This is a genomic window from Helcococcus ovis (assembly GCF_004524775.2).
Lineage (GTDB): Bacteria > Bacillota > Clostridia > Tissierellales > Peptoniphilaceae > Helcococcus > Helcococcus ovis.
Genome location: NZ_CP119081.1, coordinates 1,671,462 through 1,729,132 on the forward strand (window position 1 = coordinate 1,671,462; position 57,671 = coordinate 1,729,132).

General features: G+C 27.9%; 51 protein-coding genes (2 of these 51 cut by a window edge). 6 read left to right on the forward strand and 45 right to left on the reverse strand.

Features of this window, described 5'->3' with window-relative positions; translation table 11 throughout:
• The 7 genes from EQF90_RS07865 to EQF90_RS07895 all read right to left on the reverse strand — a co-directional run.
• A protein-coding gene (locus tag EQF90_RS07865; RefSeq protein WP_134710902.1) for a C69 family dipeptidase crosses the window boundary here: on the reverse strand, nt 1–1,243 show its 5' portion. Its footprint begins 260 nt before the window's first position; only the first 1,243 of its 1,503 coding nucleotides appear in the window; its start codon is at nt 1,241–1,243; the stop codon falls past the left edge of the window.
• A 94-nt stretch (nt 1,244–1,337) separates the two neighbouring features.
• A complete protein-coding gene (gene pulA, locus EQF90_RS07870; protein ID WP_167604027.1) occupies nt 1,338–4,535 on the reverse strand; it encodes a type I pullulanase in 3,198 nt (1,065 codons plus the stop codon).
• Between the two features lie 541 nt (nt 4,536–5,076).
• Nucleotides 5,077–6,753, reverse strand: a complete 1,677-nt coding sequence (locus EQF90_RS07875; RefSeq protein ID WP_134710900.1) for a sensor histidine kinase — start codon at nt 6,751–6,753, stop codon at nt 5,077–5,079.
• Nucleotides 6,746–7,501 (reverse strand): response regulator transcription factor, encoded by a 756-nt coding sequence (locus EQF90_RS07880; protein ID WP_134710899.1) that lies wholly within the window; start codon nt 7,499–7,501, stop codon nt 6,746–6,748. The genes EQF90_RS07875 and EQF90_RS07880 overlap by 8 nt, the downstream gene beginning before the upstream one ends.
• 6 nt (nt 7,502–7,507) lie before the next feature.
• Nucleotides 7,508–8,647, reverse strand: coding sequence for a bifunctional peptide-methionine (S)-S-oxide reductase MsrA/peptide-methionine (R)-S-oxide reductase MsrB (gene msrAB / locus EQF90_RS07885; protein ID WP_134710898.1), 1,140 nt, complete (start codon nt 8,645–8,647; stop codon nt 7,508–7,510).
• Nucleotides 8,648–8,663: 16 nt separating this feature from the next.
• On the reverse strand, nt 8,664–9,293 hold the full coding sequence (locus EQF90_RS07890) for a redoxin family protein (RefSeq protein WP_167604025.1): 630 nt from the start codon (nt 9,291–9,293) through the stop codon (nt 8,664–8,666).
• Between the two features lie 21 nt (nt 9,294–9,314).
• Nucleotides 9,315–10,031: a cytochrome c biogenesis CcdA family protein gene (locus EQF90_RS07895; RefSeq protein ID WP_134710897.1), complete on the reverse strand. Its 717-nt coding sequence runs from the start codon at nt 10,029–10,031 to the stop codon at nt 9,315–9,317.
• 226 nt (nt 10,032–10,257) lie between these two features.
• Here EQF90_RS07895 and EQF90_RS07900 point away from each other — a divergent pair, with 226 nt between their 5' ends.
• Entirely contained in the window at nt 10,258–11,268 is a 1,011-nt protein-coding gene (locus EQF90_RS07900) for a YdcF family protein (protein WP_134710896.1), read from the forward strand.
• A gap of 114 nt (nt 11,269–11,382) precedes the next feature.
• Here the strand turns inward: EQF90_RS07900 and EQF90_RS07905 are convergent, their stop codons facing one another.
• Complete coding sequence (locus EQF90_RS07905; RefSeq protein ID WP_134710895.1) at nt 11,383–12,222, reverse strand: aminoglycoside phosphotransferase family protein; 840 nt, start codon at nt 12,220–12,222, stop codon at nt 11,383–11,385.
• A gap of 476 nt (nt 12,223–12,698) precedes the next feature.
• Nucleotides 12,699–13,868 (reverse strand): IS110 family RNA-guided transposase, encoded by a 1,170-nt coding sequence (locus tag EQF90_RS07910; protein WP_134710894.1) that lies wholly within the window; start codon nt 13,866–13,868, stop codon nt 12,699–12,701.
• Between the two features lie 285 nt (nt 13,869–14,153).
• On the opposite strand from EQF90_RS07910, the gene EQF90_RS07915 reads away from it, so the two are divergent.
• Entirely contained in the window at nt 14,154–15,005 is an 852-nt protein-coding gene (locus EQF90_RS07915) for a GNAT family N-acetyltransferase (RefSeq protein ID WP_134710893.1), read from the forward strand.
• 189 nt (nt 15,006–15,194) lie between these two features.
• Here the strand turns inward: EQF90_RS07915 and EQF90_RS07920 are convergent, their stop codons facing one another.
• Nucleotides 15,195–16,514, reverse strand: coding sequence for an MATE family efflux transporter (locus EQF90_RS07920; protein WP_134710892.1), 1,320 nt, complete (start codon nt 16,512–16,514; stop codon nt 15,195–15,197).
• A gap of 315 nt (nt 16,515–16,829) precedes the next feature.
• Nucleotides 16,830–17,630: a GNAT family N-acetyltransferase gene (locus tag EQF90_RS07925; protein WP_134710891.1), complete on the reverse strand. Its 801-nt coding sequence runs from the start codon at nt 17,628–17,630 to the stop codon at nt 16,830–16,832.
• A gap of 144 nt (nt 17,631–17,774) precedes the next feature.
• Here EQF90_RS07925 and EQF90_RS07930 point away from each other — a divergent pair, with 144 nt between their 5' ends.
• From EQF90_RS07930 to EQF90_RS07945, 4 genes are all read left to right on the forward strand, one after another.
• The gene (locus EQF90_RS07930) at nt 17,775–18,821 is read left to right on the forward strand and encodes an NAD(P)H-dependent amine dehydrogenase family protein (protein ID WP_134710890.1); all 1,047 of its coding nucleotides are present in this window, start codon (nt 17,775–17,777) and stop codon (nt 18,819–18,821) included.
• 101 nt (nt 18,822–18,922) lie between these two features.
• Nucleotides 18,923–19,504 carry a TetR/AcrR family transcriptional regulator gene (locus EQF90_RS07935; protein ID WP_134710889.1) on the forward strand — a complete coding sequence of 194 codons (582 nt, stop codon included), beginning with the start codon at nt 18,923–18,925 and terminating at the stop codon, nt 19,502–19,504.
• Nucleotides 19,505–19,582: 78 nt separating this feature from the next.
• Nucleotides 19,583–20,311 carry a YebC/PmpR family DNA-binding transcriptional regulator gene (locus EQF90_RS07940; RefSeq protein ID WP_134710888.1) on the forward strand — a complete coding sequence of 243 codons (729 nt, stop codon included), beginning with the start codon at nt 19,583–19,585 and terminating at the stop codon, nt 20,309–20,311.
• Nucleotides 20,312–21,008: 697 nt separating this feature from the next.
• Nucleotides 21,009–21,821 (forward strand): hypothetical protein, encoded by an 813-nt coding sequence (locus EQF90_RS07945; protein WP_134710887.1) that lies wholly within the window; start codon nt 21,009–21,011, stop codon nt 21,819–21,821.
• A 27-nt stretch (nt 21,822–21,848) separates the two neighbouring features.
• Here the strand turns inward: EQF90_RS07945 and EQF90_RS07950 are convergent, their stop codons facing one another.
• The 34 genes from EQF90_RS07950 to EQF90_RS08115 all read right to left on the reverse strand — a co-directional run.
• A complete protein-coding gene (locus tag EQF90_RS07950) occupies nt 21,849–22,352 on the reverse strand; it encodes a hypothetical protein (protein ID WP_134710886.1) in 504 nt (167 codons plus the stop codon).
• Nucleotides 22,336–23,187, reverse strand: coding sequence for a CPBP family intramembrane glutamic endopeptidase (locus EQF90_RS07955; RefSeq protein WP_209021405.1), 852 nt, complete (start codon nt 23,185–23,187; stop codon nt 22,336–22,338). Before EQF90_RS07955 ends, EQF90_RS07950 begins: the two co-directional genes overlap by 17 nt.
• A 25-nt stretch (nt 23,188–23,212) precedes the next feature.
• A complete protein-coding gene (locus EQF90_RS07960) occupies nt 23,213–23,704 on the reverse strand; it encodes a P-loop NTPase family protein (RefSeq protein WP_134710885.1) in 492 nt (163 codons plus the stop codon).
• A gap of 382 nt (nt 23,705–24,086) precedes the next feature.
• The gene (locus EQF90_RS07965) at nt 24,087–24,908 is read right to left on the reverse strand and encodes a PTS system mannose/fructose/sorbose family transporter subunit IID (protein WP_134710884.1); all 822 of its coding nucleotides are present in this window, start codon (nt 24,906–24,908) and stop codon (nt 24,087–24,089) included.
• Nucleotides 24,898–25,713, reverse strand: a complete 816-nt coding sequence (locus tag EQF90_RS07970; protein WP_134710883.1) for a PTS mannose/fructose/sorbose/N-acetylgalactosamine transporter subunit IIC — start codon at nt 25,711–25,713, stop codon at nt 24,898–24,900. Before EQF90_RS07970 ends, EQF90_RS07965 begins: the two co-directional genes overlap by 11 nt.
• A 9-nt stretch (nt 25,714–25,722) precedes the next feature.
• Nucleotides 25,723–26,193, reverse strand: coding sequence for a PTS sugar transporter subunit IIB (locus EQF90_RS07975; RefSeq protein WP_134710882.1), 471 nt, complete (start codon nt 26,191–26,193; stop codon nt 25,723–25,725).
• Between the two features lie 6 nt (nt 26,194–26,199).
• Entirely contained in the window at nt 26,200–27,576 is a 1,377-nt protein-coding gene (locus EQF90_RS07980) for a sulfatase family protein (RefSeq protein ID WP_134710881.1), read from the reverse strand.
• Between the two features lie 14 nt (nt 27,577–27,590).
• Nucleotides 27,591–29,129, reverse strand: coding sequence for a hypothetical protein (locus EQF90_RS07985; protein WP_134710880.1), 1,539 nt, complete (start codon nt 29,127–29,129; stop codon nt 27,591–27,593).
• Between the two features lie 116 nt (nt 29,130–29,245).
• Nucleotides 29,246–30,025, reverse strand: a complete 780-nt coding sequence (locus EQF90_RS07990; protein ID WP_134710879.1) for a DeoR/GlpR family DNA-binding transcription regulator — start codon at nt 30,023–30,025, stop codon at nt 29,246–29,248.
• Nucleotides 30,026–30,520: 495 nt separating this feature from the next.
• Nucleotides 30,521–31,927 (reverse strand): ABC transporter ATP-binding protein, encoded by a 1,407-nt coding sequence (locus EQF90_RS07995; RefSeq protein ID WP_134710878.1) that lies wholly within the window; start codon nt 31,925–31,927, stop codon nt 30,521–30,523.
• Complete coding sequence (locus EQF90_RS08000) at nt 31,915–32,607, reverse strand: energy-coupling factor transporter transmembrane component T (protein ID WP_134710877.1); 693 nt, start codon at nt 32,605–32,607, stop codon at nt 31,915–31,917. The genes EQF90_RS07995 and EQF90_RS08000 overlap by 13 nt, the downstream gene beginning before the upstream one ends.
• Nucleotides 32,607–33,188 (reverse strand): MptD family putative ECF transporter S component, encoded by a 582-nt coding sequence (locus EQF90_RS08005; protein WP_004819285.1) that lies wholly within the window; start codon nt 33,186–33,188, stop codon nt 32,607–32,609. Before EQF90_RS08005 ends, EQF90_RS08000 begins: the two co-directional genes overlap by 1 nt.
• A gap of 30 nt (nt 33,189–33,218) precedes the next feature.
• Nucleotides 33,219–34,955 (reverse strand): ABC transporter ATP-binding protein, encoded by a 1,737-nt coding sequence (locus EQF90_RS08010; protein ID WP_134710876.1) that lies wholly within the window; start codon nt 34,953–34,955, stop codon nt 33,219–33,221.
• Nucleotides 34,956–34,958: 3 nt separating this feature from the next.
• Complete coding sequence (locus EQF90_RS08015; RefSeq protein WP_134710875.1) at nt 34,959–36,875, reverse strand: ABC transporter ATP-binding protein; 1,917 nt, start codon at nt 36,873–36,875, stop codon at nt 34,959–34,961.
• A 195-nt stretch (nt 36,876–37,070) separates the two neighbouring features.
• Nucleotides 37,071–37,676 (reverse strand): TetR/AcrR family transcriptional regulator, encoded by a 606-nt coding sequence (locus EQF90_RS08020; protein ID WP_134710874.1) that lies wholly within the window; start codon nt 37,674–37,676, stop codon nt 37,071–37,073.
• 452 nt (nt 37,677–38,128) lie between these two features.
• The gene (locus EQF90_RS08025; RefSeq protein ID WP_134710873.1) at nt 38,129–39,355 is read right to left on the reverse strand and encodes a glycerate kinase type-2 family protein; all 1,227 of its coding nucleotides are present in this window, start codon (nt 39,353–39,355) and stop codon (nt 38,129–38,131) included.
• Nucleotides 39,356–39,371: 16 nt separating this feature from the next.
• Nucleotides 39,372–40,760 (reverse strand): GntP family permease, encoded by a 1,389-nt coding sequence (locus EQF90_RS08030; protein ID WP_134710872.1) that lies wholly within the window; start codon nt 40,758–40,760, stop codon nt 39,372–39,374.
• A 138-nt stretch (nt 40,761–40,898) separates the two neighbouring features.
• Nucleotides 40,899–42,050, reverse strand: coding sequence for a CdaR family transcriptional regulator (locus EQF90_RS08035; RefSeq protein WP_167604023.1), 1,152 nt, complete (start codon nt 42,048–42,050; stop codon nt 40,899–40,901).
• A 554-nt stretch (nt 42,051–42,604) separates the two neighbouring features.
• Nucleotides 42,605–42,949, reverse strand: coding sequence for an SdpI family protein (locus tag EQF90_RS08040; RefSeq protein WP_134710870.1), 345 nt, complete (start codon nt 42,947–42,949; stop codon nt 42,605–42,607).
• Nucleotides 42,950–43,476: 527 nt separating this feature from the next.
• Nucleotides 43,477–44,586: a Fic family protein gene (locus EQF90_RS08045; RefSeq protein ID WP_134710869.1), complete on the reverse strand. Its 1,110-nt coding sequence runs from the start codon at nt 44,584–44,586 to the stop codon at nt 43,477–43,479.
• A gap of 171 nt (nt 44,587–44,757) precedes the next feature.
• The gene (locus EQF90_RS08050; protein WP_134710868.1) at nt 44,758–44,937 is read right to left on the reverse strand and encodes a hypothetical protein; all 180 of its coding nucleotides are present in this window, start codon (nt 44,935–44,937) and stop codon (nt 44,758–44,760) included.
• A 606-nt stretch (nt 44,938–45,543) separates the two neighbouring features.
• The gene (locus EQF90_RS08055) at nt 45,544–48,303 is read right to left on the reverse strand and encodes a hypothetical protein (protein WP_134710867.1); all 2,760 of its coding nucleotides are present in this window, start codon (nt 48,301–48,303) and stop codon (nt 45,544–45,546) included.
• A 258-nt stretch (nt 48,304–48,561) separates the two neighbouring features.
• Nucleotides 48,562–48,774: a helix-turn-helix domain-containing protein gene (locus EQF90_RS08060; protein ID WP_134710866.1), complete on the reverse strand. Its 213-nt coding sequence runs from the start codon at nt 48,772–48,774 to the stop codon at nt 48,562–48,564.
• 152 nt (nt 48,775–48,926) lie between these two features.
• Complete coding sequence (locus tag EQF90_RS08065) at nt 48,927–49,211, reverse strand: CD1845 family protein (RefSeq protein WP_439330663.1); 285 nt, start codon at nt 49,209–49,211, stop codon at nt 48,927–48,929.
• Between the two features lie 3 nt (nt 49,212–49,214).
• The gene (locus EQF90_RS08070) at nt 49,215–49,373 is read right to left on the reverse strand and encodes a hypothetical protein (protein WP_019107307.1); all 159 of its coding nucleotides are present in this window, start codon (nt 49,371–49,373) and stop codon (nt 49,215–49,217) included.
• Complete coding sequence (rlmD, locus tag EQF90_RS08075) at nt 49,370–50,728, reverse strand: 23S rRNA (uracil(1939)-C(5))-methyltransferase RlmD (protein WP_134710865.1); 1,359 nt, start codon at nt 50,726–50,728, stop codon at nt 49,370–49,372. Before rlmD ends, EQF90_RS08070 begins: the two co-directional genes overlap by 4 nt.
• A gap of 1 nt (nt 50,729) precedes the next feature.
• Nucleotides 50,730–51,080 carry a Spx/MgsR family RNA polymerase-binding regulatory protein gene (locus EQF90_RS08080; RefSeq protein WP_134710864.1) on the reverse strand — a complete coding sequence of 117 codons (351 nt, stop codon included), beginning with the start codon at nt 51,078–51,080 and terminating at the stop codon, nt 50,730–50,732.
• 511 nt (nt 51,081–51,591) lie between these two features.
• Nucleotides 51,592–52,227 (reverse strand): tRNA (guanosine(46)-N7)-methyltransferase TrmB, encoded by a 636-nt coding sequence (gene trmB / locus EQF90_RS08085; RefSeq protein ID WP_134710863.1) that lies wholly within the window; start codon nt 52,225–52,227, stop codon nt 51,592–51,594.
• 99 nt (nt 52,228–52,326) lie between these two features.
• Nucleotides 52,327–53,211 carry an alpha-amylase family glycosyl hydrolase gene (locus EQF90_RS08090; protein WP_167604021.1) on the reverse strand — a complete coding sequence of 295 codons (885 nt, stop codon included), beginning with the start codon at nt 53,209–53,211 and terminating at the stop codon, nt 52,327–52,329.
• An 88-nt stretch (nt 53,212–53,299) separates the two neighbouring features.
• On the reverse strand, nt 53,300–53,995 hold the full coding sequence (locus EQF90_RS08095) for a UTRA domain-containing protein (protein ID WP_134710861.1): 696 nt from the start codon (nt 53,993–53,995) through the stop codon (nt 53,300–53,302).
• A gap of 74 nt (nt 53,996–54,069) precedes the next feature.
• Nucleotides 54,070–56,037 carry a transketolase gene (gene tkt / locus EQF90_RS08100; RefSeq protein WP_134710860.1) on the reverse strand — a complete coding sequence of 656 codons (1,968 nt, stop codon included), beginning with the start codon at nt 56,035–56,037 and terminating at the stop codon, nt 54,070–54,072.
• 171 nt (nt 56,038–56,208) lie between these two features.
• A complete protein-coding gene (gene fsa, locus EQF90_RS08105; protein ID WP_134710859.1) occupies nt 56,209–56,865 on the reverse strand; it encodes a fructose-6-phosphate aldolase in 657 nt (218 codons plus the stop codon).
• Between the two features lie 67 nt (nt 56,866–56,932).
• A complete protein-coding gene (locus EQF90_RS08110) occupies nt 56,933–57,643 on the reverse strand; it encodes an HAD family hydrolase (RefSeq protein WP_134710858.1) in 711 nt (236 codons plus the stop codon).
• Between the two features lies 1 nt (nt 57,644).
• Nucleotides 57,645–57,671: the 3' portion of a class II D-tagatose-bisphosphate aldolase non-catalytic subunit gene (locus EQF90_RS08115; protein WP_134710857.1), read on the reverse strand. 1,248 nt of this gene lie beyond the right edge of the window; 27 of the gene's 1,275 nt are visible here — the last part of the coding sequence; its start codon lies beyond the right edge, outside the window; its stop codon occupies nt 57,645–57,647.

Genomic DNA, 57,671 nt, shown 5'->3' on the forward strand with positions numbered 1-57,671 from the left:
ATAGTGCTGCAATTAATCTATTTGCCCAATAAAAATTATCTGTTGAAACTTTATCTGTTCCGTTTGAAAGGTATGTTGGAGTTTTTGTTATGTTTGCATAAAATGGAACAACTGCGTTAAATACGTTCGAACCTAGCGACATCCATTCAATTACTTGGAATGCTTTTGGCATATATGGTCTAATTTGAACTAATCCCATAACATTGTTTCTATTGATTCCTATTGGTCTATATTTTCCTTTAAGTGCTTTATCATCTGATTTTCCATAAGGGTCAAATGGAGTTTCTTGAAAATGGTGTGATAGCACATATTTAATATCTTCAATTGTAATCTTTCTGTCCGGTTTTTGTGCCCATGGGATATTGTTTGATTCCGGCTTAAAATCTGCATTTTCCCCATCCCATTTAAATGATGATTTATTGAAAAATCTTTGAATTATCCACGCCCTAGGTGTGTTGTATGTATGATCCATATCAGAATGCGAACCAAAGGCATCTCTCGGATTTAATTTTCCATCAAATGATAAATCCAAATGATTTTCAGATATAAATTCTCTAAGATCTTCAGAGCACATGTATTCGTCCTGTTTCCCAAAGGCATCGTCCAAGTCAAATGAGTCAATCCCCAATTGATTCGGCATTACTACATAGCTATCATCTGGAACTTTTTTAGCAATCCAATGATGTCCACCAATTGTTTCCAACCACCAAATTTCATTTTCATCTTGAAATGCGATGGCATTTTTTTCATAAGTTCCGTAAGTTTTTAAAATCTGTCCTAATCTCTTAACTCCATCTCTTGCAGTATGAATGTATGGAAGCACAAGTGTTACAATGTCCTCTTCACCTATTCCACCAAATATTTCTTCTTGATAATTGGCATCACCCTTTTTGCCAATCTGTGGAATATATTCAACCATAGGATCCGCCCCAAGTACTCTCTCATTTGAAGTAATTGTTTCTGTTGCAGTCATTGAGATATTTTTCTCATTTACACCATAAGCCCCCCAAATACCTTTCTTTGGAATAGCATCTGGCATCGCTGTGTATCTCATTGGATTATCCGGTAATTCAATCTCAACTTTTGAAATTACCGATTTATATTTTCTTGGTTGATCTTCGGGAGTTACTACTATGAAATTTTTATTTTCATATGAACCTGCACCCGAATCTTCATTTCTTGCTACTAATGTAGAACCATCATAAGATGCATTCTTACCTACTAAAATTGTTGTACATGCCATATCGTCCTCCTTATTATTTACTATATATATTATATTAAATCTTATCCTTAAATATGTAAATAAGGGAACTAATTAGCTCCCTTATTTACATTTATTATATTAACTTTTTCTTTCTAATAACAAAAATAATTCCCATTGATATTACTATCATGATAGCAGAAGTTGTAACTCCAAAATCTCCTGTTTCCGGATTTTCATTTTGTATAGAATTTTGTTGATTATTCGATTTAATGATTGTTCCCACATTAATTGGTTTATCCTTAGCAGGAATTTTTTGCAATACAATTGTTGAAAGTGGAGATAAATCAATTTTATCAACCAAATCTATTTCTTTCAAACCTTCAGCATTTGCTTGATTATCCATTACAAGCACTTTATATCTTCCTTTTTCAACATTAAACGGAACAACCTTGTCAGATACATTGTGTCCGATATATATATCATTTTCTCCAAGTTCAAGTTTATATCCTACTTCTCCATTATTTTTATATTTCAACTCAAATAATGAATTTATTTTTTCAAAATCTTTTTCATTAAATATTTCATTACTTTTTCTGATTTTTACCAATTCTCTAAAATAATCTGTAATATTCGAAAAATCTTTTACCCTATTCCAATCAAATTGATTTACTGAATCCGGAGAATTATATGAATTGTGGTTTCCTCCCTTCGTACGACCGAATTCCTGTCCGGCATGTACAAATGGTGTACCAAATGAAAACATTGTAATTGCATTTGCAAGATTTTGTCTTTTAATTCTTGTTTCAACACTATCATCAGGTCTAGATTTCTCTAATTTATCCCATAAAGTTAAATTATCATGTGCTGCTGCATATTGAACAACCTGTCTTGCTGATTGATAAGGCTTATCTAAATTTTGTCCACCTTTGATATTATTGATTATTATTTCTTCTTTGTCCGAAGCTCCTGAAATAAATCCTGTAGAATTATCATCATTTCCACCTTTTATTGCATTTCTCATATCGTCGTTGAAGAATGCTAAATTAGGCATCTTATTTGCATTTTTTTGAGTAGCCCTTAGATCTTCAGGAATGCCCATATTCATATTCCAACCTTCTCCAAGTATGAATATATTTGGATTTATTTCTTTAAGTGAATTATAAATTTCATTCATAGTATCATAATCATGAGTTCCCATAAGGTCAAATCTCAATCCATCAAGTTTAAATGTTTTAACCCAGTGTTTTGTAGAATCAATCATGAACTTACGCATCATCCTTCTTTCAGATGCCGTTTCATTTCCTACCCCTGTACCTGAGTGGAATGTACCGTCTTCTTTCATTCTAAAATAGTACCCCGGAACAATCTTATTAAATGACTGTTGTTGTGTGTCAAATACGTGATTATAAACAACATCCATGATTACTCCAAGTCCATTTTCATGAAGTATATCCACAGTTTTTTGTAATTCATTAATTCTATTAAATGGATCTTTTGGATTTGTTGAATATGAACCTTCAACCGCATTATAATTTTGTGGATCATATCCCCAATTATATTTTGCTTTAATATTATTTTCATCTACAGAACGACTACTGAAATCATAAATTGGCAATAGTTGAATATGTGTAACTCCTAATGATTTCAAGTAATCTAATCCTGTTATTTGTCCATTATCTGCTTTAGTTCCTTTTTCAGCTAATGCTAAGAATTTTCCTTTATTTGTCATTCCCGAATTTTCAGCAATTGAAAAATCTCTTACATGTAATTCATAAATAATTGGATTTTTCATGTTTGCTTCATTTACAGGTCTTGCAACTTTACTTGGTGTAGGATTTACAACTACACCCCTTTCGCCATTTACCGTTACAGATTTTGCATATGGATCAACTACTTCAACCCCTTCAGCATCTGATAGGTAAACTCTATACATATATTCTTTACCTAGATTATCCCCTGAAAGTTTATAGCTATATACTCCTTTTTCACTTCTATTCATTTCATAGTTTTTTTCTAAAGAACCCTTGTTATATGTTACAAGTTCAACTTTTCTGGCTGTAGGAGCCCATAACTTAAATTCTGTTTCGCCTTTAGAATATATTGCACCTAACTCTTCATCAGTTGCATACTTATCATCAAATTGTTTTTCTGAAACAATTCTTCCGATAGTTGCTTTTGCATTTAATACTTCATCAGTTTGTTTATCAACATCCTTTACTTTCAATATAATTGAAACATCTTTTCCTTTATTTGAAATAATATCATCTAAATTGATATCTTCTTTCAAAGTAATTTTGATTTTTCTAGTTTTTCCATTTTTTTCGTTAATAGCTTCAATTTTTTCAACTTTAGATTTGATATCTTCTTCACCAAGTTTTAATTCATAATGTTGTTTAGCATCCTCAACGTTTACATATTTGCTTAACCTTAAATTTAATTCTTTATATTTATCAATTGTAAATAATTGAATTACCGGCTTTTCTTCTGAAATTTTTTGAGGTTTTTCTAAATAAGTTTTTGGATCTTCATCTCTTACCCAGACATGTGTAGTTTCATCTTTTATATCAACAAATCTGTCTTCATCAATATTTTTAGTCCAACTATTTTGCTCTTTTACAATATATCCAACTTTATCTGTTTTTACACCTAAATCAATAGTAGCAGTTTGACCGAAATCATCAGTTTTATCAAATGAATATTGTTTTCCATCTGCTCCATTAGCCCATACCCAAAGGCTCCAATTTCCTTTATTATAATTATCAAAATGGAATATTACTTTTGTGGTTTTATCATTTCTATTTTTTCCAACATTTTTAGATATATCAATATTTTCTTTTTTTTCTATTTTTTCATTTTGAATCTCAGATATTTTTGCTAATAATTCTTGTGGAATTTTTGCATTATTTCCTTTTGGTCTCCAACCTTCATTTCCAAATTCCGGCAAATATACCTTAAATCCATCTTTTTGTAAACTCTTAACTTCATCAAAAGATAACTTAATCGAATAAGATTTTTGCTCTTTATTTGCAACTAAATCCTTACCATTACCCCAATCACCATTAATTCCTCTTAATTTTGCTTTTTCCTTAAATCCTTCTCCCCAATGCGAGAAGTCAAATACAAAATCAACAGTTTTATCAGAATTTACTTTAGCCTTTGCACCAAAATCTTCTTTATCTCCAGATTTTGTAAATGCAAAGTCAATATATTGCTCTTGAGCTTTAACAGTCTTAGTCTTAAACCCTTGAATGTTCACTCCGGAAAGTGAAATAATAAAGGCTAAAACTATAGCTATCATTTTTCTGAAAAAATTTTTTGTTTCCGTTTTCATTTCTTCCTCCATTTTATTTCTTAAATTTATTATATGAGAAATTATTATTTTTTCAAAGAGTTTTATGAAAACGGTTTTAGCCTCTAAAAATGCAGAAAGTTGAAAGATTAGAGGTTTGTTAAATTTTCAGAGAATTTATCTATATTAAAAAAAAGTAATAAAAGAAAAATTGTAATCTTTTTCATAAAAATTTAATTCAGTATATTCTATACCTATATAGTTCATTCATGTAAATTTAGAAAAATTATACTTTACAGGTGAAAATTTTCTTTTTTTTTCATGCAAATATAAAATACTTCATATTTACAGGTAAAAATTTATACAAAATAAATTTTTTATCTATAAATTTACCTGTATATTAAAGATTTTACAATTTTACATGAACCTTTTTACCTGTACTACAAAAATATCTTTAATTTACATGATTACCCCTCTTTTTTTACCTGTAATGCAAATTTTTACGATTTTGCATAATTTTTATCACTTATAATTAAATAAATTAAAAGCTGCAAACACATTATCATGTATTTACAGCTTTCTACTATATACTTAATCTATATTCAACTACTGTTGCATCTTCTTGTCTGTACATTCTTATTCCATACTGATTTCCGCAAAGAATTTTTATTCTTTGTTCAACATTGCTCATTCCGATGCCCCCCAGCTTTGTTTTTATTCTATTTTGATTGTCAAATTCTAAATCAACACCATTGTTTTCTACCTTAATTATTAAATCTTCATCATCTATATAGGAGGAAATTTTGATGAATGATTTTGATTTTTTAGGTTTAATGCCATGATAAATTGCGTTTTCTACAATTGGTTGAAGAATTAATTTCGGAACTAATATTTCAAGAGTGTTTTTATCTATTTCAAAAACATATTCAAACTTATCATCATATCGAACTTTTTGAATGTCCATATAGTTTTTCACGTGTTCTAATTCATTTGACAATGATATAAAGTCTTGATTAATACTCAACGTGCTCCTTAAAATCATTCCTAATGACTTGGTAACCTCAATCGCTTTTTCATTTTCTCCAAACTCTATCAACCAAAGTATTGTATCTAATGTGTTATAGATAAAATGAGGATTTATTTGACTTTGTAAGGCTTTTAACTCAAATATCCTCTTTGAATTTTCCTTCTCTTCTATATTTTTAGTAAGAGTTTTAATTCTATCCAATAGTAAATTATATTCTGTTTTTAAAGTATGAATTTCTATCGAATCTGAGTATTCAATTTTTATCTTGGAAAAACTTTCGTCAACTTTTTTCATCTCCTCTACCAGATTTGTCAATGGTTTACTTATCCACTTAGAAATTAATACTGATAATGCAATCGTTGAAATTAAAATTATAACTGACCAAGTTACAGTATTTACAATTAATTTATTTTGAAGTTGGTCTATTTGCTCTGTTGAAGAAACTCCCACAAGTATCCAATCTGTATTTGGAATGTAAATTTTTGAGGCGATAAACCCCTTTTCAACAGTTTTCATCCTATCTTTTATTATTTTTAAGTATTTTTCATTTTCAATAAGTGAATTTGTGTTCATTTGTTTAGAATCAAAAAGTAATTTTTCTTCTGATGTAGTTATGAAAGCATAACCATTTTCTCCAAAATTTATCGAGGAAACATAATCTTCAATAAATTTATATGATAAATCAATCACAACAAATCCCTCTATTTTCTTATTTTTATTAGTAATTTCGTGACTAATTGAAATGACTCTTTCTGTTTTATTCATAGAAAATCCTTTATGATTTTCTGTTGTAACCATAGCCATATTATTTGATTTTTTTAAGTTTCTATACCATTCTAAACTTTCCATATTATTAGAAATTTCAAAATCTATAGGGGAAGTTGATAATATTTTTCCATCATTTGATATAACTGAAATTCTTTTAATTAACGGATCATTTTGTTGAGTTAATTCAATTATTTTTTTTATTGTATTTTCATTTAAGGCATTTATATTTTCAATTTCCGGAGTCATTGCTAATAAACTTGATATTCCCTTTATTTTTTCAAGATATGAAGAAATGTATATACTAGCATTTTTAAGTTGTTGCTCCGTTTGTTGTAATTTATTATCTTTCAATATATTTACAGAATGCTTGTAATTTCTATATGATAAAATTATTACCAATACTATAGAAATGATGAAAAAATATATACTTATTTTTGTGCTAAATTTTTTTAATAATTTATTCATCCCTTAAACCTTGCTTGAATTGTTTTGGTGTTATATTGTAATATTTCTTAAATTTTGTTACAAAATAATTTACATCTTCAATCCCTATATTTTCAGCTATTTCATAATTTTTCATATCAGTCGAAAGCAACAAAATCTTAGCTTTTTCCATTCTTTTTTTATTTATATAATCTTGAAAAGTAAGTCCATATATTTGTTTTACCAGCACACTTAAATAATTGCTGTTATATCCTATATCTTCCGCCATTTTACTTAATGATAAATCTATGCTAAACATATTTTTTTCTAAATATTCCTTAATCAAATTATTTTCCTCATCTATTTCTATAGTTTCATTTTGAGTTATATTTTTAATAGATTTTTTTCTCCTAAAATAATCAATTTTATCTATAGCACTTTTCAAAATATACTCAATATCCTTCTTTGAGACAGGCTTTAATATATAGTCATCAACTTTAGCTCTTATAGCTGTCTGCGTATATTCAAAATAATCATATCCTGTAATTATTACTATATATACATTTGAATTATTTTCTTTTATTAATTTTGCAGCTGTTAAACCATCTATTTCAGGCATATTAATATCCATTAAAATAATATCAGGATTTTGAGTATTAGCTAACTCTATTGCTTGCTTTCCATCTTCAGCTTCTAATACATCAGTAATGTTTAGATTCTCATAATTAACGAGTTTTTTTATACCTTTTCTAATGATTGACTCATCATCTGCAATTAATAATTTATACATTTTCACCTACTTTATAATATGTGTTAAATATCCATATCCTTCTTTTTCCATGTCTTGTAATGGAATAAATTTTATTGACGCACTATTTATACAAAATCTCAATCCACCCAATTCCTTTGGTCCATCATTGAATACATGTCCCAAATGTGAATTTCCTGACCTACTTCTTACTTCTGTTCTCTCCATATTATAACTTAAATCTTTATGGTAAGTAACCACTTCTTTTGCTATTGGTTTTGAGAATGATGGCCATCCACAACCTGAATCAAATTTATCTGTTGAGCTAAATAATGGTTCACCTGTTGCAACATCAACATAAATCCCCTTATCTTTATTATTCCAATATTCGTTTGAGAATGCATGCTCAGTATCACTTTTTTGTGTAACTTTATATTGAATATCCGTTAATTTCTTTTTCAACTCATCATCTGAAGGCTTTGGATATTTTAATTGATCTATAATCACTTCATTTGCCTTTGAAATATCAATATGGCAGTAACCATTTGGATTTTTCTTTAAATAATCTTGATGATATTCCTCAGCTTTATAGAAATTTTCTAATTTTCCAACTTCTACAACTATTTTGTCTTTATATTTTTCTTGTTCTTTTTTCAATTTTTCCTCAATTATTTTTCTTTCACTTTCATCTGTAAAATAAATTCCTGATCTGTACTGTATGCCTTTGTCATTTCCTTGTTTATTCAAACTTGTCGGATCCACAACTCGTAGATAATAATCTAATATTTTTTCTAATGAAATTCTTTCCGGATCATAGTCGACTTTTACAGTTTCAGCATGCCCTGTATTTTTATATGAAATATCTTCATATGTTGGATTTTGAGTTTTTCCATTTGCATATCCACTTACAGCATCTGCTACTCCATAAATTTTTTCCATATATGCTTCTAATCCCCAAAAACATCCACCTGCTAAATATATTGTTTTTAGTTTTGATTTTGAATAAAAAATCCCATCATTAGGATTTTCATTAATAGATTTTTTTTGCTCTTCTTTTATAATATCATCTATTTTTTTACTTATATCATCTTTGTTTTTCATATCATTATTTGAATTAATCACTTTATTAGTACAGGCTGTAATTATAAAAGTTATAAAAAAAATAATTGACAAAAATATTTTCTTCATACTTACCCTCTTTTCATTATTTTACCTCTGAAAAAATTTTATTTAACGCTTCTTTATTTAATTGTCCGGGTACAACTTTAATTAAAACACCGTCAGATCCAACTATTATGTTTGTAGGTGTTGATCTAATGCCATAATTTTTGATAAAGTTTCCGGACTCATCCAGTAAAACCTTAATGTTTTTATAATTTAATCCCTTAAACCACTTTATAAAATCCTCTTTATTTTTTTCACCAATATGTCCCGGCGAAACTACTGTTACTATTTCATAATCTTTTGCATTTTTAGACATTTCATCCAATTCTGATAATCCCGCTAAACAAATTGGACACCATGAAGCCCAAAACTTAACATATACTTTCTTACCTTTTTGATCGCTTAATTTGTACATTTTTCCATTAATATCAGGTAAATTAAAATCTGTGGCAAGTTCTCCTTGATTAATTTTCTTCACTTTTGTAGAGTCACTCATTTGGTCTAATTTCATATTGTCCTTTTTATCTGATTTCATATGATCCATTTTGTCTTCCATTTTTTTATGCTCTTTTTTATTATCCATTATATCTTTTTTTGCTTTTGCTCCTGTTGAGCAAGCTGTTAAAACTAGTGATAATGCCATTAATCCCGATAATATTCTTTTTTTCATATATATTCCTCTTTCTTTTATTTAGTTAAATAAGTTGTTAAAAAATGCTGTTAAATTTTGTAATTGGTTGCTCATTAGTACTATTCCCATTAATGCTACTAAAAATCCTCCAATTCTCTTAATTGTAATTAAATGTTTTTCAAAAAATTTGAATTTATTCATCAATGCACTTGACGCAATCGCCATTATTAAAAATGGAATCATCAAACCTATTGAATAAATCAACATTAAAAATGCTCCATAAAATTGCTGTCCACTACTTGCAGATGTTACCAATACTGCAGCTAAAATCGGTCCAACACATGGTGTCCATCCCAAACTAAACGATATTCCCATTAAATATGTTCCAAGTGCTTTTTTCTTATTATTCTTAAATCTAATCCCCTTTATTTTATTCATTCTTTCAAAGTGAATTAAATCCATTTGATGAATTCCAAGTAAAAATACTAAAAATCCCGCAACTGTTAATACCCATCTGTTGTTTAACACCTTTCCAATTATTCCTGCTCCAAATCCTAAAATCACAAAGCTGGTTGAAAGACCTAATACGAAAGCCATTGTCTTGATAATTGCACCTTTATTTATCTCAAACTTACCTATTTTTATCTTCTTATATTCGCCTTCCTTATCCGTCATAAACCCTACATATACAGGAATAAGAGGGAATGTACATGGTGCAAAAAATGATAAAAACCCGGCAATAAACACAGAACTTATCAATAATTCATTTTGTATCATATTTCCTCCTGAAATATTTTCTTTATGGTGTTATTATACGTTCATTCTTACAATAAGATAATAGAAAATAATTTTTAAAAACTTAAAAATCATTAGGAGTTGAAAAATAAATTAAATATTAATATACGTTCACAAAACTAAATAATTGGGTATCCAATATTTAGGTGTATATTTGTACATTATAAACATTTAATTATGTACAGAATTAAATTTAAAGGAGAAATTTATGGACTTTTCATTAGTAATTACAATATTTATATTTTTAATTTTAGTAATTATAATATTTAAGGAAAGAAGAAATATAATTTCCGGAATATTATTTTCATTTTTCATGATATCTTCAATAATCACAATATTGCTAGGTTTGGAAAAATATGATCTACTTTCTAATTCGCCGATAAGAATATTAATATTCGGTATAATAGCTTTATTTTCATTATTTGTATTTTTAATACCTGTGTTTTTAGTAATAACTTTAATTTATAATGGAATAAAAATATTAAAAAAAGAAGGTTTTTCTATAAACAATATGCTTTCTTTAAGTCTTGGATTATACATTTTGTTAGGCTCAACTATTGGTAATATTTTAATATACAGATTTAACATTCCTACTTTGTTTAAACATTTAATAATATTATCAAATATATATTTTTCATATATTTCACTAATTGCTATTTCATATACTATATCCGGATTTTTAAATTTTGCTAATGTAAAAAGAAAAAATTTAGATTACATAATAATTTTAGGATCTGGATTAATCAATGATAAAGTCCCTCCTCTTCTGGCAAGTAGAATAAATAAAGGGATAAAAATATTCAAAAAAAATCCTAATTCAAAAATTATAATGTCAGGTGGGCAAGGAGATGATGAAAATATTGCTGAAGGTGAAGCAATGAAGCAATACGCTTTAAATCTGGGAATTTCCGAAAAAGATATTATAGTTGAAGATAAATCTACTACAACTAGAGAAAATCTAATTTTTTCAAAAGAATTAATGAAGGAAAATCCAAAAATTGCAGTTGTAACAAATTACTATCACTTGTTTAGAGCCTTGATAATAGCTAAACAAGAAAAAATTAAATGCATTGGATATGGTGCAAAAACAAAACTTTATTTCACAATTAACGCATTTATTAGAGAAATCATTGCATTTTTAGTAATGTATAAAAATGTTCATTTTGTTACTATTTCATTAATAACTTTAGTTTATCTTGCTTTAAATTCATTCTTTTAGACAAAATAGAAAAAGGAATTAATAAGAAAATATAAATATGAATTGAAAATATAAATTTAAGTAGCTGTTGCGAATAACTAAAAAAATTATTTTGCAACAGCCCCATGCTTAATCCTATATCTTATCAAGCCATTCTAAAACATATTTAGCTTTATTTTTCATAACATAAATCTGATTTTTCCCATAATTTATCGCCCATGGCAATGATCCTAATTCATTTGATGAAATGTATAGCTTCATGAGTTTCCAAAATTCTTCCGGGATTTCATTATTAAAGTAACCATCTATCATTCCTCGTGAAAAATGTTCAAAATCTTTTATTGACCACACAATACGGTTAAATTCTTCCCAAGGATCGCCTTTATCAAATTTTTCAAAGTCAATTATATAAAGCTTATCATCTTTTCCTATCATCATATTTCCAATGTGAAAATCTCCGTGATGTATTGAAATTGGCCTATTTTTTAGCAATTTTCTGTTTTCATTTATATATTGAATGAATCTATCCCCATTTTCATATTTTTCGGGACACTCCAAATAACTCTTTATCTTTCTATCCATCTTCTTGCTAAAATATTCTTCCCAATCAAACTTTTCTTCAACAGGTATTGAATGAATTTTTTGTAGCATTTTACCCGCTTCAACTCCATAATCATACTGTTTTTCATTTGATAATTTCGCCATTTTTTCTTCAGCATCAACACCGTCAATCCAAGAAATAATTGTGTAAACAAAATTTTCATCTTTACTTATTTCAATAGGTTTGCACATATTTATTCCTAATTCCTCTATCTTTTTCATACAATTAAATTCTTCCATCTTATCTTCAAGATTTTCAATAGAGGAAACTCGCAATAAATATTTTGTATAATCTTCTGATGTAATTTCATATTTTTCATCATAAGACCAACCTTTATCAATCAATTTTTTCTTAATTATTTTAATATTTTCCATTAAACACCTCCTCGTATAATAATGTTGTAGTAAAAAAACTACATTTTCTTTTCTATCCCATACTCATTTTGGTATAATATTGGTATGGATAGAGGTCGTAGTTCACCTCCTTGAAGCTTGTTTCCTAAGAAAGGGTTACGTCTCTTTTAAACACTAATTATACTATATATAGTATAATTTGCATATACAACTAAAGACTAACTATTAAAAGTCAAGAGGTATAATGTAAAAAATATTAGATATTGTAATGAATAAAAATTAGATAGAAAAATAAAAAGATTCTAAAAAAAGGCATGACAAAAAGACCTAAACTGAATTTAGGAAAAACTAGATTAAGCAAAGGTTAGAATTAAATCGTTTTTGCTTTTTAGATTGTAAATTTTTCAAAAGAACCTGTAAATGATAAAGGCTACGCATAAGCATTGCTCGTCATTTACAGTACCTTTTTCAAAAATTAATTGAGAGTTAAGCAAAAACTATCTTTGAATTTGATAAGGTTCATTTTTTGTTAAAACGGCAAAAATAGTATGACAAAGTTTTCTAGCAACAGCGTTTGTTGCAACTAAATGATGCTTGCCTTCACTAATTTTCTTTTGATAATAATTAGAAAAAACCGGGTCATAAAATTCAGCTCTAAGAGCAGATTGAAACAAAGCACGTCTAAGGTATGGAGAACCTCTTTTAGTCATATGATTAGAAGTGGATTCAAATTCTCCGGACTGAGAAATACTTGCATCAAGACCTGCGTAAGCAACAAGTTTTGAAGGGTTAGAAAATCTTTTAATATCTCCAATCTCGCCTAATATTGTAGCTGCATTAACAGCACCAATACCTGGAATGGTAGTAATTGGAGAATTAAGTTTTTTAAGTAAAATCTCAATTTCTTTTTCGACATCTAAAACTTGATTTTGAATAAAAGAAATTTGCTCGATAAGCATTTTGATTTGTAAGCTGAAAGAATCCATGCAGAAATTAACGCCAAAAGATTTAGAAGCTTTCTTAGAAAGTTCTTCAAGTTTTCTAGAAGCGTACTTCTTTTTAGAAACACTGTCTAAAAAAGATTGTAAATCTTCAGAATTGATATCTTCAAAGTCTGAAGGAGTAGAGAAATTTGAAAGTATTTCTTTAGAAGTCTTTCCAAAAATATTACTAAAAGAAGAAGCATATTCAGGGAAAACTTGGTCTAAAAGAGCAATAATTTTTCTTTTAAGATCACCAATTGAGGATACAAGATAAGACCTGAATCTAGAAAGATTTCTCAAAGACAAATAGTCCTCGTTAGAAAGAGAAGTTTCAACAAAATCTCCATAGCGAAGAAGATCGGCTATTAAAAGAGAATCAATAATATCAGTTTTTCTCTTTCTGATTTCTATACTTTGTCTCCAACCATCGGTTTGGATTGGATTGATAACACGAACAGTGAAGTTTTTTTCACAAAGATATGAGTATATAGATAACCAATAATGACCGGTAGCCTCCATGCCAATTTCAAGTTCATTTTTGAAATTTTCTAATTTACAGATTAAACTTTCAGCACCATCAATGGAATTTGAAAAAGAAAAAGCCTTAAAAATAACTTTTTTCTTATCATCAATTAAAGAAGCTACATGAGTATTTTTACCAATATCAATACCTAAATAAAACATAAAATACCTCACAAAAAATATATTTTAGATAGACACCTCAAAATCTAATAACGTTACTGCCTTATGGAATATTCGAAGTACCCTAGAAGGGTCAACATCTAACTTATTCGTAAACAGTTAAAAGATTAGAGGACTCACTCTTTCAAGTACGAGATTAAATCCCAAGGAGAAAACGAGTACACTCTATCTAATAACAATATTATACAGTAAAACTGGATAATATTCAGTCGAAAAAGGGTTATAGGTTACCTTTAACAACCTAAATACATTATATAAGGAGAATTTATGAATACAATTTATACTAACAAACTTACGGAAAATGAATTAAATCAAGCAAAAGAACTTATAAAAATCTGCCAAAATCATGATGGAACCTTCAAGGAACCCTATCTTTCAAATATGTTAAATTTCGATAAATCTATGCCAGCATTTTTCATGGCATATAATGAAAATATTTTAGTAGGAATATTGACGGTTTATGCCGACTCTTATAATATTGAAGTTAGCATTAACATTCACCCTAAATTTAGAATGAATGGAATCGCAAAGGCTTTATACAATTTATTCTTAGAAAAAACTAAAGATTATGGTATTTCTTCAATAGAATTTATCAGCGAAAGAAAGTTTTTAGATAAAAACCAAGATTTATTAAAGCATTGGAATATAAAGGAAACCAATGATACTGAATCATGGTTACATAAAGGATCTATTCCTTATGAAATAGATAAAATATCAGAATTATCAATCTCTATAGCAAACGAAAATGATATAGACAAAATCGCAAAAATAAATGCGGAAGCATTTGATTCACCATTAAATAGAAGCTTAGCTTATGCAAAAGAATCTATGAATGATAAAAATAGCATTTTATATGTAATTAAGAAAAAAGACATTATTTTGGGTTCCTGTACAGTTGATATAAGCTCAAACTCAAATTATTTATATGGATTAGCTATTTCTAAAGAATATAGAGGTCAAGGAATTGGAAGCTATTTTGTAAAAAATATTGTAAATGAATTAATTTCTAAAAATAATAAAGATTTTCAAATAGCAGTCGATGACACAAATATCGGTGCAAAAAAACTATATGAAAATCTTGGTTTTGAATATATTACGCAGGTGGTGTATTTATCATAAAATAATAATTTCTTAATATTACAGGTAAATTCTTTTGAAAATCATGTATTATAGCAATTTTTTTATATTACAGGTAAAAAAGGTTAAAAATAATCATGTATTACAAATATTTTAACAATTTACATGATTTATCTTCATAATAATCGGAAGTTAATTTCCAATTTTATACAATTTCCTATAGAATTGGATCTAGTCTTCCAATTTTCCCCTTTTTATATTTAATAAAAAAACTATTGATACAACTAATGTAATGAACTCTGAAACTATCATGGCGTACCAAATTGAGTTAATTCCAAATATTGATGGAATGATGTTTACACTCAAAGCAACTAAGACATATCCTCTTAAGATGCTTATAATAAACTCTTTTCTTGGCATTCTTAATGAAGTCAAATATCCACCTGTAACTATGTTAAATCCTAATATTAGGAGTGCGAATGAGTAAATTCTTATATCCGTAATTGCTTCATTTAAAAATCTTAGCTTTGTTTCATCTAAAAATATGTTGATTATTTCATCAGTCCAAATTTGAATTATCGAAAATACTAAAATTGTTATTGAAAAAACTATCAGATACATCATTTTTTTTAGTAATTTTACACTTTTTATATCCTTTTTACCAATATAATAGGATATCAATGGTTGCGTGCCTTGATTTACCGATAACATAATATTTGTAAATAAATTCAAAATATACATTATTATAGAAAATATTGCAAGACCCTTAATTCCTTGAATTGTAGCAAGTTTATTATTAAATATAAAAATTATAAATCCGGTTGACAATTCTGCTAAAAATGCCGGGATACCATATTTTATGATATTTATTAAAATATTATAATTAAACTTTACTTTTACAAAATTCAATCTTGATTTTTTTGACGAAAAATAAACTGCATAAATTATAGAAGGTGTAAACTGTGAAATGCCTGTTGCCCAAGCAGCTCCTTGTATTCCAAAGTTATAATAAAATACAAATAAATAATCCAAAACTATATTTATACATGCTGAAATTAACATTAATATAAATCCTATTGTTGGCTTACCTTCAGCCTTCACAAGCAATTCAAATACATAAGTAAGAATGATAAAGGGAGAAAATATCGCAATTATTTTAGCATAATCAATTACATACTTCTTTATATCATCATTTTTCCCTAAAAAATCTGCGATTAAATCAATATTAAAAAATGAGATTAAGGCTATAATCAAACCCACAATACCAGCTATCAAAATAGTTTGAGTGAAATATTGGTTTGCTCTTTTTTTATCGTTTTTTCCTAAACTAAACGAAACAATATTTAAGCTTCCAACAGAAAAAAGCATAGATAGTGAGAATAAAAATGTAATAAATGGCATGGTCACATTTACAGCTGACAAAGCCTCTACTCCTATACCTCGCCCTACAAAAATTCCATCAACTACTGAATAAATAGAATAAAAAATTATTCCTCCTATTGAAAGTGAAACAAATTTCAGATATTTTTTTATGAGATTTCCATCTTGCATGATGGCTCCTTTCTTTTTTTATATAACTGTATAATATATTATATCAATAATTAATTATAAGATGCCGCATATTCTTTAACTACTTGCATCTCTTCAGCATTTAATCTTAAAGATATTCCCATAACACACCTTCCTTTGTATTACAAAGTAATACAAATATAAAGATTTTTCAAGTTTTTTGATTATTTCTATAAATAACTCTTAATAAAATCTGAAATAGACATAAATTTAATATTTTTATAAACCATACTTCCCCATTAAGTAATTTTCTGTAAATAATCTATTATTTTAGATTTTTCAACTAAAAATAGAATTTTAATCTTCTCTCCTAAATTCTACCTGAGAAAATATTTTTTCAAACCCAATAGATGAATATAAATGATTTGAAATCGGATTTTTCTTATCTACATTTAACACCGCAATTTTGCCATTTTTAATAATTTCATTTTTCAATGTGTTTACAACTTTCCTTGCATAACTCTTTCCACGGTATTCAACTCTCGTGTATACATCTGAAATCTTACAAATCTCATCTGAAAAATCTCCATATTTTGCCATTGAAATTATTTTATCTCCATCTCTTATAACCCTGTATTTATCAATATTTGATTTTAGTTTTTCTAAACTTACCTCATTATCCAAACCTACATCTTTTATAAAATTTCCCAAACAATCATATAATTCATCTATATCATCAAAATTTGTGTGTTCTACTTCATTACAAGATGGTTCTGTAATCTGTTTTGAGTCCATGAAATCAAATGCTAATCCTAATTTAAATTTAATTTTATATTTTTCTGCAAAAATATTTTTAATTGAATTTCCTAATTCATATAAACTCAAAAAATTTTCAATTTCTAATTTTTCGGTAAGAATGTAATCAATAGCCTCTTCTAAGCATTCCTCATCTCCATAAAATATTGCACCGTATGGATCACACTTAATTATAATAAGTTTTTTATCACCAATTTCAGATTTTAGTGCATAGTTTTTATTGTCGCATTCTTGCAAAACATTAGAATTATTTATTAAATAAAGAGAAAAATATTTATTATGTTGTAATAATCTTAAATTTTCGGTAATGAATTCTTGACCATTTTTATATTTTTTTATCATTTCGCCTCCAATTATTTGCTTATTGTAAGTATTATTATATATTATTTAAATTTATTTTTAAATTAACCGTACGGTTGACAAAATAATAACCTTATGATATTTTATAATTAACCAATTGGTAATTAAAATAAATTAGGAGGGAAAATGAGAGTTGTACAAGTAGGTTGTGGAAAAATGTCCGTTTATACTATGAGATATGTATTAGAAAGAGGTGGACAAATTGTTGGAGCATATGATATAAACAAAAATATTATCGGAAAAGATATTTCAGAAATTATAGGATGTGAAAAGCAAAATGTTATTGTGGAACATTTTGATAAAATGGATGAATCATTAAAAAAATGTAATGCAGATATTGCTATAATAACTACTCAAAGTTTAGTAAAATCGATTCTTCCTACACTAGAAATATTAGCAAAAAATAAGGTTAATGCTGTTTCAATTTGTGAAGAATTGTTTTATGCTTGGGATTCAAATCCTATTGTTTCTAAAGAAATAGATAGAATTGCTAAAGAAAATGGTGTAACTTTCACAGGTAGTGGCTATCAAGATGTATCCTGGGGGAGCCTACCTTTAGCTTTACTTGCCAGTGCTGCATCTTTTAAGACAATTCGTGGTATAAGTAGCTACAATCTTGAGGATTATGGTCTAGAAACTGCCGCAATGCATGGCGCAGGATTAACAATGAAAGATTTTGATGAAAAAATATTAAAAATTAATAATGTCTCTGAAGAAACTCAAAAAAATTTAATTGAGGATGGTGAATTTTTACCCGGTTATATGTGGCCCGTAAATGGTTGGATTGCATCTTCTTTAGGCTTACATGTTACATCCATGAAACAAGAAGCATTTGCAACAACTCATGAAAGTGATTTATTTTCAAAAACATTAAATAAAAATATTCCAGCTGGTGATGCTACAGGATTAAAAACAATTGTAACATTTGAAACAAAAGAAGGAATTACAATCATCACAGAATGTATCGGTAAAGTTTTTGCTGAAGATGAACTTGATGTAAATGAATGGATAGTAGAAGGTGAACCAAATATGAGAATAACTATGGAAAATCCTGCTACAGTTGAAATGACTTGTGCTTGTGCTGTAAACAGAATCCCTGATGTTGTTAATGCAAAACCAGGTTATATTACTTCTGAAAAAATGAATGATTTGAAATTAATTAGAAAATTTTAATTTTTTATGAAAAAGTTGAATCTAAAAGTTCAACTTTTTTATTTTATAACAAAGTTTAATAATGATATAATATTACTAATTAATACATTTAAGGGGTAAAAATGCCAAAAATAGTAAACATTGAAGAAGAAAAGGAAAATATAATTAATGCTTTTCAAAATTGTATTTTAGAAATGCCTTTAAGTGATGTTTCCGTAAGAATCATTGCAAAAAGAGCAAATATATCTCACAGTAAAATTTTTTCTTATTTTAAAAATAAAAATGAAATAATTATAACATATGCAAATAAAATAGCCGAGGATTATTCTATAGCATTTAGAGATTTACTAATAAAATATAAAAATTTAGATAAAAGCAACCTTAGTGTTTTGAATAGTATTATGTCAGAACTATTTGAAATTGATCCTAATAATATAATTGAAAAACTATATGCTCAAATTTATGTTTTAGGTCAATATGATGATGAAATTAAATCTGTTGTACTTAAAGCTTATGATAATTGGAGAAAATCACTAAAAAAACTCATGCTTACCATCGATAATAAAATAACTGATGAACAAATTAAATCAATACTAATTTTAATAGAGGGTATAATGATTTATAGAATGAATGACAATTTTTCAGCAAAAGAAGCTAAAAACATTTTAAATAATTTAATTAAAGTTGCAAGCCAAAATCAATAATTAATATGCTTCCCATTATATCAAATTTTTGATATAATATATGCGATTAGTTTTAAATAAATGAAAGAAGGTATTAAAATGGGAAGAGCTCATGAAGTGCGTGCAGCGTCAATGGCTAAAACTGCCGCTATGAAAACAAAATTATATTCAAGATTTGGTAAAGAAATATATATTGCAGCAAAGAGTGGTGAACCAGATCCAGAAATGAACTTAACTCTTAAGAGAAAAATTCAAGAAGCAAAGTCCAATCAAATCCCTGCTGATGTTATTAAAAGAGCTATCGATAAAGCAAAAGGTGGCACAGTAGAAAACTATACTGAAGCTCGTTATGAAGGTTTTGGACCTGGAAATTCAACATTCATCGTAGATTGCTTAACAGACAATACAAATCGTTCAATGACTGACGTAAGAACAGCATTTACAAAATCTCCCGGTGCGAAGATGGTTAACACAGGTGGGGTTTCATACAACTATGAATCTGTTGGTCTATTTGAATTAAAATATGACAATGAAGATGCTATGCTGGAAGCCTTACTTGAAGCAGATGTTGATGTAATTGATGTATTAGTTGAAGACGGTGAAATGACCGTAAAGACATCATTTTCTGATTTTGGTAAAGGTCAAGATGCAATTGAAAAATTAATTCCAAATATAGAATTTGACACTTGTGAAACTGCAATGATTCCAAATGAATATGTTACATTAACAGCACAAGAAGATATCGATGCATTCAATAAATTAATGGGAATGCTAAACGAATCTGACGATGTAAACAAAATTTACCACAATGTAATTATAAATGAATAATTTATTTGCCAAACATATTAAATTGTTTTTTAGATCTGACTTGCTGGTGGTAAATTAAAATTTTTTTGCCGACCTCGCCAAGTTGGTTTTGCTAGACTTGCTGGTGGTAAATTAGTAAAAGCTCCTTATGGAGCCTTTTTTTTGAAAAAGTTGGGCATTGAAATATTTTAGGTGCTTGATGTCCCAATCGCAATAAAACTGGTAAGTAAATTTACTATAGCTATGAGTTATCTTAAATTTTCATTTTGCATTTTTGTGGGTACAATTTTTAACTCGAAAATTATCGCTTTTTTTAGATTTTATATTTTGTGGGTATTTTTTTAAGAACTATTTTTATCGCATTTTTTCCATTTTTAATTTTGTGGGTATTTTTCATGAAAAATTTATAGGGATTTTAATGTATTTCATTATCTCAATTTAATGAATATGATTTTTGAGATACTTTTCATCCCTAATTTTATTATCGCTTTTTTTAATATTGATTTTTTGCGTACATTTTAAGCTAAAATTTTATTATCGCTTTTTATTATTTTTTTTAATTGAGATAATTTTCTAATTTACATTTTTGATTTTTACATGTCCTCTTTAAATTTTCAGAACACAGATCATATATTTCCATAATATATTAAATTTTATTAACAATAATGACATTAACATTTCACAAATTTTATGTAATAATCTATACAAAGGAGGTAATATGAATATAAAAAATTTACTAGAAAAATATTCAATTATTAATCAAAAACTAGACAATATCACAGTTACAAATATTAAAGGAGGTTTGGTTGCTAGAAAAAAAGGTAATAAATATATCTATTATCATAAAACAAAAAGAAAAAATGGAAAATTCACAGAAAAATATTTAAGAAATGATGAAATGAATACGGTTAAAACTTTAGCTTACAATTCTTATATAAAAAAATTAAAAAAACATGTATCTAAAACGTTGTTATTACTTAAAAAGTTAAGTAAATTAAATTTAGAAAATGGCATTGATGAAATTTATGTTAGTCTACCTGATTCAAAAAAGAGCTTATTTTCTCCTATTGAACCTACATGGGAACAAGTATTAAAGCATTGGAAATCTATACCTTATGAAAAAAAGCCATTTTTACCTAATTCACAAGAAATATACACAAATAAAAGCGAACGTGTTAGATCTAAATCTGAAAAAATTTTAGCTGACTATTTTGACAGCATCGGCCTTGAATATAAATATGAATGTCCTATAGTTATTTCAAAATACTCAACTCTTCATCCTGATTTTACATTTTTAAGTCCTATTACTAAACAAGAAATTTACTGGGAACATTTTGGAATTATGGATAATAAAGAATATGTAAACAATGCAATTTCAAAGTTGGAAGCTTATAATTCAATTGGAATTTATCAAGGAAAAAATTTAATTATAACTTATGAGACACAAATAAAATCTCTCAATACAAATTTTTTCAAAAATCTTGTAAATGAATTTTTAGTAATAAAAAATAACTCCAAAAATCAAATTTAACATTCAAGTTTTGGAGCAATAATTTTATTAATTTTTTATCCTACTTTTTTCTTTCTTTACAAAACCCATTAGTTCTTGATTATTACTTCTGATGCTATTTAATAACTTTAGTGCATCTTCATTTTTATTATTATCAATTAGAGCTGAAGAAACATTTAATTTCCATATATTCCACGCTTCTTCCCCTGGTTTTATATTTTTTAATTTTAACAATTCATTTAGTGTATTATTTGGATCTTTAAGTTCCATGTTTTCATTCATTATATTATTCATTGGAATTACAAAGTTTCTATTTATTCTTTTTGTGATTATAATATTTTTGATTAAAAACACTATAATGAATGTTACAAAAAGTATTAAAATAAATAAAGCATTATAAAGAAACGAATTTTTTTCCGGATTATTTCTTATAAATTTAAGATATACCAGTGATTCTATAAAAAATATTATAGAAAAAATTACTAAACTAGTTATATTTTTAGGTTTCCCTGTAGTTTTTACCAATTCTTCAATATCATATTTCACATCCATTTTTTACTCCATTTTTCCCAAAATGATATAGTAGTACTGTAAGTGCTGTTAATATGATAACTGTTAAAATAGTACCTTCTACCCCAAACGATGGATCATATGCAAAGGTTATGTTCTTAGTACTTTCAGTCAACTTAAATATTGAATACTCTGCTTTAAGTCCACTATTCGGCAAACCAAATATAATATTTTGTGTAAAATTCCACATAGTATGAATACCCATTACCATCCACAAACTATCCGTATAATAGACAATTAACGACATTAATAATCCATAAATAAATAAGTTATATATTGCTAATGGTGAAACTCCTGAATTTGTTATATGTAATGCTGCAAAAAATATCGGATTTATAATAATTGCAACCCATGGACTTTTGTATCCCTTAATTAAACGTCTATATACAAAACCTCTACATAAAATTTCCTCTGTAGATGACTGGATAAATACTGCTACAAATATAGCTAACAAAGGAAGTGGTTGAAACATAGAAAATGTAAGTTTTATATCTCCATTTAAATATGCAACTAAAATTGAAACTCCATTAAGTAAAAATCCTATTAAAATACCTAAAAATAGCATTTTAAAACTGTTTCCTTTTACTTTGTTACCCATATATTTTAAAATATATTTATTTTTATCAACTAAAATAATAAGTAAAAATGTAGTAATCATCGCTCCAATAAATTTAAAATATAATAAAAATACCTTTGTAAAAGATGTACTACCTTTCGGAATCCATTCTACAAGTATACCTCCTAATAACATAATAACAAATGCTACAAAGCATACCCATATAAAATTATCTCTAAATTTTGATTTGTTTTCTTTCATTTTTTCCCTTTTAATTTTTATTTTTCTACATTTCACTCAAATACTCCTCTGCTTGAGTTCTATCAGTGAATATAACTATTTCTTTATTTTTATATTTTTCTAATAAATTTATTACATTTGGTTTACTTATTTGATTATAATTTTTTATAAATTGAATAAATTCCTCATCCACATTTGTTTCATCTTCTATCCAAGGCATGTCTTGTCTTGGCTTTCCTCTCCTCGCTTCAACACCACTTAAACAAAGTTCTAAAGGATAATCCAAGAAAATCACTGTATCACATGCATTCATTCTTAATTCCATAGTGGAATCATAGTTTCCGTCAATAATCCATTCATCTCTTTTAATTACTTCATTTTGTCTTTCAATTAATGTGTTTCCATCTACTGTTGTCTTGTCAGCATTCCAGTACATCATGTCCAAATGATACAAAGGAATTTGTGTGATTTCATGCAATTTTCGAGAAAATGTGCTCTTCCCACTTCCCGAACACCCTATAACAATTACTTTTTTCAAAATTGGCTCCTTATATAAGTTTTGTAGGATTACGTTCTGTTTTACTAAAATTATATTATAAAATAAAAAGCAAAATCAAGCGTATTTTTTTTCGTTTGATTTTGCGTTTGGTTTTATGATGGAAATGTATTAAAATATTAATCTATATTTCAATATATTATTTTAATTCATCTTTAGCTTCTTAGAATTTTAAGCAATTTAAATAACAGATGTATAATAATATCCTATTTTTTTATTTTTATATTAGTTAAAAAAATAATTATAAAATTAAGAACAATTAAAAATTAATAAAATCTTTAATTACACCAAAAAGCTATTATATTTACTAAACTTTACATAACAATATTTTTTATATTAATTATAAATTTTAAAATCCATTAATTTACATAATTCCAACAATTACTAATATAAATGATAAAATAAAAATTGAAATTAAAAGTTTATTAGTAGACCACTTCTTTATTTTCACTAGATAAAATGATACTAATGTTAAAACTAACGGAATAAACTTTGGTAAAATTTTTTCAAATATTTCTTGTAATGATATAACCATTTTTCCCGAAGTAAATTGCAATGCAATAGGAGCTTTAATAGTTGTTGACGCTACTGCTCCAATAACTATTAAACCAACTATAGATAAAAATGTTGTAAGCATATTTTTTAATTTTGTATCACTTAAAATTTTAACAGCATCTATACCTAACGTATATCCTTTTATAAATAATAAATACTTCATAGGAATAACTATTGCTAACCATAAAAATAAAAATGTTAATGGTCCTAAAGGAGATCCTCCTTCACTCAACCCAATACCGATACTTAAAAGAATAGGATTTAATGTGCCTACTAACAATGAATCTCCTATTCCTGCCAGTGGTCCCATTAATGAATTTTTAACATTAGTCATTAAATCTGTATTTCCATCTTTACCATTTAAATAATAATCTTCCTCTAAAGCTAATGATATTCCTGGAACAATAGAGCCTAATTGAGGTTCAGTATTAAAAAATACTAAATTTCTTTTTAAAGCTTCTGATAAACCTTTTTTATCATCTTTGTAAATTTTTTCTAAAGGTTTAGATAAAGTATGACAATATGCTAATCCTTGCATTCTTTCATAATTTTGTGCACAATGATGAAAGAACATCCATGTCCATGCAGATTTAGAAACATCCTTTTTAGTTAAAATCTTATTATTCTTCATATTCTCCCCCATCTTCAACATTTTGTAAATTATTTACTACTAAATTAATATTTTCTTTTGTATTATACACACTTTTAACATATAACATTGCTATAGCAATAGATATTAATAATATTGCTGTTGTTGTGATATTAAATGAAGCCATAGTAACCCATCCCAAAACGAATAATACAATATGCCATTTTTCTGAAACTATTTGATTTAATAAGATTGCAAATCCTAATGCAGGTAACATTCCTCCTGCAACTGATAAGAATTTGATTATTTGTGGTGGAAGTGCCTTTATTATTCCTTCTGCGAATCCTGCTCCTAAATATAAGGTTAATGTTACTATTCCTACTCTTTCAATAAAATGAATCAAGGTTCCATATAAATTTGATCTTGCTATTTCCTTTATATTTGCATTTTCAGCATATTTATCAGCTCTATGTGCCCAAAACGCATTAAATGTCATTGACAAATTATGGAAAACAACTCCTAATGCACCCAATGTTACAGCTAATGCAACCGCCATATTAGCATCTCCTCCTGATACTAATGCCAATGGAATTCCAACATATGCAGCAAGATTTAAATCTGATGGAAGAGCTCCTCCCGGAACTATTTGTCCTATAAAAATTGCTTGTACAGCTACACCAGCTAAAACTGCTTGTTGTACATTTCCTAAAATAATACCTACTATTAATCCTACAACAAGAGGTCTACCTATACCATAAAATCCTCCTGTAGTCCCAAATAACCAAGGTACTTGATTTCTACCTAAATAAGCAAAAATGCCTATTAATAGCGCTTGCCATAATTCCATATTTTCCTCCTAAAATTCAATGTATTCTTTTTTACTTTCTACTACCATTTGATGATAAAATTTAACTCCTTTTTCTTGCAAATCTTCAGCCATTTGTATCTCTTCATCACTTAAATATACTGTGTTTTTTATCATACTATAACCTTTTTGATTACTTATATTTGCTAAGTTAATTTCTTTTAAATCGGATGAAAAATCTATTAAATCATATAATGTAGAAAATTTAGTAAATATAACCATTATACTTTCACCTAAATAAGCATCTTTTTCTAAAAGTCTTTCTTTGAATCTATTAATTGAAATTATTGAAAGTTTAACATTTTGTGGCTTAGCCATTTTTAATATATTTTTTTGAACATTATCATTTAAAATGTCATTATCAACAACTATAATTCTATTTACCATTAGATTGGGTATCCAAGAAACTGCAACTTGTCCATGAATTCCTCTACTATCAACTCTAATATTTTTTATGTCCATGTGTCATCACTCCTCACCTGTACTTATATAATCTTCTTTGTTTTTAGAACTTGCATGTATTGATTCATTTTTATTAACTTTCCATTTTTTTTCTATTTTGATATTTCCACTAAGAAGCGGATCATTTGTTTTTTTCATATTCTCAATAAGTAATTTTTTTAATTTAATTATTTCTTTTTCATATCTTAAATCAAAAATTAAATTATTTTTTTCATAAGGATCAAAATACAAGTCATAAAAACATTCCATTTCTTTATTTTTACTTTGTAATCCATTTTCTATTAAAAAGTTTTTTTCTGGAGAATCATCAATATTAGAAAGATTATATTTTTTATATTTATCATCAAAAAATTTTATGTACTTAAATCTTTGGTTTCTTACACTTCTTACCGGTTCATAAGAAGTGTGAAAATTGATTTCCGAATAAACCTCTGTTCTTATATTATTTTTTTCTAAATCTTGATAGAATAAATTTACAAAACTCTTACCTTCCAAAAATGTAGGTTTTTCTAAATTAACTAAATCACATAATGTAGGAAAAATATCTATTTGAGAAATTAATCCTTCATAAGTTTTTCCAATATTTTTATTTCCCGGAATATGCATAGCTAACATAACTCCTATCCCAGTATCTCTTAACGTGCATTTACTAAAAGGTAAAGGAAGCCCATGATCCGTTGTTACAAAAATAATAGTATTTTCATAATATGAATTATCTTTTAATGCTTTTAAAACCCTTCCTATACTATCATCACTAATTTTTAAGCTTGTCTTAAATCTAGCAAAATCTTCCCTATTTTCCTTATTATTAAACATTCCATTTGGAGGTATTGAAAAATTTATATTTATTTCTTCATCTATATTTTTAGGAAATTTTCTATGTGTACCATGTAATCCAAATGATATAAAAAATGGCTTTTCTCCATCATATCTTTTTATCCAATCACTTATTAATTTACTGTTATTTTTGTCCCAATATACTAAATCTTCTTCAGAATAATTAGTATTATCACTTGTAATATCCTCAACATATCCTAAAAATTTATATGATGAATGGTCTGTATAATAATTATTTTCATGTTGTACACCCGATAAAACAGTATGATAACCATTTAATCTTAAAAAGTTAGCTAAGTGTTTTGTATTATCAATTTTAAACCCTCTTTGAGCTAATCCCAGCATTCCTACCTGATGAGGATACTGTCCTGTAAGTAATGAAGCTCTACTAGGCGAACATGTTGGAGCCGTACTAAAAGCATTTTGAAAGGATAATGATTCACAAAAAAATTCATCAATATTATTCGATATGACATCATATCCATAAGCATTAATTAATTTACCTGTATCATGTGTATGTATATATACAATATTAAATTTTTCCATTTGAACCTCTTATTTTATCTATTTATGAAAAATGGACTTAAAAATGCTACAGAACCATTTTTTTGAAAAATTTTTATCCTTACATTTTTTGCTCCTAAAGTTGATATATTTGTTTTATAATTCACTCTATATCCTATTTCTGGTATAGATTGATATATCTTAAATTTATATGAATTATGCCACCAAGTATCATTTCTGTAGAACTCTTCAAAATTATATCTATCTTTTACTAATTTTTTTACGCTTTCTATATCAGCATTTAAATATGAAGAATCTATCAATTCTTGTATTGTATACTTATAATCTTTTCCAAAAACATTAAAAATAACATTATCTTGCAATTTCCCCTCAAATTCTAAAGTAAATCCTTCATTTTTTATTTGAGAATTCCCCATCCATTTTCCTGAATCAGTAGTTTTTCTAGTATGTAATTTTGATACTATTTCATTTTCTGTTTGACTAATAATTTTTTGACCAAATGTATTCCAGTTTTTTTGTACCGAAATCAATTTACCACTAGTTGATATCTTAATATGCCAATCTTTTTCTGTAATATCATTAAATAAATCTATTTTTGGTCCCCAACCAAATTCCACTCTTGTTTTGATTTTAATAATATCATCTAATTTTTCTCTTTCCCACTTACCAGAATGATAATAAACATGTTCAATGATTTCATCTTTTAATACTTCTATTCTATCTATTGCATTATCTCCTATAATGTTTATATTAATTTCTGAATTTTCATCTTCTTTTACTACGGAACCTATAGATTTTCCATTCATTTTTGCATTAATATTAATTCTTCCAAACGTTACACCATATACTCTACTATTTACTAATCCATCCCATATTTCTTCTTTTGTTCTGCCCGTTGATAAAACACACATTGTTCCGTTATCAAATTGTCCGGAAAATTTATGATTATCCCCAGAACATATACAGCCTATCTTAATTCCTTTTTTTAATGCAAATCTATAAGATGTATTTTCTACTCTTGGACCCATATGAATATGTCTATTCATAGGTATCTCATTTAAATCAGTTTCACTTGACCCATGAGAAGAATAAATTTCGGCAAAAGGAGAATATTTTTCATTATTTGTTTTCCAATTTTTCCCTCTATCACCTAAATGATATGCTATGTGATGAGGAATAGCTATAAATTCTCTATTCTTATATGCATCTATTAATTCGTTATATGTTTGAGGATGAAGCATTTTGCTATTATTATCTAAAAAAAACACATTATGATCTCCATCTTTACCATTCCCTTGCCATTCAAATCCTGCAAACATTGGAAAACCTTTTATATTCTCCTCTTTAGTTTTTTTAATTATTACTTCCCAATCTTTTTCCACTTCACTTTCATTAAGTACATCCTCAGCATAAAATTTGTCATTAACTTTTATCATCCCAAACGGATAATAAGCTACTGGCCAAAAATCAAAAACTGATTTAATAAACTCAATATGATTATCAATTTCTACAATTTGGTTATGATGTGGATTATCATGCATTGATCCCCATAAATTCATATATTTTTCTTCCATTATCACTCCTTATTGTTATTTTATGTTAGTTATTATAATATATTTGTTCGTTTTATTTCATTATAATCATTTTAGCACATTTAGTCAACAAAAAAAATAACAAGATAAAAATCTTGCTATTTTTCTGATTTTTTATATATCGAGGGTGTTAATATACTCATACTTTTATTATATTTTTTATAAATAAGTTCAGGCAATTCATCATCTGTAATTATTATTGATATATCCTTAGTTTCATAAAATGAAACAAAATCTAATCTATTAAATTTAGAACTATCTGCTAAAATATATCTGTTTGTTGAATTGTTTAATGCTGTTTTATATAATATTGACGCTTCATATGAGGATGTGTAAATATTATTTTTATCTATTCCATTTGTTCCTAAATAGATTTTATTGAATCTCATATTTAAAATAATTCTTTCAGATATAGGTCCAATAAAACTTCTTGTATTTCCTCTATATGTTCCACCAGTACATATAAGCTTAACTTCTTGATTATCCCATAATTTTTCAATTATTTGCTGAGAATTTGTTACTACAACAATATTCTTTGCTTTTATATAATCAGTTAAATAGTAAGTTGTTGTACCAGCTCCTATAAAAATTACATCGTTATCCTTTATACTATCCGCAGCAATTTTTGCTATTATTTTTTTATTTTTTGAATTTGATTTTATAGTTTTAATATAAGCATCTTGTCTATCAAAATAATTGTTATTAATTCTAGCTCCACCGTGAACCCTTTTTATTAAATTCAGTTCTTCCAATTCTATCAAATCTCTTCTAATTGTCATTTCTGTTACATCTAATATATTTGACATATTTGAAACTGACATAAATTTATTTTCTTCAACTAAATTAATTATTTTTTGAAGTCTTTCTTCTTTTAACATAATAATCTCCGTAAATCCAGTTTTATTATAATTTTTTTTTAAGAAATTGTTAAATTTTACTTTTAATAATTATATCATACTTTACTTTTTTACTGGCCCAATAAAAAAATTATTATTACAAATATTACTAATCCAATTTTTCCTATCAATTCCCCATAAAAATTTAATAGCAATAAAAATTTAAGTAAATAGATTATGCTAAATCCATTATATATAATTCGACGTTTAACTATTTTTTCCAATAATATTTATCTAACCTTGATTCAAACCCCTGTGCTCCTTTATAAAATTTAAAAATCTTATTTTTTGGAATTATTAGTAAATATAAAAATGAAAAAATAAAACGATAATTGCAATATAATATATATGTATTATTTTAAAATTCATACCGATTATTTTCCTATATTTTTTAATTTAAAATACATTATTCCTTAATCTAAAATATATAAATTCTTATATAATTTATTATACCATATCAACTTATCTTAATTATCCTTAATATTTATAATTACGAAAATCCTCTAAATAAATAACATAATCTGTTGTTGCATTTATAAATTCAATGTCATGAGAAACGATAAATATTATATTATCTTTTGTTTTCATTTTCTTTATCAATTTTGAAATTTTTAGCATATTATTATAATCCATTCCGCTTGTCGGTTCATCAAAAAATATAAACTTAGAATTTTTACATAAAACAGAAGCTATCGCCACTCTTTGTTTTTGTCCTCCTGATAAACTCATAGGATGTCTTTCCCTTAAATCATCAAGTCCAAGTCCAATAAGAACACTATCTATTTTATCTTGACTTAAATCCTTAACTCCAAGTTTCAATTCTTCTTCTACAGAATCCGTAAAAAGTTGATGATTTACATCCTGCATAACAAACGCTGAATTTTTCATTCTTTCTCTTTTGCTAAGTTTTTTACCCTTAAAAATAATTTCACTGTTATTTTTTTTATTCAGCCCTGTCATTGCACGTAAAAAAGTAGATTTTCCACAACCGTTTTTACCAACAATGCCATAAATTTTTCCCAAATCAAAAGATATATCTTTAAGGATTAACTGCCCTTTATCTTCAAAATCAATCTTCATCGTTTGAATGACTAAATCTTTTCCATGAAGTTTTTGATTTTTACTTAAGGGTGTCTTGTGTAAGGGTGTCTTGTGTATTGAACGAAGTCCGTATTTACTCAAACTTTCACTTGATAATGACAAAAAATCTTCTTTGTTAAAAACTTGGTCAATTCTTCCTCGTTTTATTAAATAAATATAATCGACCAAATTCATCAGATAATAAATTCGATGCTCTGCAAGAATAAGCGTTATTTTCTTTTCTTTTAACATTTTTAGCATTTTCATTAAAATATTTATGTGCTTGTCATCCAAGTTTGATGACGGTTCATCAAGTACTATAATTTTACATCCGGAAATATATGAAGCAGCTACACACAATATCTGTTTTTCTCCACCGGATAATTCAAAGATACTACGTCCAAGTAAATGCTCTATATGAAATATTTTCAGCATTTCTTGCATACGTGAGTCCATATCCTCTTTAGATAACCCGATGTTCTCTAAATAAAACAGGAGTTCTATTGTAGTATTAACATTAAAAAAGTGTGTCTTAGGATTTTGAAAAACACTGGCAATAAGTAGGGATACTTCATAAAGCTCTAAGTTCTTTATTTCTTTTTCATCTACTTTAATGCTACCTGTTCCAACGGCATCTTCATAGGCAAATGCTAATCCGTTAATTGAATTGATTATAGAGGACTTTCCGCTTCCGCTTTCACCTGTGAGTAAAATACATTCTCCGTCAAGAACCTTTAAAGAAATATCATTTAATATTTTATTATCTTCTCCATACGATAAACAAAGATTTTTTATTTGAAGCATAACCATCCTCCTATGGCTATTGATGCCATCACTATCCCATAGATGAAGTCGATCAAATTTACACCAACCCTAACATATCTCGTTTTTTTTATGGGATTTGCAATACATTTTGTTTCAGCCGCCTTAGAGATGTCATCAGCAATATTAGATGAAATAATTAAAAGAGGTACAATAACATACTCTAAATATTTAAAAGGATTTTTTGTTTCTATTCCCCTTATTTTCATTGCCATTTTTATATTTTCTCTTTCTTCCGCAAAAGACGGAAAAAATCGAAACATCACCGCTATAGGTATAGATATGGCACTTGGGATTTTTAAGACATCCATAGATGAAATAATACTCCCAACATCCGATGTTTTAATCAAAAATTTTCCTGCAGCAAAAGGTATATAAAACATACGCAGTACAAAAATTAAAGAAAATAACATCTTTATTAAAAATGGCAACTGAGCTAATATCTTAAAATTCGGTGCAAGAAATAGAATACCGAATAAAAGAATATTTTTTATCGCTTCTTTTCTAAAGCCATTTATTAAGTACATTATGGAAATAATAAATATCAATGCCCATTCCAAAATAGGATGAATGGAATGTACAACAGTTAACCCCAATAATCCCACAACAAATAACTTTGTTATGGGATTTGGATTTAATCTTCTATTATTCTCAATAAACATTAAACAATACCCGCTTTGTTAAAGTGTTTCTTAAGAAGAGCCTTTCCAATATATGCTCCGATAATTCCGCCTATTAAAGCACCGGCATAAACTAATAACATATTTGGATAGGTAATTAACTTTTCTAAAGCATCTACATATTCTTTTCCCATCATCATTGATAATTTAATATATTTTTCTTTTGCCCATAGCATTTGCATTAAAGATCCACAAATCCATGTATTAAAAATCGCAAAAGCAAACATATTGTATTTAAAAGAATTATATCCGCCCACTTTTCTTATCATTTCAGCAATAAACATAACAACAATAGCATGAACTGCTATTACATAGGTATGCCCCATAGCAAACATCAATAATGGGGATAGTATTCCTAATATAAATAAGCCCCAAGGTTTTTGAACCTTTGCCATAAATAACATAATAATTGTACCTGTCACAATACCAAGAAGAGTTGGATATACTAAGAATAAAATAGGTACCATTCCTATCATTCCCACACCGAACATTACTACAAAATAGATAACTGCAAATACACCAATGGTTACTAAATCTTTGATTTTTAGTTTATTTTCTCTCATTTTCTTCCTCCTAATAAATTTTTCTAATTCCTATAATCTCCAATTGGCCGCACGTTCTCGTGCTTGTATAAAGGATGAATAAATTCCGTCTTTAAGAACTAATTCACTATGTTTCCCGACTTGCACCAATCTACCTTTATCAATTACTAAAATTTGATCCGCTTTTTTCACCGTAGAAAGTCTGTGTGCTATAGAAATAACAGTATGCCCTTTGGATAATTCTTCAATAGCCGCCAAAATCTCATATTCATTTTCAGGATCAACAGAGCTGGTCGCCTCATCTAAAAGAATAATCGGTGCATTTTTCAGTAACGCTCTCGCAATAGAAACTCTCTGTTTTTCTCCGCCTGAAAGAGAACTTCCCCCTTCGCCTACCATAGTGTTATAACCGTCGGGAAGTTCCATAATAAAATTATGACAACGAGCCTTCTTAGCAGCTTCCACTACTTGTTCATGACTTGCATCAGGATTTGCAAAGCGAATATTGTTTTCTATGGTATCTCTGAAAAGATAAACATCCTGGAAAACAAGAGAAAGATTTTTCAGTAAATTTTCCACTTTATAATCTCGTATATCCTTATTTCCCAATCTTATTTCACCACTGTCAACATCATAAAAACGAGATATTAAATTGATAATTGTAGTTTTCCCTGAACCGGAAGGTCCTACAATAGCTGTCCTCGAACCCTGCGGAATTGTAAATGAAAGGTCTTTTAAGACAGGATTTCTCTTATCGTAACCAAAATTCACTTTGTCAAATACAATATCATTGTTTTTCATAACTTCTACAGTCCCATCACTTATTTCAGGAATATCTAAAACTTCCTCCAAATACTGCATATTGGCAGGATTTTTAACCATTAAAATAGCTGCATTCTCAAGTTGTTTTAATCCACCAAAAATCATAAAACCGGCAGCCGAAACAGTGAGTGCTTGTGGTAATAAAACCTCTCCTTTAGTATAAAGATAGCAAGAAAATAGTGTAACCAACAGGCTCGAAATATTGATAACGGTAGAAAAAATTCTGGCATAAATAACAAAAACCATCTCAAAATGTACTTGAGTAAGTCTAAGCTCCTCAGAAGCATTTTTCAATTTAGAATGTATTTCCTCCTCAACGCTCTCATTCACAAGCGGAAAACTTCGAAGCACAGGAATACCGCTGATACTGTCGACTAAAGCATCTCCCAACTTGGTAATGGCAGTATGTTCACGTGCAATTTCTTTCTTTGCTTGATTAGTCATAAGGAATACGCATAGCCAAATAAAGATTAAGCAAATCAAAGTTAAAATCCCGATTTTAATATTTACACCGAACATTCCAATCAATAGGAAAAATGATATTGAAATTCCGGAAACAGCAAAGTCTATGCTCATTGCAGAGTAGTTTTCAAGACTCTTCATAACATTGGTAAATGCTGCCATAATTCTTGATAAACTTTGTTCTGCAAAATATCCCATAGGTGCTTTTTTAAGTTTTTCTCCGACTTTAAGTCTGTAATCCTTGAAAATTCCGAAGAAAACACCGTCGCTAAGACCACTTTTCGCCCAACCTGTGAGAAAATTGAAAAGAAAAGATGCAAACAATACTCCAAAAATAGTCCAAATATGTCCAACAGTAATTTCTTTCATCCAACCGAATGCAAGGAATAGAGCGAAAAATCCAAACAACACGGAAGCGTTTTGAAGAAAAATAAGTAATATTCCCGCTTTAAGTCGATTTTTATACTGTCCCGCTAATTTAAATGATAATTTTATAAACTTCATATCCTACTCCTCTCCTAAATATTGTTTCCAAAGACTTGCATATAGCGGCTCTTTCATAAGTTCATCGTGTTTACCTCTAGCTATAATTTTACCTTTATCAATTAAAATTATTTGATGTGCCTGCTTAATTGTATTTAATCTATGAGCAACCATCACAAGATTTTTTCCCTTTACAAGATGAGATAATGCTTCTTGAATGAGTGCTTCATTTTCCGGATCGGCATAAGCTGTTGCCTCATCTAAGACAATTGTTGATGCAGGTTTCAATATTGCTCTGGCAAGAGTTATACGTTGTCTTTCTCCACCTGACATCGCTCCGCCTGCTTCACCCGCTTTAGTATCATACCCCTCAGGAAGTGCCATAATAAAATCATGACAATGAGCAGCTTTTGCTGCCGCAATAATTTCATCCTCACGCGCCCACGGTTTACCAATTCTTATATTATCTCTGATACTAACATCAAATAGAAAGTTATCTTGTGATACGAAAGAAATCTCTTCTGCAAGCTGTTTAAATGAGATTTTATTTGTATCCACACCTCCAATAGAGATTGTGCCCGATGACTGATCCCAAAAGCCTGCCAAAAGTTTTGCAATCGTAGATTTTCCTCCACCTGAAGGTCCCACAAGTGCAGTTACTTCTCCGGGTTTTGTTTCAAAAGAAATGTTATGCAATACCTCAGTTCCGTCATGATAAGAAAAACTTACATTATCAAACTTAATTCCTTTATTCTTGTCTATAGCAACTTTATTTTTTGAATCAGGTCGCTTTTGTACAGGCATATCAATGAGTTCTTGTATAGATACCCAAGTATTGGATGCCATTTGGAAAAGTTCAAAGCTCATCATGATTGCAAAAGCCTGTGGAAGAATAGCTATCGGCAGTATAAGTGATAAAATTAAGGTTTCGATGCCTATTTGTCCGTTCCCATATAAATAAAAAGCTAAAGGCATACTAACTATCTGTGGTGTCATCATAGCCGCAGTCATAAGTGCTCTTCCGAACCAACTTTGTTTCCACCACTTCATCGTAGAAAAATGATAGAATTTTACAGCATCTGCAAATTTTCCATAAGAAACTTTATCTTGTGCAAAAGCTTTGATTACAGGAATCCCACGAACATACTCAGCACTTCTGTCCGCAACATTGGCATAACTCGATAGCCACACAGCCATCCTGCTACGGTACTTGTACATCATAGTAGCCATTCCGATAAAAGCAATTGGCAGTGGTACAAATATTGACAATCCTATACGCCAGTCTAATAAAAATAAAATGATTATACATAGTATCGGATGTAAAAGTCTGCTGGGCAATTCCGGTATAATATGTGCTACCCAATCTTCCATATCCGCTACTCTATCCATGATAATTACCTTAATTTTGCCCACAGGATTATCCACTAGGTATCCCATCGGAATTACCTTTAATTTTTCAAATAAAGTCTGTCTAAGTTTTGAAAGTATAGAAAATGATGTTTTATGTGAAATTGTTGTACTAAATCCAGTAAATATAAAGTAAAGCATCAATGATCCTACCGCTAAAAAAGCATATTTCAAAAGTAAATCAAACCCGACAGGATTACCTCCGGAATTTTTTATTAACCATCCTGCCGCATAAGCACTGAAGAAATAAGCAGAAAAACTAAAAAGTTCTCCAACGCAGGCAAAAATAACAGAAAGACGCATCCTCCCCTTATACTCCGGAGCTACATTCATAAGTGCTTTATTTAATCCACCCATACTGATTTTGGGTTGTTTTTCACTTTGCTCAATATCACTTTCGATTCGCTGCATAATCTCAATAGGGACATCAAGATTTAAACTTTCTATTTCTTTTATTAAATTTTCATTTTCATTAGACTTCTTGCTGTCCGAAGATTTATCAAACAATTCATCATTATTTTTTTTCTTCTTCATTAATTTTTCTCCTTTCTTAGCGTACAACTACACTGCGATTATAAAAAAAAATACTCTATTTACCTTATCATAGCTGTCAATAAACAGTTTGATGTTTTCTTCAAAAAACTCTCCATTATTTATAAAACCATACCTTATTTAATTTGAAATTTCACAACCTAACAATCATATTCACGAAAAATATTAAAAATAATTTTATAAAACTTCATTTTCAGTACCTCCGTTTTCAAATATACAAATAATCATTTTTTCTAAAATATGCCTATTCTTGGTCAAATTTTCTCTTGCTTCCAAAACATTTGATGCAAGAATCATTGCATTTACAAAATCAGTAACTAATTGAAAAATATTTGAGTCGGTTATCCATCTTGGTTCTTCATTCATAACCGTTTTGAGTCTTTCTTTTGTCTGCTCCTGTAGTTCTATCATTAGATTGCTCAACTCCGGATTTCTTTTTTTAGCAATTAAAAACTCAACATAAAGTGGTATGTACGGATTATCGTCAATTATCTTTGTTACAAGCTCCTTAGCCATAAACTCCTTAGTAACATTTTTATGAGACTTATCCAAATGTTCTCTTATAATTTCATCCCTGTATTTGTTTCCGTTAATCATAATGTCTCTAAAAATTTCGATAACACTTCCATAATAGTGATAAACTCCACCTTTAGATAAACTTGTTCCTGCAATTATTTCTTCCATTGTTGTCTTTTCAAGTCCCTTTTCTGCAATTACTTTTGCAGCTGAATCCATAATTTCTTTTCTTCTCTCCACCTCACCTAGTCTTTTAGCCGCACACATTTTTCCTCCTTTAATAGTTATCGACGGTATCGTCTATAAATTATTATACATCAATTAGGTTCTCCTAACAAGTTTTTTTGTCTTATCTATTTTTACAATCTGATAATATAGAGAAAATCTTAAAAATATTGATGTTGATTATTGGATAAATTTTTTCAACTTAAAAAAATCTTCTATAAATGAAGAAATAGAAAAAATGAAGCTAAAAAATAAAACAATTTTATAACACCATTCATATCAATTCAAATATTAACTAAGGACAATTTAATAAACTATGGTATTGTTACAAATGACTAAAAATTTGTTTTAGGGTATATTATTTTAGTTTTTAATATTAATACTATACCATATAAAAGAGCTCTAGATATTCAAATCCAGAGCTCTTTTTAGTGCTTTTTATTAAATTTTTGTAATTTAAAGGATAATCATCTATTTTACAATAAACTCATTTACTATCTAATTAAAGCAACTGTAAAATCATTTATATTAGTACCTGTAGGCCCTGTAATTATAAGACCATCAACTTTTTTTAAGTAAGAATAAGAGTCATTATTTTTTAATATATCATAAATTTTATATCCCTTATCTTCTAACAGTCTTTTTGTATTACCATCAACTATTGCTCCGGCAGCATCAGTTGGCCCATCTGTACCGTCAGAGCCTACACTGAAAATTATAACATTATCTAAAGATGAAATTTTTTCTGCCGCACTTAGAGCTATTTCTTGATTTCTGCCACCTTTTCCATTTCCTGTAATCTCTACAACTGTTTCTCCTCCTAATATAATTGCAAGTGGTCCTTTATCTCTATATGTCTTTACAATAGAGGCTAAAAAAGAGCCTGCTTCTTTAGCTATACAATCTAGCTCATCTGTTAAGATAAGTGATTTATAACCTAATTTATTTGCAAAATTAGATACTTGATGAACCAATTCCTTAACACTTCCCATTACGATATGATGTGCATTTTCTATATGCTTAGGAGTTTCTATAAGTAATAGTTTTTTTATATCATCAGAAATTCTAAGATTATATTTATCTACTATTTCTAAAGCTTGCTGACTAGTTGACTTATCTGGATAAGCAGGTCCCGAGGCTATCATATCTAAAGGATCTCCTATAATATCACTTAAAACTATAACTTCAAGCCTCGCAGGATGGCACAATTGAGCAAATCTTCCACCCTTGACCTTAGAAAGTCTTTTTCTTATAGTATTTATTTCTTCTATACTTGCTCCCGAAGCTAAAAGCTGTTCATTAATATCCTTGGTAAGATCTTTCGGTATTATTGATTTTTCAAATAGAGCTGAACCTCCTCCTGATATCAATAGTAAAACCAAATCATCTTTATTTAAATTTTCAACCATTTTCAGAGCTTGATCTGTAGCATAATAGGAATTATCATCCGAAATCGGATGCCCAGCTTCATAACATTTAATATTTGGAATTTCTCCCATCACGTGATCATATTTTGTGATTACTATACCTTTGTTAATTTTATTGCCTAAAACTTTTGCTGCCGCATTAGCCATACTCCAAGCTGCCTTACCTATAGCTAATAAATATAGATTTTTTGATTGTAAATTTATTTGTGATAGTGCTTTTTTTACAGCATTATCAGGCTGAACAGCTTCAAGTGTTTGCCTTATAATTTGATAAGCATGTTTTCTAATTGTCATAACTAACTCCTTTTAATTAAATAAATAAAGAGATAATAAATACTGCAACCATAGAACAAATTCCTTCGATTAATGTTGCAATAGTTTGAGTTTTATATCCTTGATCTGCCTCCATTCCACCAAAATTTGTTACCACCCAGAAATATGAATCATTAGCATGGGATACAGTCATAGCTCCAGCACCAATTGCTATTACAACTAAAGCAGCATGTTGAGGTGTAGAAAATCCCAAAAACGGCAATAATGGCGCCATAATTCCGGCGGTAGTAGTTATAGCTACAGTTGAAGAGCCCTGAGCCGTTTTGAATATTGCAGAAAGTATAAATGGGAAAAATATTCCTATAGATTGGAAAACTTGTGCATTTTCAGCTATATAAGAAACTAAACTGGTATTTGATATAACTTTTCCCAAAACTCCCCCAGCCGCTGTGATAAATAGTATAGGTCCTACAACCTTTAATGTATCATTTGTATATTCATAAAGTTTTGAAATTTCTTTTCTTGAAAATAATATTATTATTGAAAGTATCACACCTACAGCCAAGGCAACTATAGGAGTACCAAAAAATACACATATTTCTCTTAAAGTTCCTTTCCATCCGGCAATCTTTGATATATTTGAAAATGCCATTAAAATTATTGGAAATAAAATTGGAAATAAAGACATAAACCCAGAAGGCAATTGACCATATTCTTTTACCAATTCCTCGTAAGTCTTTATATCTTTTTCATTTGCTATATCTTCATTAGATTCGACTTTTTTTCCTATATATTTAGCATATAAGTAGCCTCCTATTAAAGCAGGTATAGATGCTAAAAAACCATAAAACATAACAGTTAATAAATAATCTCCAACGCCTAACGTTGCCGCAGCTGCTATCGGTCCCGGAGTAGGTGGTATAAATACATGTGAACAATATAGCCCAACTGATAAAGCAACTGACATGGTAACACCCGATATATTTGTTCTCTTAACTAACGCTTTTCTAATTGGATTTAATATTACAAATCCCGAGTCACAAAAAACGGGTATTGAAACTACCCATCCCATAAGCATTATAGCTATATCCGGTCTTTTTTTCCCTACTAATTTTATAACCATGTCTGATAACTTAATTGCTGCACCGGTTTTTTCGAGTATAGTGCCTAATAAAGCCCCAAAAATTATAACAATCCCTATGCTGGTAAATGTAGATGAAAAACCCTCTCCTACTACGGAAGCAATGCCCTTTATAACTTCTCCTTTTTCATTTGTAACATTATTTAATGGGATTCCTCCTATTAAACCTAATGCAACAGAAACAAATAATATTGATAAAAAAGGGTGAACCTTAAATTTACTAATAAGTAATATCATGATTACAATTGCAATTATAAAAACAATTGAAAATGAAATGCCTGTCATACTTTCCTCCTAAAATAAATTTTATATGCTCAAATTCCTGCATATCTAATATAAATTATATTCTCAAAAGAAAGTGTTTTCTATGTTATGGAGAATGATTTTTCAGCATATTTTTAGTTTTATATACTAAATTTATATTTACCTTTCTACGCCATATAAAATTCTATAAAACTCCAAGAAAAAATAATAATATATAGCGTGTGAAGGCTTTCGAATATCAAAACCTGTAAATTCAAACATCTTTTGCAATCTATACTGAATTGTGTTTTTGTGAAGATAAAAATTTTTAGCGATTAATTTTATAGATCCGTCACTCTCAAAATACGCATCTATGATTTGTATGTACAAAAGAAGGTCGGAACGTGGAATTTTTTCTGAAAAAGCATTAATAAAACTATTCATTTTATCCATATCTATGTCCAATAAATAATTCTCCAATTGCAACTCATCATAATAAACTATACTTTTTCCAATCTTTACAGCCAATTCTTTAGCTCTTAGTGCTTGAGTGTATGAGTTCCTATAGGAGATTTTATCACTTATGATATCTCCTATACCAAATATAAGTCTTTGATTAAACATTTGATTTATTTTATTCCCTAATTTATATAATTTATTTTCAAATCTAAAATCATCCACATTATAAAAAAATGTATAGTGACTTGGTAAATACAAATATAAAATTTTTGTGTTATAATCTGCAAATTCTCTCACTATATCATCTATGCTATCTATAATTCTCTGACCTTCAATTGAAACAATCAAATCCGCATAATTCTTTAAGGAAAATACTACCGCCCTTCTTTTTAATCTTATATCAATTCCAATTTCTATTCCTCTGGTTATAAAATCATGATTTTTTGACAGTGCAGGATTTGCAAGAAGATCTTCTATATATCTATACTTTATATGTCTTTTTAATCTGCTATCTTCTTTAATGATTGAACCCTCAATCATTATTTCTGTCATTTTCTTAACTATTGTAGCATAGGGCATGACCTTATCTTTTTTTCCTGTAATGCCTACAACTCCTACTATCTCTCCAAACACTTTTAAGGCTAAGTTTATGCCCTCTTTTGTATTTTCATTTTCCATCTCAGCACTTATATAAAACATCTCCAAAGACTTATCAATAATTTGCTTTGCTCCTAAATGTAAACCTCCTATTCTAGTAGGATCAACCGATGCTATGATAACTCCTGATTTATCCATAAAATTAAAATTGGCGTTAATGTGAGTTTTCAATTCATATACTATTTTTCGTGCAAATTCTTTAGAAATTTCATACATATATCTTACCTCCATAAAATAAAACATCATATATAAAAATTAATATAGTTCATTATTTCTCTTTTATACATAAATCAGGATTTATTTATTTTCTTACTTATTCATCTGCAATCTAAGTGTACTCTTTCAGTTTTCTCTGCAATAAATTCTTAGCTATCAATTTTACGTACCAAAAAAGCACCTACTTTTTTATATAGATGCTTTCCCTTAATTATTTTTCGTTTTAATGAATTTTCATTTTAATCATATATATTTTGTAGCTCTTCCTATACCCAATCTTTTAATATCACCTTCAGCTACTAACTTCCTCAATGATCCTTCAATCGAACTTACACTTAATGATGGGCAAAGTTCTCTAATATCTTGTTTAATAAATCTTCCAAGTTCCTTTAAAGTTGCCGCTTATCCTGGTATATATAAATCGAAGCAACTAAACCAAGAACTTCTGAATCCTATTTTTTATCTTTAATTTTAGAATAATTAAAATTTCTCATTAATTTATTCCTTATAATCGATTTCTCCTTAAATTAAGGTTTAATGAGTTTATTTAATATTTATAATTCATCAACTTCTTTTTTCAATTGTAATTCTATAATTGGTATGGTAAATAAAAAGTAAAATGATTGGAATATCATAAAAATTCCAAATAATACTTTATCATAACCAAATTTTTCAACTATATATATAAATATTATACTTAAAAATAACAAATATATTCCTGCTTTAAGCAAAACTTTTCCCATAAGTTTTTGACCAATTTCCCAATTTTTTTGTGATTTCATTGATAACTCAGTTCTGTATCCCATAAATGAATTAATTTTTTTTATTGGTTTATTTTTTGTTAATATACCTAAAATAATCATTAATACCGGGACTAATAGATTAAATAAATATAACATAATGTCTCCTATATAATTTATTTTATCCCTTAAAATCTACTATGCTTTGATCGATAATTTAATAATTAAGGGTTAATCCTCTATAAAAAATTCCTCAAAAATAATATACTATTTCTGAATTTTAATTTTTGAAGATTAGATCTTGAGATAAGCTAAAACCTAATTTTTTTCATCAGTTCATTTCTTAATACTATTTATTTTCTTTGTAAATTTATCAAAATCAGAATTAATTATTTGTGTCTTATTAAAAATGTCATATTCTTTCAGTTGCTGACTTCCATGTTTTTTTTCCTTGTTTTGTATTGGAACTGTCAATATAATCATAATTAATTTTGTACATTTTTATATTAGCATTAATATTTACACTTCTGTAATTACCTTTTTACACTCGTCAAATTTACTTTTTAAGCGTTTTGTATGCTCTAAACATATAAGAGAACTATTTTAGTAATATCACAAGAAAAAATGGCTGTCCAACTTCTTAAATCATTAGATAAGTATCGAGATTGTTGAACAATTTCTGTTAATTATAGAGCCGTTCCTTCTGAAAGTATATCTACATATGCCTTGTAAACATATTGCCTATACCTTTGTTTTTCTTCAACCAACTTTAATATTTCTAGCTCTACCAAAGATTCAAAAATCTTATTGATTGTTGGTTTACTTAGAGCCAATAAATTTCTGATATATTCAGCTTCTACAAATGGATGTTTCAATAAATAATCATATACAGATAAAAGGTGAGATACATTGCATTTAGTAATGTTGCGTATTTTTTCAGTATCTTTTGCTTTTAACTGAACAATATCTTGAATTGATTTGATAGAATCCTCTGATATTTCACAAATGCCTTCTACAAAAAACTTGACCCATTCTTCAAACTCTCCCTTAAACCGCACATTATTTAATAGTTCATAATACTTGCTCCTGTTTTTCTTAAAGAAATAGCTTAGATATAGAATAGGGTATTCAATGAGCCCTTTCTCCTTCAAATACAAGATTATAAGTAATCTTCCGATTCTTCCATTACCGTCTAAGAATGGGTAAATTGTTTCAAATTGATAATACACTAGGGCAATTTTTATTAAGTCATCAACTATATCTTCTTCATGGATATATTTTTCCAAATCACTCAAACAAATATCCATTTCACCTGGTGCTGGAGGTATAAAGTTTGAAGCTTTTAATGTTGAGCCTGAAGGACCAATCCAGCTTTGGGACTTTCTAAATTCCCCTGGCATTTTCTCTTTCCCTCTAACTTTAGACAATAACACTTTATGTGTTTCTCGAATTAATCTCATACTTAATGGTAAATCTTTGAGTCTATTAAAGGCATAATTTGTAGATTTAATATAATTTACAATCTCTTCTGTTTCTTTTATTTTTTCATTATTTCTATCTTTTTGAAGTACATCAACTAGATAAGCCTGCGTCCCCTCAATTTGAGAACTTATTACAGCCTCTTTCTGTACATACATAGATACAAATAGGTCAATATCTGGTAAAGTGATATCCATTCCATCTAATCTACCTAAAAGTAAATATGCTTTCTTAATTAGCCTATTTATATTTGCATCAATATTAATATCAATATCTTGCAAATTATTTGGAACAAAGCATTCATAATCACTTTGCATCCTTATTAGTTTACCTGCTCTATTATTTTCTAATCACATATAAAATTGCTACTAAGTTAAATATTTTTTACTTAAATCAATTATATGATCTGTAAGTAAAATTTTCAACGATATATTTTACTTACAGGGTAACTTAATATGGGAGTCGTGAATCTCGACTCCCTTATATAACTAAATTTCATCTCTATGGTATTTTTCCTTTGATTTTTTTCTATAACTTTCATCCTTGTCTTGTTGCTTTTGGAAATTCTTAATCTGTTCAATGATGCTTTCTTTTTCACCATGTTTTACAGCCTTGTCAATTTCAATAGATAAATCAATTTCATAATCATCATTAAAAGTTTTTACCACATATCTGATGTTATTAATCTCTTCAAATTATACATTTTTATTTAATCGGTTTTGTACATTATTATGTTGACATTAACACAAAGCTCAGATTACCCTATATGAAAATGCCCTTTCAGAACTCAAAAAATCCTATTCCAATCTCCCAGATTCAAAGGATATTTTATCTAAACTTGATAAATTACAAGAAAAAAAGAATACCACTATGCAAGAGTATTCTTCTACAAAATCTACAATGGACTAGCTTTACAAGATACGAAAAAATTATGGAATTTATATGGGTAAGGAGATGGAGAGATAGACTTACTTCATCTCTATCAACTATTTTTTTAATGATATACATCTTAAATATAATTTCTAGAAAACCCTCAACATTTAATTTATGCATATTCAAATACCATTGGATTCTTTCGCAAGATAATAAGTCTAATTCGTATTTTCCAATTTTTTTTATAAACTTTTTTAAGATTATCCTTAAGCCTTTTTAAACCATTTGTTTATATATCATAAAATCTATACTATAGTCATAAAATCCATATCTTGATAATGTTTTCGTACGCCTAGTCCATCCAACTTTAGTAAGAAGCTATAAATAGTAATAAATTTATTCTAGATTGTATCATTATTTATGCTTATTTTCTCTTTGGTTTCATTTGCAGCCTTTCGTATCAAATAATGATTATCTACTAAGCCCTTCTTTATAATATAGTTCTTTTTTGTATTATCTTTAAAATCTAATTCATAGACACCATATATTATTTCAATTTTAATCTGATATATCTCATTATCCATCATTTTAGATAATTGATTTAATGCTAACTCTTTATATTTAGACTTACATAACAATATTATTGTTCTTGTAGCTTGCACTCTTATATCTTTTTCATTATGAGAACTCAAGCCTATTGAATACTGAATAATTGTAGATAAAACACTATCCTCTAATTTGTCAAAGTCTACATTATACAAAAATGATTTTAAAGTTTCAAATGATTTTATAATTTCTGTTTCTGATTTTTGAGAAAATATTGCCATTTTAGAAAGAACATCCGAAAAATCATATTTATTGAAGCATAATTGTAACATCATAAAGCTAAATTCTAAAGTACTTAGAGATGCCTTTTCAAAAAACATGTCCTCGCGTCCGCACAATACTAATTCTTTATCTTCTATTATTGAGTAAAATGTTAAATCCAATTCTTTTTCATAAGGATATTTGTTCTTCAGGTAAATGAATAGTTCAATTGCTCTAATCTTGTCTCCAATAGTCTGTTTTTCTTCTCGCAATGTTCTAACAATAGAAGATAATATTGATTTTATATGTTTTGTATCTAGCTTTAGTTTATCGAACTCTATAATATTTCTAATTGTTTTATAGGGGTCATCAGCATATCCAATTATAGTTCCATTCTTTCCTTGCTCTTTATTACGTTGATTAATTCTTTTAATATACCTATTAATATGCTTGTATGTTTCATCACCTCTGTTATGCTCTATCTCTAGTAAATATTCAGATAAGTAAAAGCTGTTCATACATTCTTCAATAGTAGTATCTAATAATTCAACATCTATCGTTATATTTTTCCTTAATACTATCAAGTAACTTGAAAGTACATTGCAACCTTTTCTTATTTCTTCATTCATTATCATATCAATTATCAATTTAAGTACTTTCTCCTGATTGATAGTAGATATTTTTGAATAATTAATTCTACTTAATACTTTTAATATATTATCGAAATATATCCTGAAGTTTTTTTCTATAAGAGTTATGCATACTTCTATAATTTTATTATTATCTATTCTAGATATATTATATATTAAAAATTCAAAGATATAGCTTGCTATACTTAGAATTCTATTTTCATCTGCAATCCATATATCAACCTCTTTAAATACTTGATATACATATGAAGTGAATAAATCATCACCGAAGTAGTAACCATAATGTTTTAAGATCAATAATTTTGAAATAAACCTCTTATGTGGAACTGGGATTAAATTTATTCCTGAAATCATATTCACAATATCTGTTGCATTTATCGTATCTGTACTTTGATTATAAGCTCTTATAATTTTTTCTAATTCTTTATCTTTTTGTTCCATTAATAATAATTTAATAAGAAAAATGTACATATTATGATCATAATACAAAAAATTTAAGCTTGAAAGTATACTAATCATTCTATCTCTAATTAACAACAGATGTGTTAGAGAACCATAAGTCATTGATAATATAAATGAATTAGACACATCATCAAGAATATCATCCACTCCTTCAAAATGTGTTGTATATGGAGAATCTACCTTCTGAGCCATTAACCTTTTAAGCAGTTTTTGTGATAAACTACCTGTACATCTATCAAGTAATGGATAATATACATTTTCCTGATTTTCTTCCAATAAAGTTTGTGGTTTCATTTCTAACGAATATTGATTATTTATCTCATCTTGCAAGACAATAATATTTCTCCAATCAATTAAAACATCATTGGAAAGCCAGTTTGGTATTTTATCATTATTAATCGATTCATTGTATGCATTTTCTAATTCATTGGCACATTCATCTAATTCATTTGAAAAATATGCTTCTATAGCTCTAACTCTATATGTAATAAAAGACTTCAAGTAAGATTCATGTCTATTACATAACTCATTTGCTAAACTAGAATAATTAATCGGTATATTTGTATTGTGACCTAATAGATTTGAAAACATTATACTAAGCACTTTATCTAATTTAAAATTTAATCTTGAACTTTCTTCTTTTTTTGTATTAAATATTATCTCTTTAGCTACATTTCTCGTCATAGTAAATCCTTGAAAAAGTTCTTTATCAATAATATAGTTATTACTTATAACGTTTATCTCTTCTGTATCTTCATTAATAGCAAAATCAACGAATTGTTCTCTACAATAGTTTCTATAAATATCAACAACATCTCTCATTATTCCAGTATATACTTTTTCAATAAAGTCAGAAAACTCGTGAACTACGTCATATTTTTCTCTAAAGCTATCTCGTATTTCTAATTGTAGTTGTGTAGGTTCCTTTTTATCTTCATCACAGAAAATATATAATGCCCTCTTTTTTAATTCTCTAGCCCGTTTTTGTTCTTTCAAGACAGCATCCGACACATCATCCTTATTATCTATCAAGAACACGCATAAATCCGAGTCATCTAGTTTTGTGATATAACTATCTATTACATGTTGGCTTGATGGCCCTTGCTCTTCAAATATAAATACTTGAACTATATTTGTTTCTGATAATAAAGATTTTAACGCCTTCCTTACCAAAGTATATCTTCCACCACATTTTGAGCTAATAAATACTTTTACTTTATATTCAATGGTACCATCTCTCATCTTTCAATATCCCCTTTAATCTTGCGTATATAACATAATAAATAAGCATATTATTATCTTATCATTGTTCCCTTTATTTATGAATTCGTTCAAAGATTTCCCTTTTGATAAATTATATGTAAGCATAGTGGTATCCCCGCACCATGTAAAGTGAAGTCATCAAAATCATGTTTAATGCATTGACTGATACGCAACACATTGCCACCCCTATTTAACAAATCATATATAACTCATTTATTCATTTAACCATTCAAGATATTAATTTTCTTTCTTAATACACTCTACTATTTCTTCAATACTACAGTCTAAAGCATTACAAATTCTAAGCAAGACATCAGTAGTTACATTTTGCCCATTCTTCATTTTGTAAAATGTACTTTTACCCACTTTTGCCTTTTCCATCAATTCATTATTTGTCATATCTAAATCAATTAGTTTTTTGAACAATCTTTTATAACTAAAAACCCTCATTCTTATCCTCCGTTCAAGAAACCTAAATTTAATATATTATACCATAAAATACACTTTTTTTCATAAATATGTTCTCTTTAATCGAACTCGCGCAAGAAAAAGACGATAGTTTTTTTCTCTATCGTCTTTGGTAACCATTTTTATAAAATTTTTTAGATTGATTTTATTGCTTCATTGATTCCTTGAAGAAATGCTATAACTGCTGCTCCAACCATCGGTATTCCGTATGGGCTTAACAGGAATCCTAATACCAATGCCTCAATGCCAAGCGATATATCTTTTTGCATAAATGAGCCTATTGCAGCAACTATACACATTAGCATTAAGAAATACAGAATAGTTGTTCCTATGCCGAGCAGGAATGTTAGAAAGGCTGTGAGGATACTAAGTAGCAAGCTGAATGGAAACAAGATTATTTTTATTATCCATCTCATCATTTCTTATTCCTCACTTCCCAATTCACCCTTTGTATCTCCACACACCATATCAATGCAAACATAAACATCAATATAATTTTTTAGGACTTTTTTTCTTCCTCCATCGCCATCTTCATTAAAGACATAATGCTTGTAAAACTGCTTAAAATGCAGGATTTTCACGATTTCACTCTTTGTATCAACGCTATGCACTCCACATGCATAGTCCTCGGAAATTGATCAAAGCATTCTATCTTTTCGATTTTATATCCGCCATCCATAAATAGTTTTAAGTCTTCGACTTGGGTTTGTGGATTGCATGAGATGTAAACAATTGTTGGTGCGTTCATTTGGCAGATTTTTGAGATGGCATCTGCATGGATTCCACTTCTTGGTGGATCTAATACCACGATGTCTGGATTATCAGTTAAATTGTCTATTTCGGCTAATACATCATTTACTCTGAAGTCAAGGTTTGATAAGTTGTTGATTTCCGCATTTTCTTTGGCTTTGATCACTGCTTCTTCTACGATTTCGACTCCGATTACTTTTTTTGCTTTTTTAGCAAAGATTTGCGAAATTGTTCCCGTGCCGCAATATAGGTCGTAAACTGTCTTGTTATCTATTTCTCCGGCGAAGTCTACCGCTCTATTGTATAAATTTTCAGCCCCTTTTGGATTTGGTTGGAAAAATGAAAATGGACTTATATTGAAAATTAATCCATTAATTTTTTCTGTTAAATGCTCTTCTCCCCAAATTTTCGTAATTGTATCGGGCTTGATTGCATCAGAAATTGAATCTGAAATTGTGTGGTAAAATGAAGTTATTTTTCCTTCAATATTCATACTTTGGAAGCCTGAAATGAAGTCATCAAAAATTTCTTGAGTAAGCTTATCAGTTGTTGCTGTTACAAGATTTAGCATGAATGCTTTTTGATAAAATGAATATCTTATTACAAAAAACTTTAAAAATCCATGATGTGAAACTTTATGGTAAAAATCAAATTCATATTTTCTAAAGAAATTTTGTGTGTATTCTCGTATTACTTCAAAATCAGTGTGCGATATTTGACATCCTCCATCTTCAACTATTTCATAAAAACAACCGACTTTATGCATTCCTAATGTCAATGGTCCATGCTTAACCTCATCACCAAATGTATATTCCATTTTGTTTCTGTAGGAAGAAATTATTGGAGATGGATTTATTTTTATATTTTCATTCCAATGAATTTCACTATATAGCTCATTAATCATCTCTTCTTTAATTTCTAACTCTTTTTGATAATCAACATTTTGAAATTTGCATCCACTGCAATTGTTTGGGTTTTCACAGATATTATTGATTTCAAGTGGTGATTTTTCAACTATTTCAATTAGTTTCGCTTTATTAAAACCAGCTTTAAGTTTTCCACCTTTAAGCATAACTGTTTGTCCTAAAATTCCACCTTTAAATCTATATTGTTTTCCATTCTCCCCATATGCGATTGAGTAGTTTGGATAAACCATTTTTGTAATTTTCGCTTTAACTAATGCCATCTTATTCTAATTCCTCTATATATTTTTTAACTTCCGGCCCAACTAAAATTTTATCCTCTTCAAGTAAAATTGGTCTTTTCACAAGCATTCCATTTGTGGATAATATCTCATATTTTTCATCTAAAGTCATATCATTTAATTTATCTTTGATTTTATTTTCTTTGTAAATTGTACCACTCGTATTGAAGAATTTTTTTATATCTAATCCAGATTTTTCGTGCCACAACTTTAACTCTTCTTTTGACGGATTTTCAGTATCAATATTTCTGTATTTGTACTGAATATTTTTTTCTTTTAACATTTTTTCAACAGCCTTACAAGTGCTGCATTTTTTATAGCAAATAAGTTTCATTTTATTCTCCTGTCTTGTTTTATTCTATTATATCAAAATTAAATTTTTATGTCGCTGTTATAAAATGTTACTTATAAAAATATGGGATGTTGCAATAATAATTAGTTATTTGCAACATCCTCTTTTATTTATATTTCCAATTCATATATATGTTTTATTAATAAGAATTGCTGTTATTACCTTGATTTTTCATTTCTTTTTATGATTTTCACTTTTAGAATGGTATAAATTTTATTACTCAATCCATTCCATTGTAAGTTTAGTTCTTTTGAATGGTATAAAATCCCTTATTAAAATCTATTCTTTTTTTATTAATGTTAAATTGAATAGTATAAATCTTATTTTCTTATCAATTCCTTTTTCTATTATTTAGTTTGGAATGGTACTTTTATATATTTTTAATCCATTTTTTTACTATTAAATTGAATGGTATATCTAAAATTACAATGTAAAAAGACTATTAAAAAATAAAATTCTTAATTATTTGCAACAGCCCTTATTTTTTCTATAATCACACAGATTTTACTCTTGCATAACAGATTGGAACTCCCATTCCTCGCCATTTTCTTTCGTATTCTGTAACAATATTATCTGACTTATCCTCTAATTTTAGATCAAATGAGTGTTCTAAAATTTCAAAACCACATTCCTTAAAATATTCCAAACTATCTTCAAAAAATGGCCTATCATCTGTCTTAAACTCGATTTCCCCACCATTCTTAAGAATTTCTTTATAAATTTTCAGATGCCTTGGATGAGTAAGTCTTCTCTTATGTTGTTTTTTCTTTGGCCATGGATTTGAAAAGTTTATATAAATTTTTGAAATTTCATCTTCATTAAAATGATCTCCCAAATATTCTGCAAAACCTCTAATTGCTCTAATATTTCTAACTCCTTTTTCTAAAAATAATCTTCCTGCATAAACTAAAATATTTGCATCCATTTCTATTGCAACAAAGTTGATGTCTGGATTTTGTTCTGCTAATGTTGCTACAAATCCACCTCTTCCAGCTCCAATTTCCAAATGAATGGGATTGGTATTTTCAAAAATTTCATTCCATCTTCCATTATTATTTTTAGGATCAAAATATACTAAATCATTTTCTTGCAATTCCGGTATTGCAAATTTCTTAAACCTTATTCTCATAATTCCTCTTTTATTGTTATTTACTTATATTAGTATATCAAAAACATAATATTTTATAAATGTAAAAAAGATGACTTCAAAAAGAAATCATCTCTTTTATTATTTTTTCAAAACCACTGCCTGATAAGGTCTTAAATTTTCAATATCAAAATTATCATAATTATTTATTAAAATTTCACTATCTTTGTATTTTTCTATTATCTCTTTTGAGATATCTAGATTTTCTGAAAAATCTTTAAAATTCAATATTACTAAAATTTCTTCATTTTCTGATATTCTCTCAAAAACATAGCTTTGATAAATAGAATTAACTTTCTTGTATCTTCCTTCAGAAATTGCTTTAAAATTTTTTCTTAATTTAATTAATTTTTGATAATACTTAAAAATTGATTTTTCAACGTTTTTATCTTTATCATAATAATTACTTACATTTCCAAAACCAAGCCATGGTTTAGTTTCAGAAAATCCGTAATTAACAGAATTTTCTTCCCATGCTATTGGTGTTCTGCCATTATCTCTTGATCTTTCTGAAATAACATGAAGAGCTTCTTTTTCTGACATTCCTTCTTCTAGAAGAATATTAAAATAGTTTTTGCTTTCAACATCAAGATATTCATCAATTGTTGAATATCTTGGATTTGTAGTCCCTATTTCTTCACCTTGATAAATGTATGGAGTCCCTCTCATCATATGAGTAAGTGTACCCAACAAAGTTGCTGATTCATAGTGATAATTTTTATCATCACAAAATCTTGAAATCGCTCTTGGTTGATCGTGATTATTTAAAAACCAGGCTGACCAACCACCTTTTTCTTGCATCTCTGTTTGCCATGTATCGAATAATTCAATTTTACTTACATCTGCTTTAGATTCGTCTTTCAATACAAATCTCATTCTTGTTACACAATGGCTAACTGATTTTATATTTTCTTTTCCACCTATACATTCTAATAATTTTTTAGAATCTTCACTATACTTTCCCATATTCCCCTCCTTTAACATGTACGTACTAGTATGTTAGCTGAATAATATCACAATAAGAAGGTTTTAGCAATATGAAATCCTTTGTATTTTATCTTTCTGCATAGGCTTCAAATCTAAATTTATCATGTTTATGTTTTGATATAGTTGTTTGAAATATATAATTGTCTTTAGTAAATGTAGCAGACATCACGTTTACGAGTAAATAATCCTCATCTATCCCTAACAATTTCATATCTTCACTTGTAGGTTTTTGTACAGTCACGATTTTTTTTGAGTAACCGATTTCAACACCTAAATTTGTTTCAATAAATTTATAAATACTATCTTCACAAATTTTTTTATTTAATCCCTTAATTAAATTAGCATCAAAATAATCAATATCAATAACTACATCCTCTCCATCTATATTTCTAACTCTCTTAACTTCTACATTCTTACTAAAATATTTTGTAAATTCTTCCTTATCTTTTACATCATAATTTATGGATATTAATTTTGTTTTAACTTTCAAATTATTTTTTTTACTCAATTCTTTTAGTGTTTCAATTTTTGATGTTGGGAATGTATATATATTTCTTTCTTTAACTCTTGCCTGTTTTCCTCTAGTTTTTTCAATATAATTATTATTTTCCAATAATGATGTAGCTTTTCTAACAGTATCTCTTGAACATTTATATTTCATTCTAAGCTGTGATTCCGACATTATCAAATCTCCAACTTTTAATATCCCATCATCTATTTGTTTCTTTATATTTTTATATATCATCTTATAAAGTGGTATCATATTTTCTCCTGTATAAGTAATAAAAAATTGAGCAACACTGAGCTGCTCAAAATTTCAATGTTTATTAAATTATATTAGAATTTTTCAGCAATTTTTTCTAAAACTTTATCAACTGTAAATCCAAAATATTCAAAAGCTTCTTCAGCCGGAGCTGATTTACCAAATGTTGACATGCCAACAAATAATCCATCCATTCCAATATATTTGTACCATCCCATTTCAGAAGATGCTTCTATTGCAACTCTCTTTGTAATGTGTTTTGGAAATACTGATTCTTTATATTCTGCACTTTGTTCTTCAAACAATTCAAATGATGGCATTGAAACAACTCTTACAGATTTTCCATTTTCAAATAATTTTTCTGCAGTTTCATAAGCCAATTGCACTTCAGACCCTGTTGCCATTAAAATTATTTCAGGATTTTGTCCAAAATCTTTTAATACATAGGCACCTTTGAATAGCTTGCTTCCCGTACCATCAAGATTTGGTAATGTTTGTCTTGATAAAATTAATGAAATTGGTTTTGTATTATTTTTAATTGAATAAGCCCATGCTGCTGCTGTTTCTCTTGCATCAGCAGGTCTAATATTTACCATGTTAGGTATAGCTCTTAACATTGGCAATTGATCTACTGCTTGATGTGTAGGTCCATCTTCTCCAAGTCCGATACTATCATGAGTAAATATATAAATTACTTTTTGTTTCATTAATGCTGAAAGTCTGATTGCGGGTTTCATATAGTCTGCAAATGACAAAAATGTACCCGTATATGATTGCAAACCACCATGTAATTGAATACCATTTGCAATAGCAGCCATTGCATGCTCTCTTATACCGAAATGTAAATTTGCCCCTTCAGGAGTTTCTTTTGAAAAATCTCCATATTCTTCCATTCTTGTATTATTTGAACCAGCTAAATCTGCCGAACCACCAAATAAATTATTCACATGTTTTGCAATTCTATTTAATGCAACTCCTGATGAAGCTCTTGTAGCTAAAGCTTTATCAAATGCATAATATTCTTCACTTTCTAAGAATGAAAAATCATAATTATTATTAATCGCTTTCATTAAATCTTCATATTTTTCACTATATTTCGTCTTATATTCTGATACCAATAAATTCCAATCTTCTTCATATTTTGAAAGCTCTTCTTTTTTGTTATTCAAATATTCTCTTACATCATCAGCAACAAAGAATTCTTCTTTACAATCGTATCCTAAAGTTTTCTTCATTTCTTGAATGTCATCTTTATTCAATGGATTTCCATGAACTGCTGGTGTTCCTTGTTTACTTGAACCATAACCGATTGTAGTATGAATTTCTATCAATGTTGGTCTGTCTTCATCTTTTTTAGCTTCTTCTAAAGCTTTTCTAATAGCTTCTAAATCTGTACCATCTTCAACATCGATTACTTGCCATCCTAATGCTTCATATCTCTTTGCAACATTTTCTCTAAATGCTAAATCAGTTGTCCCTTCAATTGTAATTCTATTCGAATCATATAAAACTATCAATTTACCTAATCCAAGTGTACCGGCTAATGAACAAGCTTCATTTGAAATCCCCTCCATTAAACAACCATCTCCAGCAATTGTATATGTATAATGGTCAATAACTTTAATATCTTCAGTGTTATATTTTGCTGCTAAATGTTTTTCTGCCATAGCAAATCCAACAGCCATTGAAATTCCTTGCCCCAATGGTCCAGTAGTAACTTCTACTCCATCAGTGTCCCCGAATTCCGGATGACCCGGCGTATTTGAATTTAATTGTCTAAATTCTTTTAAATCATCCATTGATAATTTATATCCATATAAATGTAATAAAGAATATTGCAATGCTGATCCGTGTCCAGCAGATAAGATAAATCTATCTCTATCAAACCAACCGGAATTTTCCGGATTATGTTTCATTACATCATTAAATAATGTAACAGCCATTGGAGCCGCCCCTATTGGCATCCCTTGGTGTCCTGAATTTGCTTTTAATACCATCTCAGCTGATAACGCTCTAACTGTATTTACAATTTTATTTTTCATTAAAATTCCTTTCAAAAATTACTTTCAAAAATTACTTTTCATTTTCATTATATAACAAAAAATCATTGTTTTAAATAAAAGTAAAATTATATATACAATAAAATAGAGATAATATTTCTATACATTGTTATTTAAATTATATATATATATAGAATTTACCTCTCTTTTATTTTATTTGTTTAATTCTTCCTTATATTTTTCCCAATCATTTAAGAAATCTATTAATCCTTTATCTGTCAATACATGCTTCCACAATTTAGGAAATAAATCCGCTGGTATAGTTGCAATATCCGCTCCTGCGATTGCCGAATCTTTTACGTGTGCAATTGTTCTTATTGATGCAGCAATTATTTTTGATTTAAATTTATAATTATCAATTATTTCCCTTAAATCTTTAATCAATCCTATACCTAATTCACCCATATCATCTATTCTTCCCAAAAATGGACTAATGTATGTAGCTCCTGCTTTCATTGCCAACAATCCCTGAGCTGCTGAAAAAATTAAAGTACAGTTTGTATTAATACCTTCTTTAGATAAAATATTTATAGCTTTTAATCCTTCTTCTGTAATAGGTATTTTTATAACAACATTATTTGACCATTTTGCAATATTTTTTGCTTCTTTTACCATATCTTCAGATTTCAATGATGTTACTTCTGCAGAAACTGGTCCAGCAACAATAGAACAAATTTCCTTAATAATTTCTTCAAAATTTCTTTTTTCTTTAGCAACTAAAGTTGGATTTGTTGTTACTCCATCACATAACCCAAGATTATTAATTTCTTTTATTTTTTCTATATTAGCTGTGTCTACAAAAAATTTCATTAACACCTCCTTATTTTATAGTTAATTTATTCTGTCAATATTATTTAATTAATAAAACATAAATTAATTAAATTAATTTTGTTATTAGATTATATAATTCTTTTTCACTTTTAACCAAAAAATCTGGTATATCAAAATTTGATTTATCACTTTTATTTCTTCTGTCTATCCACACGCTAATCCAATTATTTAATCTAGATGGAATTATATCATTATTTAATGAATCCCCAATGTAATATATTTTATCTTTTTTAGTATTTAATTTTAATTTTTTTTCTATAAATTTAAAAATCTCTATACTAGGCTTTGAAATTCCAACTTCTGATGAAATAAAAATACTATTAGGCTGGATATATTTTTGCAGCCCTAAACTTTTTATTTTTTCTCTTTGATGACTACTTGGACCGTTACTTATTATTCCAACTTTTATATTTTTTGAAACTATATATGAAAGTATTTTATCTAATTCCATAGATAATGATATTTTCAATTGATTATATTTATATTCTCTTTGAAAATCTAATGCTGTTTTATCATCTATGAAAATTTTTTGAATTTGAAAAGCTTTTTTTATTCTATAGATTTGTAACTCTTCTACGGAAATTTTATTTGTTTCTGTTAAAGGAAATTTTTCATCACTAAATTTTCTGCTTAAATTAAATAACTCTAATGTATTCAAATTTAAATTACTAAATTTTTTTCTAAATGTATTTTCAAAAGGAATAAATTGATCATATAATGTATCATCTATATCAAAAAATATCATTCTTTTTACCATTTTATAATATTTCCTTAATTCTTGTAGT

Excerpts from the sequence above, each read along its gene's own strand:
- pulA (WP_167604027.1), bottom strand. The coding sequence starts at position 4,535 with ATGAAAACGGAAACAAAAAATTTTTTCAGAAAAATGATAGCTATAGTT.
- EQF90_RS07875 (WP_134710900.1), bottom strand. The coding sequence starts at position 6,753 with ATGAATAAATTATTAAAAAAATTTAGCACAAAAATAAGTATATATTTT.
- EQF90_RS07880 (WP_134710899.1), bottom strand. The coding sequence starts at position 7,501 with ATGTATAAATTATTAATTGCAGATGATGAGTCAATCATTAGAAAAGGT.
- msrAB (WP_134710898.1), bottom strand. The coding sequence starts at position 8,647 with ATGAAGAAAATATTTTTGTCAATTATTTTTTTTATAACTTTTATAATT.
- EQF90_RS07890 (WP_167604025.1), bottom strand. The coding sequence starts at position 9,293 with ATGAAAAAAAGAATATTATCGGGATTAATGGCATTATCACTAGTTTTA.
- EQF90_RS07895 (WP_134710897.1), bottom strand. The coding sequence starts at position 10,031 with ATGATACAAAATGAATTATTGATAAGTTCTGTGTTTATTGCCGGGTTT.
- EQF90_RS07900 (WP_134710896.1), top strand. The coding sequence starts at position 10,258 with ATGGACTTTTCATTAGTAATTACAATATTTATATTTTTAATTTTAGTA.
- EQF90_RS07905 (WP_134710895.1), bottom strand. The coding sequence starts at position 12,222 with ATGGAAAATATTAAAATAATTAAGAAAAAATTGATTGATAAAGGTTGG.
- EQF90_RS07910 (WP_134710894.1), bottom strand. The coding sequence starts at position 13,868 with ATGTTTTATTTAGGTATTGATATTGGTAAAAATACTCATGTAGCTTCT.
- EQF90_RS07915 (WP_134710893.1), top strand. The coding sequence starts at position 14,154 with ATGAATACAATTTATACTAACAAACTTACGGAAAATGAATTAAATCAA.
- EQF90_RS07920 (WP_134710892.1), bottom strand. The coding sequence starts at position 16,514 with ATGCAAGATGGAAATCTCATAAAAAAATATCTGAAATTTGTTTCACTT.
- EQF90_RS07925 (WP_134710891.1), bottom strand. The coding sequence starts at position 17,630 with ATGATAAAAAAATATAAAAATGGTCAAGAATTCATTACCGAAAATTTA.
- EQF90_RS07930 (WP_134710890.1), top strand. The coding sequence starts at position 17,775 with ATGAGAGTTGTACAAGTAGGTTGTGGAAAAATGTCCGTTTATACTATG.
- EQF90_RS07935 (WP_134710889.1), top strand. The coding sequence starts at position 18,923 with ATGCCAAAAATAGTAAACATTGAAGAAGAAAAGGAAAATATAATTAAT.
- EQF90_RS07940 (WP_134710888.1), top strand. The coding sequence starts at position 19,583 with ATGGGAAGAGCTCATGAAGTGCGTGCAGCGTCAATGGCTAAAACTGCC.
- EQF90_RS07945 (WP_134710887.1), top strand. The coding sequence starts at position 21,009 with ATGAATATAAAAAATTTACTAGAAAAATATTCAATTATTAATCAAAAA.
- EQF90_RS07950 (WP_134710886.1), bottom strand. The coding sequence starts at position 22,352 with ATGGATGTGAAATATGATATTGAAGAATTGGTAAAAACTACAGGGAAA.
- EQF90_RS07955 (WP_209021405.1), bottom strand. The coding sequence starts at position 23,187 with ATGAAAGAAAACAAATCAAAATTTAGAGATAATTTTATATGGGTATGC.
- EQF90_RS07965 (WP_134710884.1), bottom strand. The coding sequence starts at position 24,908 with ATGAAGAATAATAAGATTTTAACTAAAAAGGATGTTTCTAAATCTGCA.
- EQF90_RS07970 (WP_134710883.1), bottom strand. The coding sequence starts at position 25,713 with ATGGAATTATGGCAAGCGCTATTAATAGGCATTTTTGCTTATTTAGGT.
- EQF90_RS07975 (WP_134710882.1), bottom strand. The coding sequence starts at position 26,193 with ATGGACATAAAAAATATTAGAGTTGATAGTAGAGGAATTCATGGACAA.
- EQF90_RS07980 (WP_134710881.1), bottom strand. The coding sequence starts at position 27,576 with ATGGAAAAATTTAATATTGTATATATACATACACATGATACAGGTAAA.
- EQF90_RS07985 (WP_134710880.1), bottom strand. The coding sequence starts at position 29,129 with ATGGAAGAAAAATATATGAATTTATGGGGATCAATGCATGATAATCCA.
- EQF90_RS07990 (WP_134710879.1), bottom strand. The coding sequence starts at position 30,025 with ATGTTAAAAGAAGAAAGACTTCAAAAAATAATTAATTTAGTTGAAGAA.
- EQF90_RS07995 (WP_134710878.1), bottom strand. The coding sequence starts at position 31,927 with ATGCTTCAAATAAAAAATCTTTGTTTATCGTATGGAGAAGATAATAAA.
- EQF90_RS08000 (WP_134710877.1), bottom strand. The coding sequence starts at position 32,607 with ATGTTTATTGAGAATAATAGAAGATTAAATCCAAATCCCATAACAAAG.
- EQF90_RS08005 (WP_004819285.1), bottom strand. The coding sequence starts at position 33,188 with ATGAGAGAAAATAAACTAAAAATCAAAGATTTAGTAACCATTGGTGTA.
- EQF90_RS08010 (WP_134710876.1), bottom strand. The coding sequence starts at position 34,955 with ATGAAGTTTATAAAATTATCATTTAAATTAGCGGGACAGTATAAAAAT.
- EQF90_RS08015 (WP_134710875.1), bottom strand. The coding sequence starts at position 36,875 with ATGAAGAAGAAAAAAAATAATGATGAATTGTTTGATAAATCTTCGGAC.
- EQF90_RS08020 (WP_134710874.1), bottom strand. The coding sequence starts at position 37,676 with ATGTGTGCGGCTAAAAGACTAGGTGAGGTGGAGAGAAGAAAAGAAATT.
- EQF90_RS08025 (WP_134710873.1), bottom strand. The coding sequence starts at position 39,355 with ATGACAATTAGAAAACATGCTTATCAAATTATAAGGCAAACACTTGAA.
- EQF90_RS08030 (WP_134710872.1), bottom strand. The coding sequence starts at position 40,760 with ATGACAGGCATTTCATTTTCAATTGTTTTTATAATTGCAATTGTAATC.
- EQF90_RS08035 (WP_167604023.1), bottom strand. The coding sequence starts at position 42,050 with ATGTATGAAATTTCTAAAGAATTTGCACGAAAAATAGTATATGAATTG.
- EQF90_RS08040 (WP_134710870.1), bottom strand. The coding sequence starts at position 42,949 with ATGTTATATTTATTTAATCTATTAGTCCCGGTATTAATGATTATTTTA.
- EQF90_RS08045 (WP_134710869.1), bottom strand. The coding sequence starts at position 44,586 with ATGCAAAGTGATTATGAATGCTTTGTTCCAAATAATTTGCAAGATATT.
- EQF90_RS08055 (WP_134710867.1), bottom strand. The coding sequence starts at position 48,303 with ATGAGAGATGGTACCATTGAATATAAAGTAAAAGTATTTATTAGCTCA.
- EQF90_RS08060 (WP_134710866.1), bottom strand. The coding sequence starts at position 48,774 with ATGAGGGTTTTTAGTTATAAAAGATTGTTCAAAAAACTAATTGATTTA.
- EQF90_RS08065 (WP_439330663.1), bottom strand. The coding sequence starts at position 49,211 with ATGATGAGATGGATAATAAAAATAATCTTGTTTCCATTCAGCTTGCTA.
- rlmD (WP_134710865.1), bottom strand. The coding sequence starts at position 50,728 with ATGGCATTAGTTAAAGCGAAAATTACAAAAATGGTTTATCCAAACTAC.
- EQF90_RS08080 (WP_134710864.1), bottom strand. The coding sequence starts at position 51,080 with ATGAAACTTATTTGCTATAAAAAATGCAGCACTTGTAAGGCTGTTGAA.
- trmB (WP_134710863.1), bottom strand. The coding sequence starts at position 52,227 with ATGAGAATAAGGTTTAAGAAATTTGCAATACCGGAATTGCAAGAAAAT.
- EQF90_RS08090 (WP_167604021.1), bottom strand. The coding sequence starts at position 53,211 with ATGGGAAAGTATAGTGAAGATTCTAAAAAATTATTAGAATGTATAGGT.
- EQF90_RS08095 (WP_134710861.1), bottom strand. The coding sequence starts at position 53,995 with ATGATACCACTTTATAAGATGATATATAAAAATATAAAGAAACAAATA.
- tkt (WP_134710860.1), bottom strand. The coding sequence starts at position 56,037 with ATGAAAAATAAAATTGTAAATACAGTTAGAGCGTTATCAGCTGAGATG.
- fsa (WP_134710859.1), bottom strand. The coding sequence starts at position 56,865 with ATGAAATTTTTTGTAGACACAGCTAATATAGAAAAAATAAAAGAAATT.
- EQF90_RS08110 (WP_134710858.1), bottom strand. The coding sequence starts at position 57,643 with ATGGTAAAAAGAATGATATTTTTTGATATAGATGATACATTATATGAT.